50 protein-coding genes and 1 riboswitch (1 of these 51 running past the window's edge) are annotated in these 57671 nt (G+C 54.0%); of the genes, 38 read left to right on the top strand and 12 right to left on the bottom strand.

Annotation, left to right across the window (positions count from 1 at the left end):
- Positions 1-325, top strand: partial view of a YkgJ family cysteine cluster protein gene (locus Q3F21_RS17635; protein WP_340255833.1) — the 3' portion only. The gene continues 23 nt to the left of window position 1, outside the view; only the last 325 of its 348 coding nucleotides appear in the window; its start codon lies off the left edge, out of view; its stop codon occupies positions 323-325.
- Positions 326-563: 238 nt separating this feature from the next.
- Here Q3F21_RS17635 and Q3F21_RS17630 read toward each other — a convergent pair whose 3' ends face one another.
- Positions 564-899 carry a hypothetical protein gene (locus Q3F21_RS17630; protein WP_340255830.1) on the bottom strand — a complete coding sequence of 112 codons (336 nt, stop codon included), beginning with the start codon at positions 897-899 and terminating at the stop codon, positions 564-566.
- Positions 900-1212: 313 nt separating this feature from the next.
- Between Q3F21_RS17630 and Q3F21_RS17625 the strand changes: the two genes are divergently transcribed.
- Positions 1213-2169 (top strand): hypothetical protein, encoded by a 957-nt coding sequence (locus Q3F21_RS17625; protein ID WP_340255827.1) that lies wholly within the window; start codon positions 1213-1215, stop codon positions 2167-2169.
- 204 nt (positions 2170-2373) lie between these two features.
- Here the strand turns inward: Q3F21_RS17625 and Q3F21_RS17620 are convergent, their stop codons facing one another.
- Both Q3F21_RS17620 and Q3F21_RS17615 read right to left on the bottom strand, forming a co-directional pair.
- Entirely contained in the window at positions 2374-3483 is a 1110-nt protein-coding gene (locus Q3F21_RS17620) for a threonine aldolase family protein (protein WP_340255824.1), read from the bottom strand.
- A 64-nt stretch (positions 3484-3547) separates the two neighbouring features.
- Entirely contained in the window at positions 3548-4150 is a 603-nt protein-coding gene (locus Q3F21_RS17615) for a pyridoxamine 5'-phosphate oxidase family protein (RefSeq protein ID WP_340255821.1), read from the bottom strand.
- A gap of 369 nt (positions 4151-4519) precedes the next feature.
- On the opposite strand from Q3F21_RS17615, the gene cysK reads away from it, so the two are divergent.
- Together cysK and Q3F21_RS17605 are read left to right on the top strand one after the other, a co-directional pair.
- The gene (gene cysK, locus Q3F21_RS17610) at positions 4520-5434 is read left to right on the top strand and encodes a cysteine synthase A (protein WP_340255818.1); all 915 of its coding nucleotides are present in this window, start codon (positions 4520-4522) and stop codon (positions 5432-5434) included.
- Between the two features lie 261 nt (positions 5435-5695).
- Positions 5696-6940 (top strand): FAD-dependent monooxygenase, encoded by a 1245-nt coding sequence (locus Q3F21_RS17605; RefSeq protein WP_340255815.1) that lies wholly within the window; start codon positions 5696-5698, stop codon positions 6938-6940.
- A gap of 83 nt (positions 6941-7023) precedes the next feature.
- On the opposite strand, the gene Q3F21_RS17600 is transcribed toward Q3F21_RS17605, so the two are convergent.
- Positions 7024-8205 carry an amidohydrolase gene (locus tag Q3F21_RS17600; protein ID WP_340255812.1) on the bottom strand — a complete coding sequence of 394 codons (1182 nt, stop codon included), beginning with the start codon at positions 8203-8205 and terminating at the stop codon, positions 7024-7026.
- Between the two features lie 270 nt (positions 8206-8475).
- On the opposite strand from Q3F21_RS17600, the gene Q3F21_RS17595 reads away from it, so the two are divergent.
- The gene (locus Q3F21_RS17595) at positions 8476-10161 is read left to right on the top strand and encodes a M20/M25/M40 family metallo-hydrolase (protein ID WP_340255809.1); all 1686 of its coding nucleotides are present in this window, start codon (positions 8476-8478) and stop codon (positions 10159-10161) included.
- Positions 10162-10234: 73 nt separating this feature from the next.
- The gene (locus tag Q3F21_RS17590; protein WP_340255806.1) at positions 10235-11566 is read left to right on the top strand and encodes a sensor histidine kinase; all 1332 of its coding nucleotides are present in this window, start codon (positions 10235-10237) and stop codon (positions 11564-11566) included.
- A gap of 174 nt (positions 11567-11740) precedes the next feature.
- Here Q3F21_RS17590 and Q3F21_RS17585 read toward each other — a convergent pair whose 3' ends face one another.
- The 5 genes from Q3F21_RS17585 to Q3F21_RS17565 form a co-directional block, all read right to left on the bottom strand.
- Positions 11741-12196, bottom strand: coding sequence for a GNAT family N-acetyltransferase (locus Q3F21_RS17585; RefSeq protein WP_340255803.1), 456 nt, complete (start codon positions 12194-12196; stop codon positions 11741-11743).
- Positions 12197-12227: 31 nt separating this feature from the next.
- Positions 12228-13217: a phosphotransferase enzyme family protein gene (locus tag Q3F21_RS17580; RefSeq protein WP_340255800.1), complete on the bottom strand. Its 990-nt coding sequence runs from the start codon at positions 13215-13217 to the stop codon at positions 12228-12230.
- A gap of 490 nt (positions 13218-13707) precedes the next feature.
- The gene (locus tag Q3F21_RS17575) at positions 13708-14889 is read right to left on the bottom strand and encodes an MFS transporter (RefSeq protein ID WP_340255797.1); all 1182 of its coding nucleotides are present in this window, start codon (positions 14887-14889) and stop codon (positions 13708-13710) included.
- A gap of 91 nt (positions 14890-14980) precedes the next feature.
- Positions 14981-15739 (bottom strand): TrmB family transcriptional regulator, encoded by a 759-nt coding sequence (locus Q3F21_RS17570; RefSeq protein WP_340255794.1) that lies wholly within the window; start codon positions 15737-15739, stop codon positions 14981-14983.
- A 264-nt stretch (positions 15740-16003) separates the two neighbouring features.
- Positions 16004-17359 (bottom strand): amino acid carrier protein, encoded by a 1356-nt coding sequence (locus Q3F21_RS17565; protein ID WP_340255791.1) that lies wholly within the window; start codon positions 17357-17359, stop codon positions 16004-16006.
- Positions 17360-17509: 150 nt separating this feature from the next.
- Positions 17510-17618, bottom strand: a riboswitch (glycine riboswitch).
- 328 nt (positions 17619-17946) lie between these two features.
- On the opposite strand from Q3F21_RS17565, the gene Q3F21_RS17560 reads away from it, so the two are divergent.
- From Q3F21_RS17560 to Q3F21_RS17500, 13 genes are all read left to right on the top strand, one after another.
- Positions 17947-18777 (top strand): electron transfer flavoprotein subunit beta/FixA family protein, encoded by an 831-nt coding sequence (locus Q3F21_RS17560; protein ID WP_340255788.1) that lies wholly within the window; start codon positions 17947-17949, stop codon positions 18775-18777.
- Positions 18774-19805 carry an electron transfer flavoprotein subunit alpha/FixB family protein gene (locus tag Q3F21_RS17555; RefSeq protein WP_340255785.1) on the top strand — a complete coding sequence of 344 codons (1032 nt, stop codon included), beginning with the start codon at positions 18774-18776 and terminating at the stop codon, positions 19803-19805. The genes Q3F21_RS17560 and Q3F21_RS17555 overlap by 4 nt, the downstream gene beginning before the upstream one ends.
- On the top strand, positions 19789-21084 hold the full coding sequence (locus tag Q3F21_RS17550) for an FAD-dependent oxidoreductase (RefSeq protein WP_340255782.1): 1296 nt from the start codon (positions 19789-19791) through the stop codon (positions 21082-21084). Before Q3F21_RS17555 ends, Q3F21_RS17550 begins: the two co-directional genes overlap by 17 nt.
- On the top strand, positions 21084-21380 hold the full coding sequence (locus Q3F21_RS17545; RefSeq protein ID WP_340255919.1) for a ferredoxin family protein: 297 nt from the start codon (positions 21084-21086) through the stop codon (positions 21378-21380). The genes Q3F21_RS17550 and Q3F21_RS17545 overlap by 1 nt, the downstream gene beginning before the upstream one ends.
- Positions 21381-21390: 10 nt before the next feature.
- Positions 21391-21549, top strand: a complete 159-nt coding sequence (locus Q3F21_RS17540) for a hypothetical protein (protein WP_340255779.1) — start codon at positions 21391-21393, stop codon at positions 21547-21549.
- 277 nt (positions 21550-21826) lie between these two features.
- The gene (locus tag Q3F21_RS17535) at positions 21827-22852 is read left to right on the top strand and encodes an asparaginase (RefSeq protein ID WP_340255776.1); all 1026 of its coding nucleotides are present in this window, start codon (positions 21827-21829) and stop codon (positions 22850-22852) included.
- 69 nt (positions 22853-22921) lie between these two features.
- Positions 22922-24577 carry a peptide ABC transporter substrate-binding protein gene (locus Q3F21_RS17530; protein ID WP_340255773.1) on the top strand — a complete coding sequence of 552 codons (1656 nt, stop codon included), beginning with the start codon at positions 22922-22924 and terminating at the stop codon, positions 24575-24577.
- A gap of 69 nt (positions 24578-24646) precedes the next feature.
- On the top strand, positions 24647-26710 hold the full coding sequence (locus tag Q3F21_RS17525; RefSeq protein ID WP_340255770.1) for a sigma-54 interaction domain-containing protein: 2064 nt from the start codon (positions 24647-24649) through the stop codon (positions 26708-26710).
- Between the two features lie 12 nt (positions 26711-26722).
- The gene (pepV, locus tag Q3F21_RS17520) at positions 26723-28156 is read left to right on the top strand and encodes a dipeptidase PepV (protein ID WP_340255767.1); all 1434 of its coding nucleotides are present in this window, start codon (positions 26723-26725) and stop codon (positions 28154-28156) included.
- A gap of 18 nt (positions 28157-28174) precedes the next feature.
- Positions 28175-29107 carry an ABC transporter permease gene (locus Q3F21_RS17515; protein WP_340255764.1) on the top strand — a complete coding sequence of 311 codons (933 nt, stop codon included), beginning with the start codon at positions 28175-28177 and terminating at the stop codon, positions 29105-29107.
- A gap of 9 nt (positions 29108-29116) precedes the next feature.
- A complete protein-coding gene (locus tag Q3F21_RS17510; RefSeq protein WP_425341275.1) occupies positions 29117-30055 on the top strand; it encodes an ABC transporter permease in 939 nt (312 codons plus the stop codon).
- 20 nt (positions 30056-30075) lie between these two features.
- A complete protein-coding gene (locus Q3F21_RS17505; RefSeq protein WP_340255758.1) occupies positions 30076-31098 on the top strand; it encodes an oligopeptide/dipeptide ABC transporter ATP-binding protein in 1023 nt (340 codons plus the stop codon).
- Positions 31095-32042 carry an oligopeptide/dipeptide ABC transporter ATP-binding protein gene (locus tag Q3F21_RS17500; protein WP_340255755.1) on the top strand — a complete coding sequence of 316 codons (948 nt, stop codon included), beginning with the start codon at positions 31095-31097 and terminating at the stop codon, positions 32040-32042. Before Q3F21_RS17505 ends, Q3F21_RS17500 begins: the two co-directional genes overlap by 4 nt.
- Here Q3F21_RS17500 and Q3F21_RS17495 read toward each other — a convergent pair.
- Together Q3F21_RS17495 and Q3F21_RS17490 are read right to left on the bottom strand one after the other, a co-directional pair.
- The gene (locus tag Q3F21_RS17495) at positions 32033-32416 is read right to left on the bottom strand and encodes a DUF3899 domain-containing protein (protein ID WP_340255751.1); all 384 of its coding nucleotides are present in this window, start codon (positions 32414-32416) and stop codon (positions 32033-32035) included. The two genes, Q3F21_RS17500 and Q3F21_RS17495, sit on opposite strands and share 10 nt — an antisense overlap.
- 416 nt (positions 32417-32832) lie before the next feature.
- Positions 32833-33792: a superoxide dismutase gene (locus Q3F21_RS17490; protein WP_340255748.1), complete on the bottom strand. Its 960-nt coding sequence runs from the start codon at positions 33790-33792 to the stop codon at positions 32833-32835.
- A 167-nt stretch (positions 33793-33959) separates the two neighbouring features.
- On the opposite strand from Q3F21_RS17490, the gene murI reads away from it, so the two are divergent.
- From murI to Q3F21_RS17430, 12 genes are all read left to right on the top strand, one after another.
- A complete protein-coding gene (murI, locus tag Q3F21_RS17485; protein WP_340255745.1) occupies positions 33960-34790 on the top strand; it encodes a glutamate racemase in 831 nt (276 codons plus the stop codon).
- 146 nt (positions 34791-34936) lie between these two features.
- Complete coding sequence (locus tag Q3F21_RS17480; RefSeq protein ID WP_340255742.1) at positions 34937-35995, top strand: GerMN domain-containing protein; 1059 nt, start codon at positions 34937-34939, stop codon at positions 35993-35995.
- A 174-nt stretch (positions 35996-36169) separates the two neighbouring features.
- Complete coding sequence (gene rph / locus Q3F21_RS17475; RefSeq protein WP_340255739.1) at positions 36170-36952, top strand: ribonuclease PH; 783 nt, start codon at positions 36170-36172, stop codon at positions 36950-36952.
- A complete protein-coding gene (locus Q3F21_RS17470) occupies positions 36945-37547 on the top strand; it encodes an XTP/dITP diphosphatase (RefSeq protein WP_340255737.1) in 603 nt (200 codons plus the stop codon). Before rph ends, Q3F21_RS17470 begins: the two co-directional genes overlap by 8 nt.
- A 30-nt stretch (positions 37548-37577) precedes the next feature.
- Positions 37578-38102 carry a YfcE family phosphodiesterase gene (locus Q3F21_RS17465; RefSeq protein WP_340255734.1) on the top strand — a complete coding sequence of 175 codons (525 nt, stop codon included), beginning with the start codon at positions 37578-37580 and terminating at the stop codon, positions 38100-38102.
- A 134-nt stretch (positions 38103-38236) separates the two neighbouring features.
- Positions 38237-39529, top strand: coding sequence for a trigger factor (gene tig / locus Q3F21_RS17460; RefSeq protein ID WP_340255731.1), 1293 nt, complete (start codon positions 38237-38239; stop codon positions 39527-39529).
- A 213-nt stretch (positions 39530-39742) separates the two neighbouring features.
- A complete protein-coding gene (gene clpP, locus Q3F21_RS17455; protein ID WP_340255728.1) occupies positions 39743-40324 on the top strand; it encodes an ATP-dependent Clp endopeptidase proteolytic subunit ClpP in 582 nt (193 codons plus the stop codon).
- A gap of 22 nt (positions 40325-40346) precedes the next feature.
- Positions 40347-41612, top strand: a complete 1266-nt coding sequence (gene clpX / locus Q3F21_RS17450; protein ID WP_340255725.1) for an ATP-dependent protease ATP-binding subunit ClpX — start codon at positions 40347-40349, stop codon at positions 41610-41612.
- A 285-nt stretch (positions 41613-41897) separates the two neighbouring features.
- Positions 41898-43595 carry an ATP-dependent protease LonB gene (gene lonB / locus Q3F21_RS17445; protein WP_340255722.1) on the top strand — a complete coding sequence of 566 codons (1698 nt, stop codon included), beginning with the start codon at positions 41898-41900 and terminating at the stop codon, positions 43593-43595.
- A 251-nt stretch (positions 43596-43846) separates the two neighbouring features.
- A complete protein-coding gene (gene lon / locus Q3F21_RS17440; protein WP_340255719.1) occupies positions 43847-46186 on the top strand; it encodes an endopeptidase La in 2340 nt (779 codons plus the stop codon).
- On the top strand, positions 46183-46887 hold the full coding sequence (gene yihA, locus Q3F21_RS17435; RefSeq protein ID WP_340255716.1) for a ribosome biogenesis GTP-binding protein YihA/YsxC: 705 nt from the start codon (positions 46183-46185) through the stop codon (positions 46885-46887). Before lon ends, yihA begins: the two co-directional genes overlap by 4 nt.
- Before the next feature lie 33 nt (positions 46888-46920).
- On the top strand, positions 46921-48273 hold the full coding sequence (locus Q3F21_RS17430; RefSeq protein WP_340255713.1) for a protein O-GlcNAcase: 1353 nt from the start codon (positions 46921-46923) through the stop codon (positions 48271-48273).
- 89 nt (positions 48274-48362) lie between these two features.
- Here the strand turns inward: Q3F21_RS17430 and Q3F21_RS17425 are convergent, their stop codons facing one another.
- On the bottom strand, positions 48363-49304 hold the full coding sequence (locus Q3F21_RS17425; RefSeq protein ID WP_340255710.1) for a DMT family transporter: 942 nt from the start codon (positions 49302-49304) through the stop codon (positions 48363-48365).
- Positions 49305-49501: 197 nt separating this feature from the next.
- Between Q3F21_RS17425 and Q3F21_RS17420 the strand changes: the two genes are divergently transcribed.
- The 7 genes from Q3F21_RS17420 (at position 49502) to hemL (ending at position 57533) form a co-directional block, all read left to right on the top strand.
- The gene (locus tag Q3F21_RS17420) at positions 49502-51121 is read left to right on the top strand and encodes a methyl-accepting chemotaxis protein (protein WP_340255707.1); all 1620 of its coding nucleotides are present in this window, start codon (positions 49502-49504) and stop codon (positions 51119-51121) included.
- Positions 51122-51281: 160 nt separating this feature from the next.
- On the top strand, positions 51282-52643 hold the full coding sequence (gene hemA, locus Q3F21_RS17415; RefSeq protein ID WP_340255704.1) for a glutamyl-tRNA reductase: 1362 nt from the start codon (positions 51282-51284) through the stop codon (positions 52641-52643).
- Between the two features lie 30 nt (positions 52644-52673).
- Complete coding sequence (locus Q3F21_RS17410; protein WP_340255701.1) at positions 52674-53492, top strand: cytochrome C assembly family protein; 819 nt, start codon at positions 52674-52676, stop codon at positions 53490-53492.
- 29 nt (positions 53493-53521) lie between these two features.
- Positions 53522-54466: a hydroxymethylbilane synthase gene (gene hemC, locus Q3F21_RS17405; protein WP_340255698.1), complete on the top strand. Its 945-nt coding sequence runs from the start codon at positions 53522-53524 to the stop codon at positions 54464-54466.
- Positions 54463-55284 carry a uroporphyrinogen-III synthase gene (locus Q3F21_RS17400; protein WP_340255695.1) on the top strand — a complete coding sequence of 274 codons (822 nt, stop codon included), beginning with the start codon at positions 54463-54465 and terminating at the stop codon, positions 55282-55284. The genes hemC and Q3F21_RS17400 overlap by 4 nt, the downstream gene beginning before the upstream one ends.
- On the top strand, positions 55268-56242 hold the full coding sequence (gene hemB, locus Q3F21_RS17395) for a porphobilinogen synthase (RefSeq protein WP_340255692.1): 975 nt from the start codon (positions 55268-55270) through the stop codon (positions 56240-56242). Before Q3F21_RS17400 ends, hemB begins: the two co-directional genes overlap by 17 nt.
- Before the next feature lie 7 nt (positions 56243-56249).
- Positions 56250-57533 carry a glutamate-1-semialdehyde 2,1-aminomutase gene (gene hemL / locus Q3F21_RS17390; RefSeq protein WP_340255689.1) on the top strand — a complete coding sequence of 428 codons (1284 nt, stop codon included), beginning with the start codon at positions 56250-56252 and terminating at the stop codon, positions 57531-57533.
- Positions 57534-57671: the final 138 nt, after the last annotated feature.

The following is a 57671-nucleotide window of genomic DNA, read 5'->3' as shown; positions in this document are numbered from 1 at the left end:
TTGCGGAGGATTGTGTTGCGGTCCGGTTCCGGTAACGGAGAAAGAACTGAAAAAAATACATAAGAAAATAGCATCGATGCCGCGAAAAATTCGGGATGAGTTGGAAAATCAGCCAAGGTTTTTTGGAACATGTATGTTCTACGATCAACAGAAAGACCAATGCGGAATTCATTCTGTTCGGCCTGAAGTTTGCCGCATGTTCGGTTTTCACAAAGATCTTGTCTGCTTTCGAAAACCGGAACTGGCGACAAAAGGGATGGCATTCTTGAAGGAAGCGCCTGTTGGCCATTTGAGTATTGATATTACTTGGCAGTACTTTGCATAAACATGTCAGTCTTAGGCGTTGAAGAGAATAAACAACGAGTTTCAAACAATGGAACAACATTTGCAATCTTGCAGGCGCTTTTCACGGAATAGAGGACAAACGGCGATTCTCAGGCAGGAGAGTGCCAATGACAATACCGCCAACAGTCTGCCAGATAAGAGCTGCGTTCCTATATCCCTCCGCCGTAAGAAATAACCGTTTCCGACCAAAGACCTGTATCGGAAAGCCCAAGCAAGCCTTATTCGGGAGAGTAAGTTTCCGAGGTGCCCAAGAGCCCTTCCAGCTGGTCAACCGCCGATTTCAGATCCGGTCTCGACTCTCTGTTTCTTTCGGCCAATCTCTTGAGCTCCCGATGTCCCTCCGTCAACCGGAATAGCGGTTCATTCGGGTTAAACGTTTGCTGGGCGGCGGGCGCTGTTACAACGTGATTCGTTTGCAGAAAAAACGATTGCCCGGGAACTTCCTGAACAGTCCTGCTTACCTCTTGCAAAAGTTCTTGCAGATGGCCGGGGATGATGTCGCTGTGTTTTTGAATCTTTTCGATAATGCCTGTTACATACTCTTTTTTCGTCATAGGAGTTAACGCCCTTTCTCATCGACTTTCCATTCATGCTTAATGTGTCCGGCCAGCCAGGATTACATTCCTTGGGGTCTTCGCGGGATCAGCTTCAACTGAATGCGGCTGAGTTGCCCCTTCAGCGAAAGTAAAATCTTCAGGCAGTTGAAGCTGACCGAGTTGTTGAAAGGACATGGTATACAGGATTCCTTTGGACGGCAGTAAAGCGTCTTTCGAGAGCATCCGGTCATAATCCAACCCGTTATCGACAGCCAGCCGTAATCAGACTTTGGCGGGTAATCAAGATCTACTCAGAAAAGGAGTACAGTACGTGAGGGAATCAGATTTATACGATCCGATCAAGCAATGGATGGAAGAACGGGGATTTGCGGTGTTTCCGGAAGTAGAATGCCGTCAGGCCGGCGGACGAGCAGACATCGTGGTGACCAGCGGCCCGATCGTTGGCGTGGTGGAAATGAAGCAGTCGCTCACGCTGGACTTGATCGATCAGGCACTTCGCTGGCGCGGGTTTGCCAACTACATCTGGATCGCCATCCCGTACCGGAAAAACGGCTACAAGCAGTTTGTGAATATGGTGCTGCGCGATTACGGGATCGGGGTCCTTTTTGTCAGCAAGCACGGCACCGTATGGGCGGAGTGGAATGCCCGTTTCATGCGTCGGGCGGTACCCCATTTGCAAAAATCCCTGACCGAGCATCATTTGACCTCCGGGATCAAGGGCGGTCACAGCGGAGGGGGATACATCACTCCGTACCGGATCACGATCAATAAAGTCAAGCATTTCCTGAGAAGAACAGGCGGCTGGCACAGCATCCGGGAGATTTTGGACCATTGCGAGACTCATTACGCGAGCCCGCGCGCTTCACTGGCGAAAGCTCTCCAGGAGTATGAAGCACAGTGGTGCGAGAAAAAGAAAGAGGGCGGAAAGCTGCATTTCCGTTTCCGGCTTGAGGGTACGGACCACCAGGAAGGAACGGACCGCAGTGGAAACCGCCTGAGCAGCACAAGCGCGGACGTGACGCTGTCTGAGAAGCAGCTCAGCGTTCTGCTTGTCTTATCGGAAGAGTGGCAGACTCCGACCAGGATTGCCCGAAAACTGCCGGGGCTGCATCCGCACATCGCTGAAACAAAGGGCTCCTTGTACGTCAACCAGCCCCTCAAGACATTGATTGCGAAAGGCTTGGCCGAAAAGCATCCCGAACGCAAGGGACAGTATCGGCTGACCTCTGCCGGAGAAGCGATGCAAAGGAACATGATGCTGGGGTGAAGAAAACGGGAAAGAACAAGCCCCCTCGGATTCAGTCCGTGATTCAAAGGGGGCAGTTCCAAAGGAGGCGTTCCATTCAAAATTCCGCCCCAAGCCTTTGCATCGGCATCTACGGGAAGCAACGACTGACGCGGGCAGCGACCAGGCAGAAGACCACAAAAAACCTCTCCCCGAAAGAAACAGATCAACCGGCCCTCCTTTGGTCTAGCTGCTTTTTTTTCCGATTATTTCGCTCATTTTTTCATTGAGGATCTGAAAGGCTCTCTGAATTCTTTCCTTGGGGACAGGTGCGTACCGATCGCCGACGTTTACTTCACAGTAGCAGGTGGTCTCATCGACTTTTCTTACATAGGAGGTCAAGCCTATGCCTGTTTCTTCGTACATGGAAATCAAAACAGGTTCAATCACTTCCTTAGGCAAATGAAAATAGACATAAAACATGTTTGATACAGGTACGAATGGCTTCGTTTCAACGGCGTGGCACTGATTGTAAAATGAAGCAAGCTCTTTCGCTTGCACGTAATACTGTTCGAAGTTGTCCAGCCTTTGATTGAAGTAATAATCGGCACTGACGATATAAGGGTAGAGGCTGATTAAATCGCCGCCATGGCGCCTCTTCCAGACCTTTGATTCTTTTGTAAACGCTTCGTCCCCTGCCAGGATGGCTCCTGCGATCCCGCCGATCCCCTTGTAAAAAGAAACGTAGACGCTGTCAAAAAGATCGCAAATGTCAGAAGCCGGCTTTTGATAATAAGGCAGTACTTCAAACAGACGAGCGCCATCCAAATGCAGCTTGATTCCGTTTTCGCGGCAATAGGCGGAAATGGCTTGAAGCTCTCTATATTCGGGCAATTCTCCCCCGATTTCACGCTGAGGCAATTCAAGCAGCAAGCAGGCGATATCCTCCTTCAGCTGTACAACATCCCCCAGGCGAATCACTCTTGTTTTGTCCGCCAGCAGAACAGGTTCAATCTGGTGCAATTTTTTCAACCCGTCTTCTTCATGAATTTCTAAATGGCATAAGGGATGATAGGCGACTTTTTTCAGCCCCTTTTGATCACACCAGATTCGCACAGCGATTTGCTGGGCCATGGTGCCGCTCGGAAAAAACACGGCTGATTCTTTGCCTAGGAAGGACGCTATTTTTTTTTGAAAGTTTTCGATCACCTCGCCTGTACCATATGTATCGCTCTCCAGATTTTCGTCCATTTCATTCAAGACATGTTTCAGAATGTGAAGATTTCTTTTTCCGTGACCAACCAGTGGATAAGCGGTCTGTTTATAGGCGTTCAGCAGTTGGTTTTGCGGGTTCATATTTGCATGACTCCTTTTCCCCTAAATGGACCCTTTCCAGTAGACGCTACGGAAAGGCAGTCGTTTAAAAATTCTCATCCAGCTTGCCGGGAGCATCCGAGCAAGACAAGTCGAAAAGCTTTTGTCCTATGGGAGTAACGATGCCATCCATACTTTTCGCATTTTTCTCATTCCGGTAAGCGACTAGGCCATCCTCGCCTTTGCTTAGAGCCCACCTCTGGAGGGTATCCCGATCGCCTGAAAAGGAAAAGAAGGGAACGCCGAAACCGCATGACGTTTTCACTTCGTGTACATCCACAACTATGATTTGACGCGAGCCAGGAAGGGGATCAAAATGTTTGACCAGATTGTCCCATTCTGACATGCCGGGAACGACGACGCGACCGTTTCCATAGAGACGAAGAATCATCGGTGCGCCTTCAAACGCGATAAACATGAGGGTGATTCGCCCATTTTCCAGCAGATGTGCGCTTGTTTCGTTCCCGCTGCCTGTCAGGTCCAAATAGGCGGCTTCTGTCGGAGAAAAAATGCGCAGCACATCGTACCCCTTTGGGGAAATGTTGACGTGGCCATTTTTATCTAAAGGAGCGGAACCCACAAAGAAAATCCGCTGCTTTTTGATAAAAGCTTCATGCTCGGGAAGAATTGCCGGAAAAAGCTTTGCCATTTTATCTCCACCTATCATAAATCAATCTCGGGTAAAGCCATTCATTCTTCCCTGATTTGAACAGCCACCTGACGGAGATGTACGATTATGGCTGAAACCCCCGTTAATCGCTTTATGGAAATTATACAGTAGGGAAATCTCAATGAATAACTTTTTGTCTGCTTGATGCAAAATAGGGTTTCATTCGAATCATGGGATGGGGTCCTTCCTGTTTTCCGTTGCGAAAGAAGGAGGAGGCTGCCGTTTCTGCATCGACGATCTGACCACGAAGAGTGGAGAGGGTGAAAAGAATCTCGTGCAAATCGTCAAAGTGTAGTATTCTTAGTGTAATACTAAACATTGAAATCCTCTCTCACACAGGAGGTTCTCATGAACGTCTTTCAAAGCATAACAGACTGCATCGGAAATACCCCGCTGGTTCGCCTTAACCGAATGGTTCCCGATGGTGCGGCGGAGGTCTTTGTCAAACTGGAAATGTACAACCCTTCGCGAAGTGTAAAGGACCGCGCCGCCTACAACATGATCGCAGCCGCCGAGGCGGAGGGGCTGATCAAGCCGGGAGATACGGTCATCGAGCCGACAAGCGGCAACACGGGCATCGGGCTGGCCATGAACGCAGCAGCCAAAGGTTACAAAGCAATTCTCGTCATGCCCGACAACATGTCAAAAGAAAGGATCAACCTGCTCAAGGCATACGGGGCAGAAGTCGTACTCACGCCGAGCGAGCAGCGGATGCCGGGTGCGATCGCCAAAGCCCTGGAGCTGCAAAAAGAGATTCCCGGCAGCTTCATTCCCCATCAATTTGAAAACAAAGCGAACCCCGATATCCATCGCGTGACCACTGCCCGCGAGATCTACGAGCAGATGGAGGGGCGGCTGGATGGATTCATCGCCACAGCGGGAACAGGGGGCACGATCACGGGGACTGGAGAGGCACTCAGAGATAGGCTGCCTGAGCTGTACATAGGGGTAGTGGAACCAAAAGGCTCGCCCGTCCTGTCCGGAGGAAAGCCGGGACCGCACAAGCTGGTGGGCACTAGTCCAGGCTTTGTGCCAAAAATCCTGAATACCGCGATTTACGATGAAATTATGCAGATCGCCGATGAGGACGCGCTTGACAGCATACGGGCGCTCGCCTCCAAGGAAGGCATCCTGGTAGGTCCGTCTGCCGGAGCTGCCGTGTATGCGGCTATCCGGGTGGCTGTTCGGCTCGGGGCGGGCAAACGAGTGGTTTGCATCGCGCCAGATACGGGTGAACGCTATTTGAGCATGAATTTTTTCTAAGCTGAATCATAGCCGCTGGATGCCGTGTCATTCAGCGGCTTTTTTGTGTTCGATGGCTTCGCTCTGAGATCTTGAGTCCGGGCAGGAAAAGAGCCGTCAGCTCTTCTTTTGGCTGATTATTGCAACGGAGGTAGATACCGCCTAATAGGTAAATGAAGGCAAAAAGCCAGCCGGCAGGCAAAGCAGCTGGACGCGGGTCTCGAAAGTCCGTAGACTAAGGGCAAAGAGAACGCAAACGCTGGGGGAAGCGGAGGAGCCGGGATGCAAAACGGTTTTGGCAGACAACGAAAAGCGATCGTCATCGGGGCGGGGATCGGCGGTTTGTGTACAGCGATTGCCCTAGGACAAATCGGCTGGAATGTAGAAATCTGCGAGCGTGCACGCGAATTGAAAGGGATTGGGGCAGGCATCGTACTTGCTGCAAATGCGATGAAGGCTTTGGATAAGCTGGGGGCAGGAGAGCGAGTCCGTTCCTTGGGCGCCCCTGTCCGGACCGCGGAGATTCGCGATTGGAGGGGACGCTTGCTGGTCAGTCTGCCGGTTCGGGAGCAGGCGCAGCGCTGCGGGGCCGACAGCTACATGATCCACCGCGCCGATCTCCAGCAGGCCTTGCTTGTGTGCGTACAGAAGGATTCGATCCGGCTGGGGCATTCATTCAGCCATTTCGAGCAGGATGAGAACGGGGTTCGCGTCTTTTTTGAAAACGGAGAGGCGATGCATGGCGATTTGCTGATCGGAGCGGACGGGATTCATTCGACAGTCCGAAAACAGCTGTTCGGAGAAGAACCGCTGCGCTATTCCGGCTTCACTGCTGTCCGGGGCATCGCCGTCTACGGCAATGAACGCTATCCGGTAGAGACAGGAGGCGGCTTTGAGGCATGGGGAAAAGGCATCCGGTTTGGCTTTTCGCACATCGGCCACGGTCGCATCCACTGGTTTGCGGCCATCAATGCACCGGCGGGAGCGGAAAGGCGGCTTGCCGGCGACAAGCAAGAACTGCTGCGCCGCTTTGAAGACTGGTACGAACCGGTGCGAGAGGTGATCGCGGCAACAAATGTGTCGGCCATGCTTTGGAACGACATTTACGACCGCATGCCGTTACAGCGCTGGAGCGAAGGGAGAGTAACACTGGCCGGGGACGCCGCCCACCCGATGCTGCCGAATTTGGGGCAAGGAGCAGGTCAAGGGATGGAAGACGCTCTGGTGCTCGCGCACTGTTTGGCCCCGCTCGGCTCCCATCGGAAAACCGCAGATGAAGGCGAAAACCATGAAGGCGAAAACAAGGAAATGGAAAGCATGGCTTCCGGGATAGAGGCTGCATGCAGGCAGTATGAGAAGCTGCGGCTCAAACGGACCCGGGCGATTGTACAAGGATCGCGAATGATGGGCAGAGTCGTTCAGCTGGAAAATCCGATCGCGCTTGCTGTACGCAATCTCGTGATGCGGACAATGCCTGCGAGTCTGCAGGCAAAAAGGCTCGACTGGATCGTGATGCACGAGGTTTAGCGTTTTCAATGAAAACAACAGAACAGCGATGAAAAAACCCTGGGTGGATCGGTCAACCCAGGGCGCAGCAGGCTGAAGCCTGCTTATTTATGTTTCTCCTGATAGTCGAGCAAAGCGGCGATGAATACTTGCCCGATGCGGACCATGGAGCGCTCGTCGACGTCAAACCTGGGGTGATGGTGCGGATACGTCGCCTGAATGTCAGGATTTTGCCCGCCTACGTTGAAAAATGTCCCTGGTCTCTCCTGGACGTAGTAGGCGAAATCTTCCCCGCCCATGCCCGGGGGAATGGAAATGACCTCTTTGTCTCCCCAGATCTGTTTGGCGACATCGAAAAGCGCTGCCGTTTCTTCGGGATGGTTCCAGGTGGCGGGATAGCCGCGGCTGTAGCTTACCTCGCAGCTCGCGCCCGAAGCCTGGCATGCCGCTTCCGCGATCTGGAAGATGGCCGTTTCCGCCGATTCCCGGACGCCTTCATTGTATGTGCGAACCGTTCCTTTTAGTCTGACGGTATCAGGGATGACGTTGAAAGCATCTCCGCCCTGGAAGGAGCAGACGGATACGACGATTTGTTCCAGCGGATCGACCCGTCTGCCGGCGATCAGCTGCAGATTCATCACGATCTGGCTGCCGATGACGATCGGGTCGATGGCTTGGTGAGGATAAGCCCCGTGGCCGCCTTTTCCGGAAATGAGAATTTCAAAATGGTCGGATGCGGCGGATACGTAACCAGTCCCGATTGCGACTGTGCCGCAGGGAATATCGGAAGCGACGTGGGCGCCGTACACGACGTCCACGCCTTCGAGGCATCCGTCTTTCACCATCGCCTGTGCTCCGCCCGGAGGCAGCTCTTCGGCGAATTGATGAATGAACACCACATTGCCCGGAAGCTCGTCTCTTGCTTCGCTCAAAACTTGTGCGACACCGAGGAGCGAGGAGGTGTGAATGTCGTGCCCGCAGGCGTGCATGACGCCGGGAACGCGAGATTTGTACGCGACCTCTTTCTCATCCTGGATGGGCAGCGCGTCAAAATCTGCGCGCAAAGCAACAGTTTTACCGGGCTTGCCGCCTTTGAGCAGTCCGACGACCCCCATGCCGCCAACGCCGGTCCGTACCTCAATGCCGAGCGCAGACAGCCGGTCCGCCACTTTTTTAGCGGTGTTTACCTCCTGATAGGAAAGCTCGGGGTACATGTGCAAGTCGCGCCTCAGGCTCACCATTTCCGGATAAAGCGCTTCAAGACGGGCAAATAATTGTTCGCGCACAAGAATCACTCCATTTACGATTAGTTTTGAAAGGGACGTGAAGCTATTCGAAAGATCAATCACTTTTAGTATAGAGAAATTTACGGAATTTTCGCAACATCACCTTGTTAAGCATATGATCGGGAAGGGTAGCTGCCAGAAAAAATCAAAGCTGCGCCAGAAGGATGAACAATGCCTCTGACGAATGGGTTATGTAGGAGATGGACCTGGATGAAGCCAGCCGGTCCGTTTCTGATTCCGGATCCGCAATTTTCGAAAAGGAGTGTTCAGATGTTGTCCTCTCGCGAAGTGGTGTTGCAATTGACAGATCAATTGGTGAAGGTGGAAAGTGTGGTCAACACGCCGGGAGAGATCGATGTCGCCCGAGCCTTGTATGAGCTGTTGTCTTCGTTGCCCTATTTTCAACAGCATCCGGACAGACTGCTCCTTTCGCGCACGGTAGACGATGAGGTGGAGCGGTACAATGTGCTGGCCTGCGTAAAGGGAACGAAAGCGCCTGACAGCCGAACCGTCATTTTGATGGGACACACCGATACGGTCGGCATCGAAGACTTTGGCCATTTGAAAGACAAGGCTTGTCATCCGCAGGAATTGTTGAAAGCGCTTCAACAGGAATCGCTGCCTCCTCTGGTGAAAGAACAGCTGGAGTCGGGCGAATGGCATTTCGGGCGTGGCGTTCTCGACATGAAAAGCGGCGTGGCCAGCCATGTGTACTTGCTGAAATACTATGCCGAGCATCCCGAAGAGCTGGCGGGCAATCTGGTGCTGCTGGCCGAATGCGATGAAGAGGACAGCTCGCACGGCGTACTGTCGGGCATAAAGGACTTGAAGCGCTGGAAGGAAGAGCACGGCTTTGAGTATGTTGCGCTGATCAACTCGGACTTTGTGGCACCGCTCTGCGAAGGAGACGAAAACCGCTATGTGTACAAAGGGACGATCGGAAAGCTGCTGCCTTCCTTTTTCATCACGGGAGCGGAGACGCATGTGGGCTCCTGCTTTGAAGGACTGGACCCGAATTTCCTCGCGGCCGAGCTGACGCGGCAGATCAGCTACAATCCCGAGCTGTGCGACGAGGCATTGGGCGAGATTCCGGTCCCGCCGGTTTCCTTGAAGCAGATGGATTTGAAGCCGACCTACACGGTGCAAACCGCGTTGTCAGCCTATGTTTACTACAACTTTTTCACCGTCTCCTGGTCGCCCAAGGAAGTTCTCGACAAGCTGAAGGAACAAGCGGAAATTGCCTTTTCCAGCGCTTTGGCCGTTTTGGAAGAGAGGTATCGCCGCTACCGGGAGCGCTGCGGGGAAGCGTATCAGCCACTTCCGTGGAAGCCGCGGGTCATAATCTATGAAGAAATGCATCGCCAGCTTCTAAAGGTGCACGGAGACAGCTTCGCTCTCCATATGAAAGCCTTTAAAGAGGCGCTTATGCAAGACAAGACGCTGGACACGAGAATGTTTGCGGCGAGAGTGGTGGAGGAAGAGTGGAGCTGGATGAGGGACAAAAGCCCAGCGATGATTCTGTTTTACTCCTCCCTGTATTCGCCGCCCATCGATTTGAGCGGGAAAGACGAGCGGGAGAAGCAGCTGCTGCGTGCGCTGGAGGAGGCGGTAGAGGCTGTCCAGCCGACATACGCCCATCCGATCGTGGCGAAAAATTTCTTTCCTTATATTTGCGATATGAGCATGGTCTGCTTGCGCGATGATGAGGAAGGGATTCGCGCGGTCAGCGACAACAATCCGGGATGGGGGACCAAGCATTACGTAAATTATCAGGATATCCGGGACCTCAACGTTCCGGCTATCAATATCGGACCTTACGGGTATGACGCCCACAAAAAATACGAGCGGATGGAGATTACGTTCTCGACCGAGATCGTTCCAAAGCTAACCGATCTGGTGATCCGCAAGCTGATCGGAAACGAAGTCAATCTGGACACGTCCCTGCAGGTGTACTAGAATGAACGAGACCGAGACTGGGGACGATTGGCAGTAGATAAGGGGATGCCAAGTCCGCAATGGGGTAGAGAACATGTTTGCAACCATATACAAAAAGCCCCGTGTCATGCTGGTGTTATGGATAGCTGCAATCATTCTGCTCGTGTTGACAGCCGTCAATGTGGCTGTTTCCTATCGGAACACGATGCAATCTGTACACATCTCCCTCGCATCCAAAAGCATGCAGGAAGCAGCATATATTGCCGGGAAACTGGACGTATCCGCATACAGGAAGCTGTTGCGAGCGCCTGCGGGCAATCAAGCGGCCTTTGCGCGAATTCAGGAACAACTGCAAGCCGCTCGTGAGATGGCAGGAGCTTTGTACGTCTATACGATGCAAATCGATGATCAGCAAAAAATTGCAAAAACCGTCGTAACCGCCCACCCGCCCGATTCGCCTCTTTCGTTTCCGCCCGGGCAGATATGCAACGTGAGCGAACAGCAAATCGGACAGGTTCAACAAGGGCGCAGCTACTATTCCGATGTCATCAAAGACCCGATTTATGGAGAGTACGTGTCTGCAGGGGCTCCCATCTTCGACGAAGCCGGACATGTGATCGGCATTCTGGGTGTGGACGTCGGCACGCACAACTTGTACAGCATCGGTCGGGAGGTTGTGCGCAGCAGCACTTATACGTTTTTATTCAATGCTTTGTTTGTCGTGCTGCTGGCGTCGATCTTTCTTATGTTGCAAAAATGGTACCGTCGCGAATTGAAGGCAGCCGTCGGGGATACGGAGAAAACCTATCAGGACGAAATCAGATCGGTGATCGCCTCGATGCGTTCGATCCGCCACGATTTTGTCAATCACATGCAGGTGCTGTACGGCTTGATCGAGTGCAGGTACTACGACAAGGCGCATGAGTACATCAGGACATTGATTCGCGATGCCAAAGTACTCGATCTCTCCGTTCGAATGCAGAATCCGGCTTTGATGGTCTTGTTGCATACCAAATGGGAAAGGGCGCGGGCACGTCAGATCCTTATGCAGTTTGAGGTGAGCCAGCACCCGTTTGACCAGATTCCCTCCGTCGATTTGATCAAAATTTTGTCCAATTTACTGGACAATGCAATCGAGGCGGCTGAGGAAGCAGGAGGAGAAAAGCGGATCCGGCTTTGCTGCCAGGAGAAAGACTCGGTGTACTGGTTTTTAGTAGAAAATACCGGACCGGAAATCCCGGCCCAGCAGCTGGCCGCAATCTTTCAGGAGGGTGTCACCACAAAACGGCGGGACGATGAGCTGCCGCGAGGGGTTGGGCTTTCGATCGTTCGAGAGGTCGTGAGGAAATACGCAGGTGAGATTGACGTGGAATCTGCGAACGGAGTCACAAGGTTCCAGGTTCGCTTGCCTGTGAAAAAGAGATAGGTTTTTGGGAGAGAGGCTGTCCGTCTGGGGACAGTCTCTTTCGTATGGAGCGGGTCAAAACAAATGGTGGAGGCTGGAAAATCATGATTTGATGTAAGTGATTTTTGAAATAGAGAGGAGAGGATGGATGAGCCGAGCTAAGCAGAGTGCCAGATATTGCTTATCGCTTCGTACTTACTCATCGCTGGACATAACGAAAAACTCCTTCTCAAAGCCGATCTTCTCCCAGAAATTTTGCGCAGCCATGTTCTCCACATCGACGTGTACAGAAACGGCGGAGACATCTTGGCGCTGAAACCAGCCATTCATTTCTGCCACAAGCGCTTTTGCTGTATGCTGTCCGCGATATTCCGGCGTGACGTATAACTCGTCAATGTGGCCGAGGAGGATTTCGGCTACCAAATCTTTTTTCAAAGAGGCGAGTGCGTAGCCGATCGGTCTGGAAGCACTGTCGAGCGCTACATACACCACACCGAAACGGGATTGCGTGTATTGCCCGAGTTGCTCACGGATGTTTGCCTGTTCTTCGGCAGACAGTTCGCATTCCGCTACTTCTTTGCAATTTTCATTCCACAGCTTGACTAAATCGGTAAAATGATCATGGGATGCTTGTTCAATACGGATAGCCATTGTCAATTCGTCTCCCTTCGCAAATTAGCAATCAAACAGGAAATGTTTTTGTTAAACAAAATCGGATTTTTTCCAGTGCCTTGTTTGCCTGACCAATTTCTCCGGCCTTGATCTTGTCCAGCACATCGTCCACTCGATGACAAGCAAACGCTCTTTTTATCCTGAGTACATCCTGCAAGCAGTTCCGTTCCAGATCATGGAGCTGCCGGTTTTTGAAATATCCTGCGGCAAATGCTCCAAAGTACAGATCTCCCGTCTCCTCGGAGTCGTCGTCCTTCCGATCGGCTTCGTAGGCCAAGAACGCTGCTTCACCGGCGAAGTGACAGAGAAAGACATCGTTTCCCGCAAGATGAAAGTCAATGATGCTGCACAGGCAGCCGTCGTCATCCACGAGCAAGTTATTGAGAGAAAAATCCCCTTGTACCGCTCCTGCGGGGAGATCTGGCCACAATATCTCCAGAGACGTCCGTTTTTCCTCGTATAACGCGTAAATCTCCTGCCACAACCCTTGATTCGCTTTGCTGGCTTGCACTGCTTTTTGTAAGGTGCAGACGTCTTGAGCGAGATCGTCAGTTGGGCCGAACATGCTCCACGGACTGAAAGAAGTAAACGGAATGGCGTTTTCTGCGGAGAGGCGATGCATGGCTCCCAGCCATTCTCCCGCTTGCCGGATCAGGTCTGGATCAAGGCAATCCGCTTCCTTCCCTGGCATCCATTGTTCGACGGTAGCAAAAGCTTCCCGATCTGCCCATGATACAGACATGTAAGGCAGCCCGTCCCGTCCGTAAAACCGGGTGGGAACTCGCAGTCCGGATTGGGCAAACACCTGGCACAGGCTGGCTTGTCCGGCGAGATCTTCTTTCGATGTGTATGGATTGGAAAGGATTCTCACCGCAAGATGCTGCCTGGCTGCGGTGGTGACTTTGTAAATGATCCGTACATCGTCTTGATCGTTCAAATCCTGAATCAAGTCTGCTTTGACGAACGCAGGCAGATGAAAATTCTCCTGTATCTTTTCCAACAGCATGCTATCACCTGTTTTTGATCGTCAAAAGACGATTATTGTCCTTTTTACTGCATGACAAACTTACGGCATGCCGAAAGCAAATGCCGTGGTATACTTGCCGGCACGATATCCTCCGGTTCGGCAGCCCACCATGTGTGACGGTTTGGCCTGTCCAATAGGCAGAAGCCATATTGCGTAACCTCCACTCTCTTTTTTTAACGATATTCACCATATTTGGCAATTTTTTAATCTGCTCTAATTCGATACGAATGACAGGATAGAAAGTTACATTTTTCTTTTTTTATATGGTCTGGAATAAAAGGTCGGTCTGTCCGGTGCAGGAAGCTTTCTCGGCAGGAAAGGTGCCGAGAGGGGGCCAACCGAATCGTTCAGGTTCGGCGGGAAACGAGAAAAAGACTTCGAGAGCGGGGCCATCGCTCGCAAAGCCTTTTTCAGGACAGCCAGACTGGCTGGCTGTGTACAATATGATTTGTTGATTGGTGATTCAGGCGTCGATAGATGAATCAGCCGCTGCAGTCGCCTTTTCGGAACCGGGACGGGTAATGGAAAAGATCGCACATCCGAGCGAAACCAGGACAAAGCAGGCGCCCACCCATGCGTTGTAATTGACCGAGGCTTTCTCGATGACGATCCCTCCGACAGCGGAGCCGAGGGCGATCCCGACGTGCAGGACGGAGGTGTTCAAACCGAGCTGAATATCGGCCGTTTTCGGAGCGGTTTGGATCAGATAAGTCTGCTGAGCCGGAGAAATGGCCCAGCTCAAGGCGCTCCAGGCCACCATCACGATCAAAAAGAGGTAGAGCGACACGGTGGTAAAGGGCAGGATGGCCATCACAAGACCAAAGGCGGTAATGATGACAAGGATCGATTTGGCGGGGCCCCATTTATCAGAAATCCATCCGCCAACGCCGCCGCCCATTACGGCCGCGACGCCAAACAGCAGATACACAAAGCTGAGCCAGCCTCCTTCCAAGCGCATCGTTTCTTGCAGAAAGGGAGTAAAGTACGCATATAAGGTCAAATGGCCGGTGAGCATCAGCATCGTAATCAGCTGGGCGCTGACAATTTTCATGCTCTTCAGGGACAGAAGCTGCCTGCGCAGCGGAATTCCAGGCTGGGTTTGCACCTCCGGCAGCAACAGACTGAGACAAAGCATCGCCACCAGGCTGAGTCCGGCGATGAGCCAAAACGGAGCGCGCCAGCCAAATGCATCTCCGAGTGCCATACCCATCGGGACACCCAGCACCAATGAACCGCTGATCCCCATGAAGATGATGCCCAATGCCCGGCCCCGATAGGCAGGCTCGACGATTTGCGTGGCGATGGAGATGGACAGTACGGTCAGTAGAGCTCCGCAAGAGGCAGACAAAATCCGGGCGATGAGCAGGACCGCGTACACCGGGCTCACGGCGGCAAGGACATTGCTCAGGAAAAAGCCGAACAGCGCCAGCAAGTAAAGACGCTTGCGGGGGATCTTTCGGGTCAGATGCATCAGGATGGGCGCCGAAACGGCAAAAGACAGGGAAAACACCGTGATCAGCTGCCCGGCGGCGCTAAGCGGAATATTCAGGTCTGCGGTGATCAGATTCATCGTGCCGCCGATGATCAGCTCGACCGTCCCGACCACAAACGTTGCAATGGCAATGATAAACACGCGAGGATTCACACAGAAGAACTCCTTTCTGCAACACAAAAAGGTTACCACCATGATGGTAACCTTTTTGCTCTGTGTATTCAAGAAAAAAATCATGGACGGTTCAATAGCGGAGACGGATGAGCATGCGCCGTATTTCGTCGTCGCCAAAAAGCAGGTCGTAATGCTTTTGCGTAATGCGGGTCAAGGCTACGTCATGGTAGAAGAAGTCCGCGAAAAATTTGACAAACGGCTGCGCTCTCGTCTGGATGGCCTGCCAGTCCCCGTCTTCCTCTCCGGAAAAAATGATCTCTTCCTGGTCCGCTACGATGAGCTGGAAGCGTTCCAATCCCTCGTGCTCCTCCGAGGGGATTAATACGTGTACCCGTTTGAGGTTTGTCTGGATGTCCCCGACCACCAGCACTTCCACGTCTACGCCTTCCCGTTCTTTTTGCTCGAGCAGAGGCACAAATCCGGCAAAATCGTCGTTCCAGGCGGAGATGCGGATGGACTTCGCCGCTCGCTGGATCAAGTGCCTGCTCTCGGCGCGTATGGAAGAGTCGACCTTGAGGTTCCAAATCCGGTCATCCCGGACCTGCTTGCTCGCCAAAGAGGACTTGAGCCGCTCCACATCCTGCTGGAATTGGCTGGTCAGCTTGTCGATCAGGCTGCTTGGTGGCAGAGCGGTATACCATTTCTTTTTATCCGAGACAGAATCGAGGACCAGGCCCTTGTCCACCAGCCGGGTCAGCACCTCGTAAATTTTCGCTTTGGGAACGCCGGAATGCTTGACGACCATCGCGGCATCCATGGGTGACTCGCTTGCCGTCAGGGTTTCATATACTCTGCTCTCGTAATGGGAAAATCCGAATGTTTCCAACATAACTATGCCCTCCAACCGGTTTCATCCGTACGTAGAAGATTTGCCCTTCTATTATACACGGTTTTTTTCGGGAGTTCCGGTCAATCTCTAGGGCAGGTGAGAGCAGCAGGACTTTTTGCAAAGGGTGGCCAATTTGGCAGGCTTGAATGGAAGAAATCCAGGGAAAATACGTGACGCAATGCGCTCGTTCTGGTGAAACGCAGTTCGCAGAAAGAGAAAAACCCCCTCAAGAAGCGAGGAGGAGAACGTCATGGCCTATCGTATTTACTGGGAAAACCCGGATTCCCGAGCGCCATCCAAAAAACGCTTCGTCTCGGCGACGACCACACTGGAGAGTCCGATCAGCCCGATCAGGTTGGGCACTGCCATCAAACCGTTCATGATGTCGGAGAGCGTCCAGACCAGGTCGAGCTTCATCGTCGCGCCGACGGCGACCATAATCACCCAGACGAGTCGGTAGTATCTGGCGGAGCCTTTGCCGAACAAATATTCAAAGCATTTTTCACCGTAATACGCCCAACCGAGGATGGTAGAGTAGGCAAACAGGATGATGGCGACCGCCAGCACGTAGCTGCCGGCTTGTCCGAAGACGCTTTGGAAAGCGTAGGTAGTCGCTTCCACGCCAGACATGCCGGTGGACCAGGCTCCCGTCGTGACCAAAGCAAGCCCTGTGATTGTGCAGACGAGAATCGTGTCGATAAACGTCCCTGTCATGGAAACGAGTGCCTGCTTCGCCGGTTCGTCTGTTTTTGCCGCTGCGGCGGCGATCGGTGCGCTTCCCAGACCGGCCTCGTTGGAGAAGACACCCCGGGCAACCCCTTTTTGGATCGCCATGGCTACGGTCGCTCCCAAAAAACCGCCTGCAGCCGATGTGCCGTTAAACGCTCCGTATACGATGTCTGCCAATGCCTGCGGTACTTGATCGGCATGAAACAGCACGACAATAATTCCTGCGGCAATGTAGAAGAGAGCCATAAACGGCACCATCACGCCGGTGACCTGACCGATTTTTTTCACGCCGCCGAGAATGACAAAGGCGGTAAAGGCAGCGAGTACAATCCCCGTTACGACCGGAGGGATCGAGAAGTTCAGCTGTACGGCTTCAGCCACCGAGTGGGATTGGACCATGTTTCCGATCCCGAAGGACGCCATTGTTCCAAACAGGGCGAACAAAACAGCGAGCCATTTTTGCTTCAACCCTTTCTCCAGATAGTGCATCGGCCCGCCGGAAAACGTGCCGTCAGCCTGCCGCATGCGATACTTGACGGCGAGAATTGCTTCGGCGTATTTCGTCGCCATCCCGAAGAGAGCGGTGATCCACATCCAGAACAGAGCGCCCGGTCCGCCGACAGCGACAGCCGTGGCTACCCCGGCGATATTCCCCATCCCGATCGTTGCGGCCAGCGCGGTCATCAGCGCCTGAAAGTGGTTGATATCTCCTGCCGCCGCTTGATCCTGCTGCTTTCCAAACGCGAGGCGCAGCGCATACCACAGCTTCCGGAACTGCAGTCCTTTCAGGCGGAAAGTCAGCATCACCCCGGTACCGACGAGCAGTATGAGCGTAGGAAGCCCCCATACAAAGCCATTCACCATTTCCAACCATTGCATTAGCTTGTCCATCTCTGTTTCCCCCTTGCTGTTTTGGAAGAGAAAAAGAAAAAACATTTCACCCGAAAATGAAATGTTCTCTGGAGACGGTCGCAGGACGTACGGCAATACGTAAAAAAAAATACAAAAAAACCGGCGGCAAGCCGCTTTTGTAACAGTCCAAGCGTCCACTCTGTCCTTTTACCTGAGAGATTATTCGCGATAGCGAATTTGCTCCTTCGGTGCCCAATCCTCATTTGAAAAAGAGGGGGGTCTCTCCAGAGGCTCGTCCCCATGCAGTTTTACTAGTTTCCCAGACCTGAGAGTTTCGGGAAGATTCCCTTGCCCCGTCGGTAGACATCCGTCTTCTCCTGAATGGTTCATCCGAACGATATTTGATTTATAAATCAATTATAAGGAGCAAAGCGAGCTTGTCAATGCATTGAAAAAAATTGATCGATCTCCTCTGCTGGCAGTTTATGGTCTATTCGACAAGACGGTGCAATACGTTATATCAATGATGAACATGCCGCCCGAAGTGTCGTGTCAAAAAGAGACAACCTGTGCGAGAGCCGACTTGGGAAACGATGCCTCGCTTGGCTGCAAGGGGGGAGTTATTCATGCTGCATATCGTCGCCTGTATCAAACAGGTGCCGGACACGAAAATCATCAAGATGAACCCGAAGACAAATACGATGGACCGCTCCAGCGCGCCCGCCATCCTCAATCCGTATGACGCTCATGCTGTCGAGGAAGCTGTCCGCTTGAAAAAAAGGTATGGGGGAACCGTTTCTGTTTTAACCATGGGGCCCCCGCCCGCAGTCAAAGCGATCCGGAAATGCATCGAGATCGGAGCGGACGAAGGGTACATGATCACCGACAGGGCCTTTGCCGGGGCTGATACGCTGGCAACGAGCTATGCGCTGACAAAAGCGTTGGAGAAGATCGCCAAGGAAAAGCCGATCGACCTGATCATCTGCGGAAAGATGACGATCGACGGGGATACGGGCCAGGTCGGGCCGGGGATTGCCAGACGGCTCGACATTCCGCCCTTGACCAGTGTGAAAAAGGTGGTGGAGGTAAACAAGCAGCAAGGCTATGCCATCGTCCATCGCAAGCTGGAGGACGGCTATGAGGTGATTCAGTCCGCTTTGCCCTGCCTGTTTTCGGTGGAAAAGGAAATCAACGAGGTGCCCTATTCGCCGCTTCCCAACATGCTTCGCGCCGCGCGCTACCAGCCGGTGATCTGGTCGGTCGGCGATCTGGATGACGTCGACCGGACGTTGCTTGGTCTCAAAGGCTCACCGACGATCGTGGCCAAGGTCTGGCCTCCGGAAAAGCCGAAAGGCGGGGAGATGCTGGAGGGATCGGCCCGGGAACAAGTGAATCGGCTGATGGAAATCCTGCGGCAAAAACAGGAGCTGTTTGCAGGGAAGGAGGCACGGGGATGAATCTGGACCAGTACAAAGGAGTATGGGTATTTCTGGAACACCAGGACGGGAAAATCGTGCCGGTCTCCCTGGAGCTGCTGGGAGCGGGCCGAAAGCTGGCCGACAAGCGGGGAGTGCCCCTGGCGGGCATCCTGATCGGCGAAAGTGTACGGGAGCTGGCCGCGACCGCGTTTCACTACGGTGCCGATCTCGTCTATCTCTACGATGACCCGGTTTTCCGGGATTATCGGACCGAATCGTACATGCGGGCAGTGATCGCGTGCGTGGAAAAGCATAAGCCGGAAACCATCCTGTACGGAGCGACTTCCACGGGAAAAGACCTCGCCAGTGCTGTCGCCACCGATCTGGAGACAGGGCTGACCGCGGATACCACGATGCTCGATGTGGATGAAGCGACAGGGCTTTTGGAGGCGAGCCGCCCCGCATTCGGAGGCAACATCATGGCTACGATTCTCTGCAAGAAGCATCGGCCGCAAATGGCTACGGTACGGCCAAAGGTCATGAAAGCGCTGCCCGTCGACACGAGCCGGAAGGGAGGGCTCATCGAGGAATCCATCCCTTTGCGGGAGCAAGACATCCGGACCAAGGTGCTGAAAATCGTCCGGGAAGCGCAGACGAAAGTCCGCCTGGATGAGGCTGACATCATCGTCGCCGGTGGCAAGGGGCTGGGCAGCAAGGAAGGCTTTCAGCTCATGCATCGCCTGGCCGAGGCGATCGGCGGCACGGTGGGGGCGAGCCGGGATGCCGTCGAGGCGGGCTGGATCGACCATGCCCGCCAGGTAGGCCAAACCGGGGTGACGGTGACGCCCAAGCTGTACTTTGCCATCGGCATCTCGGGAGCGATCCAGCATCTGGTCGGCATGCAGAACTCCGGTCTGATCATCGCCATCAACAAAGACCCGCAAGCACCCATTTTCCAATCCTGTCATTACGGAATTGTCGGGGATGCATTCGAGATCGTTCCGATGCTGATTGACGCATTCCAGGTGGCGGCTGGCAAGGAGGTACAGTATGGCGGAAAAGTTTGATGTCATTGTCGTGGGAGCGGGACCGGCAGGAACGTCCTGCGCGTATACGCTGGCGAAGGCGGGGGTCAACGTCCTGCTCCTGGAGCGGGGAGAGTATCCGGGCTCCAAAAACGTGATGGGCGGCGTCCTGTACCGCAAAATGATGGAGGATATTATCCCCGGTTTCTACAAGGAAGCGCCAGTCGAACGGCCGATCGTAGAGCAGCGGTTCATGATGCTCGACGAACAATCGGCGGTCACATTCAGCTACAAGGGCCTGGAGTGGGGAGAGGAGCCGTACAACAACTTCACCGTGCTCAGGGCGAAATTTGACCAATGGTTTGCGGAAAAAGCGGTCCAGCAGGGGGCCCTGCTCGTCAATGAAACGGTTGTGACCGAGTGTCTGGTGGAAAACGGGAAGGTAATCGGGATGCGGACTGATCGCCCGGACGGGGAATTGTTTGCCGATGTCGTCGTGCTGGCTGACGGAGTCAACTCCCTGTTGGCCAAGTCGCTCGGGTTTCACAAGGAGTTCCGCCCGGACGAGGTGGCGCTGGCTGTCATGGAAGTGCTCAAGCTCGATCGAAAAATCATCGAAGACCGCTTCAGCCTGGAGCAAGATCAGGGCTGCACGTTTGAAATCTTCGGCGATTCCACCAAAGGGATTCTCGGAACAGCCTGGCTGTACACCAACAAGGACAGTCTCAATATTGGCGTCGGGGCGATGCTGTCCGGCCTGATCAAGAACAAGATCAAGCCCCATCAACTGCTGGATTACGTCAAGAAGCACCCGATCATCCGGCCGTACATCCAGGGCACGGAGCAGCAGGAGTACCTGGCTCATCTCATTCCGGAAGGAGGCTACCGCTCCATTCCAAAAGTGGTAGGCGACGGCGTCATCGTTGTGGGAGACGCGGCCCAATTGGTCAACGCGATTCATCGCGAAGGCTCGAATATGGCGATGACCTCGGGAGTGCTGGCGGCGGAGGCCATACTCGAAGCGAGAGCGGCGGGAGATTTCTCGGCTTCCATGCTCGACTCTTACAGACAGCGGCTGTTGGACAGCTTCGTTGGCCAGGACATGAAAAAATACAAGGACGCCACACACCACTTTGAAAAATACCCGCATTACTTCGAGAAGTACATTCCGCTGATGAACAAAGCAGCCAGTCAGATGTTTACAGTAGACGGAAGCTCCAAGTGGGAGAAACAGAAGAAAATCTGGTCTGAACTCGGTTCGGCGAAAGAAAAGTGGAAAATGGCCCGCGATCTGATGCAGGCATGGAGGGTGATGAAGTGATGAAGGAACTGCCCAAAGGTCAGCCGATCGAGGAGAAGCAGTACCTGGTCCGCTTCAAGGCGGATACGGAATCGCACCTGCACGTATTGGATACAGACGTGTGTGCCACGAAATGTCCCGACAAGCTGTGTACGATTTTTTGCCCGGCAGAAGTGTACAAGTGGGAAGAGGTGCGAATGCATGTGGGATACGAAGGGTGTCACGAATGCGGAAGCTGCCGGATCGGTTGTCCGTACGAAAACATCAAGTGGGTATACCCGAAAGGCGGACACGGCATCATCTTCAGATTGGGGTAATAGGCGACGGATGATGTTTAAAGTGGGCGAAGTCGTGTCGTTCGCGCGTGACGGGGCGAGGGGGATCATCCTGGAGGCAAAGGGAGAGCAGTACCTGATCATTTGGGAGGATACGTTCGTCAGCTGGGAAAAGGCTGAAGACCTGCGCAAAGAAGAAGCAACCGAATAACTGGGCCAATAGGTGCCCCTTTTTCCCGAGCGTTGGGGGAAAAGGGGTATTTTTCATTTATGGTAGAAATTTATTTACCTATTTCAAACAAATTGTTCACCTATTAATAAAAATAGGGTAACCTAATAGTGAATTGGTCACAATCGAAAAAACAGCCTGAAGCGTAGGAATAGAGCAAAAATTCAACGTCTTTCGCCTTCTTGGAATAGTTGGCACGCGTCTTGCAATAATCCTTTTGCATAGCAAGTCCATATTTCAACACCAAAGGAGATTAGTCATGAACCTGGTAGCCAACGTATACCGGGGGGATGCGGTAGAAAGCACACACCTCGGTCATGTAGCTGTCGTCGATGCAAACGGAAACTTGCTTTATTCCTACGGCGACCCTCTTCGCCAAACCTTCGCCCGTTCCAGCATGAAGCCGATCCAGGCGATTCCTGTCGTCGAGACGGGAACAGCGGACAAGTTCGGACTGGAGCCTGCGGACCTGTCGCTCTGCTGCGCTTCGCACAGCGGCGAACCGCGTCATCGCTCCCGGGCGATGGATATGCTGATCCGCGCCGGACAGCCGGAAGAAATGCTGCAATGCGGGACCCATGTACCTCGTGACGAGGAAAGCTATAAGGAACTGATTTGTGCGGGCAAGCCATTGACCCCGATCTACAGCAACTGTTCCGGCAAGCATGCGGGCATGATTGCGACGGCTGTCCACATGGGAGAGGAAGCAGCCACTTACCATCTGCCCGAGCACCCTGTGCAGCAGCGTATTCTCGATGCGGTGGTCGATCTGACTTCCTATCCGAAAGAGAAGATCGTTCTGGGGACAGACGGATGCGGCGTTCCCGTACATCGCCTTCCACTGGCCCATTACGCGTGGGCGTATGCCAAAATGGCCAAGCCTGAAGTAATCGAAAATCCGACTCGCCGTCAGGCCGTTACCCGGATCACCGATGCGATGATTGCGCATCCGGAAATGGTCGGAGGCAATAACCGCTACTGTACCGATCTGATGACGGCGTTTGCCGGACGGGTCTTTGGCAAGGCAGGGGCCGAGTCCGTTTACTGCCTGGGCGACCGCCAAACAGGAATCGGCATCGCCGTGAAGATCGAAGACGGCGGCCCTCGCGCAATTTACGCGGTGGTCAATGAGGTGCTTCGCCAACTGGGCATCGGCACAGATGGTCCACTTGAGAAGCTCGCGGAGTACACCAACCCGATCGTGAAAAACATGAGCGGTAAAACAGTAGGCCGCATCGAAACCGCGTTTGCATTAAACGCAAACAACACTCCACTTGGCGTGTAAAGGCCCGTTCTTCCTGACGGCCGTTTACGCAAATACATTTCAAACATAAAAAAAGGGGGAAATCCTGCGATGAATTTGCGCAAAGGATGGAAAGTACTGAGCACTTCCGCTTTGTTGCTGTCGTTGGTAATGACAGGCTGCAGCCAGTCTGCCGCGCCGGCAGATCCAGGAAAGCAGCAAACGGGTGAAACGGGAGGACAAGCAGATGCTTCGGCGAAGCTCCGCCTGAACCTGAAGACGGAGCCGCCTTCTCTCGATCCGCCGAAAGGGTTTGACAGCACCTCCAATGAAGTGCTGAACGCAACGATGGAAGGCCTTGCCCGCCTGGACAAGGATCACAAGCCGCAGCCGGCCATGGCCGAAAAGTGGGCAGTGAGCGAAGACGGAAAAACATACACCTTTACGCTTCGCGACAGCAAATGGTCCAATGGCGATCCGGTAACCGCGCAAGACTTTGAATATGCGTTCAAGCGCATCGTCGATCCGAAAAACGCGTTCCCGTCCGCGTTCCTGGCTTACCACATCGAAGGAGCCGAGGAGTTCAACAAAGGCGAAGGCACAGCCGACGGCGTAAAAGTAAAAGCAATCGATGAGAAGACATTGGAAGTGAAGCTGAAGTCTCCGGCAGGATACTTCCTGCACATCTTGACTCAGCCGACATTCTTCCCGGTAAACAAAAAGGTTGTGGAAAGCAACCCGAACTTTGCGGCGGAGGCGTCTACCCTCGTAAGCAACGGGCCGTTCAAAATCACCGAGTGGGTACACGATCAATCCGTCAAAGTAGAAAAGAACGACGGCTACTGGGATAAGGATTCCGTGAAATACGCGGGCATCGATTGGGTCATGGTCAACGACGAGAACACCCAATACCAAATGTACAAAACAGGTCAATTGGACATGATTCAAACCGTGCCAAACGACTTGAAAAAGCAGCTGGTCGATTCTGGCGAAGCGAAAGTAGAGCCGGAAGCAGCCATCTACTACTACCGGATGAACGTGAAATTGGAGCCGTTCCAAAACGCAAACATCCGGAAAGCATTTGCGCTGGCGATCGATCGTCAAGCTCTGATCGACAACGTCGCGCAAGGCAAACAGCTTCCGGCGTTGGCGCACATCCCGGTCGGCTTGCCAGAACCGGATGGCCGTGACTTCCGTGAGGTCGGCGGCGATTTCATCAAGGACAACGACGTAGAGCAGGCAAAAGCGCTGTTGAAGAAAGGGATGGAGGAAGAAGGCTACACCACGCTTCCGCCGGTCACTCTGACGTACAACACCAGCGATGCGCACAAGCAGATCGCGCAGGTTCTGCAAGAGATGTACAAGAAAAACCTGGGTGTCGATGTAAAGCTGGAAAACAAGGAATGGAAAGTGTTCCTGGCTGATCAGCGCGCTCGTCAACTGCAGATTTCCCGTTCCACGATCCCGGCTGATTACGGTGATCCGCTTACCTTCCTGGAGCTGTTCGTGACCGATCATCCCGGAAACCGCATCAACTACAGCAACAAAGAGTACGATGCGCTTGTGGAAAAAATCCGCAACACGGCTGACGAAAAAGAACGCTTCCAGCTGATGCACGACGCCGAGAAGATGTTCATGGACGATATGCCGCTTGTTCCGATTTACTTTAATACCAAAGTATTCATGGATCAGCCAAATGTAAAAGGCATTATCCGTCACCCAGTCGGAACGCTTGACTTCAAGTGGGCCGAAATTTCGAAAAAATAGTACAATAGCCGAGGACAAGGGCACACTTTCCGGCCCTTGTCCTCACTATACATCTTGGAGCGGGTAGTTATGGAAAAAAACACGGTAACCTTTGTTGCGAAGATGGATGAATTTTTACAATCCGTGGTGAGCCAATGCCATGAGTTGGGCATCTCGCAAGACTTTCATATCGAGGGTCGGCGGGTCGACCAGCTGCCTTATCGGCCGATCGCCGAGGGTTCACTGGTCGTGCTGTCCACCCAAAGCATTTACGGCCAGGTGGAGCCGTATTTGCCGCAAGGCTCCCAGGCGATCATCGCCAAACGGATGCTGCCCTACCCCAATCTGAGGGAAATGCTGGAGATTCCAAAAGGCGTCAAGGTATTGCTTGTCAGCGACACTGCCGAGACGGTGGACGAGACGATCAGGCTCCTGATCGAATCGGGAATGGACTTCGATCTGTATCCGTACTATCCCGGAGCGGATTACCCGCTGGATATCGACATCGCAGTGACGCCGGGCGAAGCGGAGCACGTCCCTCCGACGATTCGCAAGGTCGTCGACATCGGCTTCCGGGTGATCGACCTGTCCACGTGGTTGGAAATTTACACCCATTTTGACAACGGAAATTTCCAAAAGGTAACATCCCGCACCATGCAGTCACTCATGTATATCACGAAGGAACTGAACAACGAGATTCTTCATGCCCGCCTGCTGCAAATGTATCTGGAAGGGATCGTCAACCGGATCGAAGACGCGGTGATTGCCTTGGATGAGCAAGAGGTAATCCGTTTTATCAATCAGAAAGCGATCGATTCGCTCCATTTGCCCGGATCAGGCGTACAGGGGGAAAAAGCGGCCCTGTGCCTGCCGGAAGACTTCATGGAGACGGTTCGCGACTGTGACGAAAATGAAGAAGTGCTGGTTGATTGGGCAGGTCGGACCTACTTTTTCCGAAAGATGCACATCGTCATGGAAGGCCGCTATCTGGGGAGCCTGCTGCTGTTCCGAAAGGCGGCAGAAATCGAAAAGATGGAGCACGACTACCGGATGCGCCTGTACAGCAAAGGCCTGATCGCCAAGTACAGCTTTGACGAGATCTACGGAAAGAGCCAGTCCTTTCAGCAGGTCATCCAGATCGCCAAAAAAATCGCCCGGAGCAATTCCACTGTGCTGCTGCTCGGCGAAACCGGAACAGGCAAGGAACTGCTTGCGCAGGCGATCCACAACGCCTCGCCGAGGAAGCGCGAGCCATTTGTCGGCGTGAACTTTGCCGCCATCTCCGAATCCCTTCTGGAAAGCGAGCTCTTCGGCTATGAGGAAGGGGCTTTTACCGGGGCGAGAAAGGGCGGACATATCGGCTGGTTTGAACTGGCGCACAAAGGGACAATTTTTCTCGACGAAATCGGGGACGCGAGCTGGGCGATCCAGAATCGGCTGCTGCGGGTGCTGCAAGAGCGGCAGATCATGCGCGTAGGGGGCAACAAGGTCATCCCGATCGACATCCGGGTCATCGCCGCCACAAATCAGGATTTGCAGCAAATGGTAAAAGAGGGAAGGTTTCGGGCCGACTTGTATTACCGGCTCAACATTTTGCCGATTCATTTGCCGCCCCTGCGAAAACGGGCGGAAGATATTCCATGGTTGGTAGACGCATTTATCCGTCATTATTGTGTAGATTTGAGACGCCCTCCTTTTACGCTGTCGCGTGAAGCCCTGAAAGCCATGCAGGAATACGACTGGCCGGGAAATATTCGCGAGCTGGAAAATGTCGTAGAGTACTTGGCGCACGTGGTAGAGGAAGAGGTTTACGCGTATCATCTGCCCTTTTTGCAGACTGCCGCCACAGTCCCGATGGAAGTGGAAGGTTTGCGCCACGAGTGTGAAGATGTTTATCAGGAGTACGAAAAGCGAGGATTTTTGCCCGAGATGATCGCCATTCTTCAAGAGCTGTCCACGGCAGGAGGCGGGAGGTACGCTCTATCGGAGCAGCTGCGCGAGCAAGGAATCGACCTTACATCGCAGCAGCTCCGCTACCGTCTGAAAATGCTTCAACAGGATGAACTGGTCCATGTCGGAAAGGGCCGGCAGGGCAGCAGTATCTCTTCAAAGGGAGAAGCCTTTCTCGCCTTTTGCAAGAAAGCTACCGGATAGGGAGGAATTGAGATGAGCGGAAACTGGAGGGAATCGGCTGCCGCGCAGAGAGAGAGTTACCTCGAGAAGCTGATTCCGTTTTTATCAATCAACAGCATTGAGGATTTGACGACTGCCAAGGAAGGCAAACCGTTTGGCGAGGGTGTCGCGGAGGCGCTCGAATATTTGCTGAAGCTGGGCGAGGCGGACGGTTTTGCAACAAAAAATCTGGATGGCTACGCCGGATATGTGGAGTACGGCGAGGGCGAAGAAGAAATCGGCGTCCTTGTCCACGTCGATGTGGTCACGGTCGGAGAAGGATGGACGACACCGCCGTTTAAGCCGGACATTCGGGACGGCAAGATTTACGCCCGGGGAGCGATTGATGACAAGGGGCCGGCGCTGGCAGCGTATTTTGCCTTGAAGCTGTTGAAGGACTCCGGCTTGCCGATTTCCAGACGGATTCGCCTGATTATCGGGACGGATGAAGAAAGCGGCTGGCTTTGCATGCAGCATTATACAAAAGTGGAAACGCTCCCGGAGATCGGCTTTTCCCCGGATGCCTCCTTCCCCATGATTCACGCGGAAAAGGGACAGATCAATCCGACGCTGGAAATTGCGCCAAACATCCCTCTGGATGCCTCGACGTCTTGGAAGCTGCTCTCGTTTGCCTCCGGTGACCAAGGAAACAGCGTGCCGGAAAAAGCGGTTGCCATCGTCGCACTGCCGCGAGACGCGGAGGAAGAACAAAACGTTCGGAGTATTCAAGAGAGCTGGCAATCGCATCTGTCCGCACACGGGGTGAGCGGGGAAGCGATCCCGGGCGGAGACGGAACGCTCCGCTTCTTTGCCAAGGGCTTGCCTGCCCACGGCATGGAGCCGTTCAAAGGAAAAAATGCCGGAACGATCATGGCAAGCTTTCTCAATCGCTTTCCGTTCACAGGATCTGATCGTACCTATCTGCAATTATTGGGCGAGGTTTTGCATGAGGACTACTACGGCGAAAAAATGGGGCTCGCCTGCTCGGACGAAGCTACCGGGCGCTTGACCGTCAACGCCGGCATCTTGACCTACGACCGCGAGGAAGGCGGCTCCGTCCGGCTGAATATTCGCTATCCCGCGACGATCAATCCGGAAGAGTATGTCGAAAAACTGAAGGAGCGAGCGCCGCAACTGAACGTGACGATAGCGAGCCTGAGGACGTCCCGCTCCCATTACGTACCGAAAGACCATCCTGTCATTGAAACGCTCTCCCGCGTCTATACCAAACATACGGGAGAAGAAGCGACATTGCTCTCATCCGGCGGCGCAACCTACGCCAAATCGTTGAAAGCAGGGGTCGCATTCGGCCCGCTCTTCCCAGGGAAGAAATCGATGGCTCATCTCACGGATGAGTACGCGGAGATTGACGACTTGCTCCGGGCCATGGCGATCTACGCAGAAGCCATGTACGAACTAGCGAAATAACATCATGGAGGTTGAGCCATGTCCCATTACCTCGTAAAACGCGTCCTGATGATGCTGCTCACACTGTGGATCATCGTGACGCTGACGTTTTCATTGATGCACTCCATTCCCGGCGATCCGTTTGCTTCCGAGTCAGATCAGCTGCCGGAACAAATTTTGGCCAACCTGCGCGCCAAATACAACCTTGATGAGCCGCTCCCCGTACAGTACGTGCTCTATTTGAAAAACCTCGTCATGCTTGACCTCGGTCCATCGATCAAGTCAGATACGCGAGGCGTAAACGACATGATCGCTGACGGATTTTCCGCGTCCGCGACCTTGGGGGCACAAGCGATTGTGATCGCTATATTCTTCGGGATCACCTTTGGAATCATCGCGGCGCTGAATCGAAATAAATGGCTCGATTACACGGCAATGGCGATGGCTGTCCTTGGCATTGCCATCCCGAGCTTTATCATGGCGCCGCTCTTAATCAACTTTTTTGCGATCAAGTTTCCGATCTTCCCAGTCGCTACTTGGGGAACCTGGATGCATACGGTTCTGCCATCGCTTGCCTTGGCTTTCGGCCCGCTTGCGATCATTACCCGCTACATGCGGGCCAGCATGATCGAAGTGATGAACCAGAACTACATTCGCACTGCAGAGGCAAAAGGTGTTCCTACCTTTACCCTTGTGGTCAAGCACGGCATTCGCAATGCGATCCTGCCGGTCGTCACCTTCTTGGGACCGCTTATCGCTTCGTTGATTACGGGAACCTTCGTGGTGGAGAAAATCTTCGCCGTCCCGGGCATCGGGAAATACTTCGTGGATGGTATTTTCAACCGCGACTACCCGGTTATTTTGGGCACAACGATCTTCTACAGCTCCATCCTGATCGTAACGATTTTCCTGATCGACTTGGCGTACACCCTGATTGACCCGAGAATTAAGCTGACGAACAAGGAGGGATAACCAGTGGCGATGGAACAACGTATCGATCCGCTGTTCCGACCGCTTGCCAAGCAGTCGGAAGCCCATGACATATCCATGCGACCCAGTCTGACGAATGTTCAGCAGGTCGTGCGCAAACTGGTAAAAAACAAACTGGCAATGCTTGGCCTTGCCATTATCTTGCTGCTCGTCGTGATGGCGATCATCGGTCCTCATCTGGTGCCGTACAGCGCATCGGATCAAAGCCTGCTCACGAAAAACAAGCCGGTGTCGGCAGAGCATTGGTTCGGTACGGATGATCTCGGACGGGACATGTTCGCCCGTACCTGGGCCGGAGCCCGCATCTCCCTCACCATTGGCGTTGTCGCCGCTCTGATCGACCTGATTGTCGGCGTGACAGTCGGCGGCATTGCCGGTTACATGGCTGGCAGAGGAAAGCGGGGAGAGCGGATCGACACGATCATCATGCGTGTGATTGAAGTGCTCTACGGCCTGCCGTACCTGCTCGTCGTCATTTTGCTGATGGTCGTGATGGAGCCGGGAATGCTGACGATTATCATCGCGCTGTCGGCTACCGGCTGGACAGGGATGGCCCGTCTGGTGCGGGGCCAAATCCTCCAGTTGAAGAACCAGGAATTCATCCTTGCCTCCCAAGTGCTGGGAGCGAAGTTTTCACGAATTTTGTTCAAGCATCTGATTCCCAATACGATCGGTGTCATTATCGTCAACCTCACCTTTACCATCCCGTCAGCGATTTTTGCGGAGTCATTCCTCAGCTTTCTGGGCCTGGGCGTTCAAGCGCCGGATGCCAGCTGGGGCACCATGACCAACGATGCGATGGGGGTTATTTTGACAGGCGACTGGTGGCGGCTCTTCTTCCCTGGGCTGATGATTTCATTGACGATGTTTGCGTTTAACGTGTTTGGAGACGGCTTGCAGGATGCGCTTGATCCGCGTCTGCGCGAGTAGGACTGGAGGGAGGAACCGCGATGGAAAAACATCTGCTAACGATTGACAACCTGAAAGTGAACTTTAAGACATACGGCGGCGAAGTACAAGCTGTTCGTGGCGTAACCTTCCATGTGGATAAAGGGGAGACGCTGGCGATCGTCGGCGAGAGCGGCTGCGGAAAAAGCGTGACCGCTCAGGCGATCATGGGCCTTATTCCCAATCCTCCGGGCCGGATCGTGGACGGAAAGATCGTTTTCGAAGGAAGCGACATCACCCATCTGACGAAGAAAGAGTGGATGCAAATCCGCGGCTCCAAGATCGGGATGGTGTTTCAGGACCCGATGACCGCGCTCAATCCGACGATGAAGGTAGGAGCTCAAATCGTCGAAGGATTCGTGCGCAACCATCAAGTATCCCGCGAGGAAGCGCAGAAGCGCGCGATCGAGATGCTGCGGCTGGTCGGGATTCCCGATCCGGAAAAACGGGTCGATCAGTATCCGCACCAATTCAGCGGCGGGATGCGCCAGCGTGTCGTGATTGCGATCGCACTGGCATGCCAGCCCCAGCTGGTGATCGCGGATGAGCCGACGACAGCGCTGGACGTGACGATCCAGGCGCAAATTCTCGACCTGCTGAGACGTCTGCAGGAAGAGCAGGAGCTTTCTGTCGTGATCATTACCCATGATCTGGGCGTCGTGTCTGAAATCGCCCACCGGATGGTCGTCATGTACGCGGGAATCGTGGTGGAGACGGGAACGGTTGAAGACGTGTTCGCCGCGCCGCGCCACCCGTATACATGGGGCCTCATGCGTTCTCTGCCGCGCATTGACGGAGAGGAAAAGCAGCGGCTGGTGCCGATCGACGGAACGCCGCCGGACTTGTTCAACCCGCCGAAGGGCTGTCCATTTGCAGCGCGCTGCGATTACGCGATGGAAATTTGCAATCAGCAAATGCCCGAGATCAGCACGTTTGAGCCGGGACATCAGGCGGCTTGCTGGCTGCATGATCCGCGTGCGCCGCGAATCGAGGATTTGGTTGCTGCAGGGAGGCAGGGAGAATGAAAGCTAGCTTGGTAGAAGTAAACAACCTGAAAAAACACTTTCATATCGGGAACGGCCAGCTTTTAAAGGCGGTCGACGGCGTGTCGTTTACGATCCGGCAGGGCGAGACGCTCGGCCTGGTGGGCGAGAGCGGCTGCGGAAAGTCGACGCTGGGACGGACGATCATTCGTCTCTACGAGAATACGGACGGAGAAGTGCTGTACAAAGGCAAGAACGTCCATTGCCTGAAAGGGAAGGAAGCTGGCCAGTTCAACCGGGATGTGCAGATGATCTTTCAGGACCCGCAGGCAAGTCTGAACCCGCGGATGACGGTGGAGGATATTATCGCGGAGGGACTGGACATTCATGGACTCGCCAGGGGAATGCGCAGAGAACGCGTAGCCGAGCTGCTGCAGCTCGTCGGCCTGCGCAAGGAGCACGCCTCCCGTTTTCCGCACGAATTCAGCGGCGGCCAGCGTCAGCGGATCGGCATCGCCAGAGCGCTGGCGGTGGAGCCCGAATTTATCATTGCGGACGAGCCGATCTCCGCTCTGGATGTTTCGATTCAGGCCCAGGTGGTCAATCTGCTGGAGGATTTACAGGCAGAACGCGGACTCACCTATCTGTTTATTGCCCATGACCTGTCCATGGTGAAGCATATTTCTACGCGCATCGGCGTCATGTATTTGGGCAAAATGGTCGAGCTTGCGACCAGCAACGAATTGTACAAGCTGCCGCTTCATCCGTATACGCAGGCGCTGCTCTCGTCGGTGCCGGTTCCAGACCCGACCGTCAAGCGGGAGCGGATCATTTTGCAGGGAGACCTGCCGAGTCCTGCCAATCGCCCGAGCGGCTGCGGCTTCCGTACGCGCTGTCCGAAGGCGACCGAGCGCTGCGCTCTGGAAGAGCCGGTCTGGAAAGAAGCGGAGGCAGGCCACTGGGTAGCCTGCCACCTCTACGACTGATAAAGATAGAAACAAGTCAATACAATCGAAAATATCAGCAGGGCAGCCCCCGCCCACAAGGACAGAGACGTGCAGACTCGGATCAGCGTCTCTGTCTTTTTTTGCAGCACCGGATCCTTTTCTTGAAACCAATCGCTCTCCATGACCCGAGGCCGCTTGAAAAACAGTTGCTTTACCTGCTTGAAGCCCTGGAGGAACACGGTGAAAAAGCCGGAGCGAAGCACCAGCGCGACGCTGCCCAGAATGAGCAGAAACAGCCCCGCCAGAAAGCTTTGGTTGATCAGCCCCAGGAGCGTCTGCGAAGAGAAGAGGAATCCGGCGGCCAGTGCGAGCAGCAGCGCCGCGGGGAGCAGGTATGCGAGTCGTTTGCTCATGGTGTGATCCACGTCCTTTTGCGTTGTGTAAAGGTTCTCTTCAAATGTAGTTCCGTAGATAAAACCGAGTCGCCTTTTTCGCAAGGGGCGAAACATTCACGCTCCTTGTCCAAGACAATGAGGCGGACCGGGTTCGTTTTTTTCATAGTCTTATGATAACTTATTTTACCGTTCTCTTGGGTCTAAACCTGCGCAGTTTTGTGTCTGGAGCATGCAAGATTTTCGACGTGTAAAAGCTCCCTGCTCGTACCGCTGGAGCAAAATTCATGCGGATGGCGTGGTTTCGGCTGCTCACCGGACATATGAGGGCCTTTGTTGACTAGCCCAACCAAAACATCCCCGTGCCGCAAGCTTCGGCCGGGGATGTTTTGCTGCTGCAATTATTTTCGAGCCTGTTTTCTCCGGGAGCTTTCCTGCTAGAAAGGCTGCCAGCGCAGATTTTTCGCCTGCTGAAACCGCTCCTCCACATAGGGCCAGTTGACCAGCCTCCACCAGTTTTTCACGTATTCGGCCCTGTCGTTTTTGTATTGCAAGAAATAGGAATGCTCCCAGACATCGAGGACGAGCAGCGGGATGACGTCCCATTGAGACAGATTCTGATGCTTTTCCGCCTGCAAAATTTCCAGATGCTGTGAACGCGGAGACCAGACGAGAATTGCCCAGCCCGGTCCCTCCACTTTTTCCGCAGCCTGTGAGAATTGGGCTTGAAACGCGGCGAAGGAGCCAAAATCGCGGGTGAGCTGTCGGGCGATATCTCCTGCCGGCTCTCCACCACCCTCCGGACTCATGCCATTCCAAAAAATGGTATGCAAGTAATGGCCGGCTCCGTTGAAGGCAAGCTCGCGCTCCCAGTGACGGATGAGATCGTAGTCGTTTCTGGCGCGCGCTTCCGCAAGCTTGTTCTCTGCCTTGTTCAGATCCTCGACGTATTTGCGGTGGAGCTTGTCGTGATGAATCCGCATGGTTTCCTCGTCGATGTACGGCTCGAGCGCATCGTATGCGTAAGGGATCGGAGGCAGGGTATGTTTGCCGATGGGCACAGGCCGAGCTATCGGTACCGGGGACGGTTGGGGAGCAGCCGGGTAGACCGACTGGCTCGCTTCCGGCTCCTGTTTTTCACGGTTATGGATCAGGCGCAGGAACTGGTGGAATTGCTGCTGTACGGCTTCGGCCTGCTCCATAAGGGCGGGAATGGCAGCAGCGGACTCCTCATTTTTTATGGAATGCGCCCTGCGTCCTATTTGGGTAAACGCCTCTTCAAATTTGTGCATGTGCCTTTCCAGTTCGCGATTGAAGCGATGCTGGCGGCGAAGATGTTCAATCCATTGAATTCCCCATTGGCTCCAGTTGGACAGGTGTCGTGCGTGCTCTTGCAAAGGTTCTCCTCCTCGCTTGCAATCTACCCTACAACTTATGACAAAAGCCCAGAGGGTGTGCGGCATTGGCGGAGTACCTGATAAATATGCGATGCATATGGTAGTAGCGAAAATAAAAGAAGTGGTATGCTATTAGGTATGGACAACACAACAGGGGAGACACACCGATGAGCGACCATGAATTCATTGCGATAATTGATTCCGGGGTAGGGGGCCTGACGGTTGCCAGAGAAGTCATGCGGCAGCTGCCCGGAGAATCCATCCTCTATTTCGGCGACAATGCCCGCTGTCCTTACGGTTCCAGGGCGCCGGAAGAAATTCAAGCCTTCAGTTTTCAGATGATTGAGTTTGTCTCGAAGTTTCCGATCAAGGCGCTGGTAGTGGCGTGCAACACGGCGACAGCGGTCGTACTGGAGGAAGCGAAAAAAAGACTGCCGCTGCCTGTCATTGGCGTAATCGAGCCGGGGGCGAGGGCAGCGATTGGGGTGACGAAAACAAATCGGATCGGGGTGATCGGAACAGAGACGACGATCCGCACCAAAGCGTACGAGCTGGCTGTCAAACAATTGAGGCCGGATTCATTCGCATTCGGGCTTGCTTGTCCCGCCTTCGTGCCCTTGGTGGAAACGCATCGCCAACATACAGAGGAGGCGCAAAAAGAGGTAGAACGGACGTTGGCGCCGTTGCAGGGTCTCGATCTGGACACCTTGATCCTCGGGTGCACGCACTATCCGCTGCTCGCTCCCCTGATTCAGGAAGCCGTCGGGCCCAAAATAACCCTCATCAGTTCGGCAGAGGAAACGGCAAGTGAGGTAAGCCGATTGCTCGGAGGGCTGACAGACGGTTTTTCGCCAGGAAAGGCGCTGCCGTTGTTTCCGCCAAGGCACTGCTTTTACACAAGCGGAAATGCGCTCTCCTTTCAGCGAATCGCGGAAGAATGGCTGGGCTTTCCGGTTGAAGTCGAAAGCCGGCCGCTGGAAAAATTGTACCAATCCTGATCTGGCAAAAACCGCGCGGGAGGTTCTTTCCGTCAGTTTTTATGACTGACGCGAAAGAACCTCTCTTTCTGCGGACAAACAACGCATAAACCCAAGCTGTGCTCGTATACATGTTAGTACAAAGTGTCTGGAGGAGGCTGGATAACATGGAAATACGACGCATCGGCAAAATGACGGCCGTGATCGGAGTCAGCGCCTTGCTGCTTTCGGGGTGCGGACTGTTTGGACCGGAGAAGGAAGCGACCAGCATCGACCCGCCCCCGTTCTCAGAGGTGGCGGTGGAGACGCCAGGCGCCCAATCCCCCACAGACGCAGGAGCCGGAGAGACAGTGGCGGCAACGCAAGAATCGGTGGAGCGAACCGTTTATCTGCTTGATACCACTGGGTACGTCGTGCCTGTATCCCTCACTTTGCCGAAGGTAGAAGGCATGGCAAAGCAGGTGCTGACCTACATGGTCAAAGACGGTCCGGTTGAAAGCATGCTGCCAAGCGGCTTTTCAGCCGTCCTGCCAAAGGGAACGCAGGTAAAGGGACTTGTGATCAAGGATGGAGTGGCGACGGTCGATTTTTCCAAGGAATTTAAAAAATACGATGAAAAACAGGAAAAAACGATCGTCGACGCGGTGACGCGGGCTCTCACGGAGTTCAGCAACGTCAAATCCGTGCAGATCTGGGTAAACGGCACGCCGCTCTCGGAAATGCCGGTAAGCCAAACGCCAACTACTTTTCTTGACCGCAATCTGGGAGTCAACCTGGAGCTTGCAGAGGGGGCGGTACCGGGGAAAACGTCTGCGGTCACCGTTTATTTTCAGGGGCAGCTCGATGACAACCGGACGTATTTCGTCCCGGTGACGAGGCTCGTTCCGGAAACCGAGAACATCGCCAAGGCAGCGGTAGAGGAGCTGATCAAGGGGCCCAAACAGGGCTCGCCATTGTTCAGCTCCCTGCTGCAGACGACCCGCATCCTCGACGTTCGTCAGGAGAGCGGCCTGGTCACGGTCAATTTAAGCGATGACATTCTGAAGTACGATGACGGCAGGGAGGCGAGCCCAGAGGCGCTGGAATCGCTGGTGCTGTCGCTCTCTGACAGTACGGGAGCGAAAAACGTCCAACTCATGGTGGAAGGCAAGCCGCTGAAGAGCGGAAGCTTTGATTTCAGCAAACCGGTCAGCCGATCCGTTCACATCAACTCGATTCAATATTAATGAAGGATGTCTTCCCACGCCTCTCGTTTCGGCGTGGTTTTGCTTTTCCCCAAACCGGTCAACCAGATCTCGCTGATCGCGTTTTGAAAGATCGCCCCAGGCAGAGTGGCAAGTGGTTTTGTCTCTCTGGTATAATGGGCGGAGTTGATGAAAGCAAACTAGGAGGAACATGGAATGAGAAATGATGGCCGCACCCATGACCAGCTGCGTCCGGTTACGATCACGCGGAATTACATCAAGCACGCGGAAGGTTCTTGCCTGATCGAGGTGGGAGACACCAAAGTAATTTGTACAGCGACGCTGGAGGATCGCGTACCGCCATTTATGCGCGGTGGCGGCAAAGGGTGGATTACAGCGGAATACGCCATGCTTCCTCGGGCTACAGAGTCTCGCAATGCCCGGGAGTCTTCCAAAGGCAAGGTGGCAGGGCGGACCATGGAAATCCAACGTCTGATCGGTCGGGCACTGCGGTCTGTCGTGCAACTGGAAGCGATGGGAGAGAGGACAATCTGGCTGGACTGCGACGTCATTCAGGCGGACGGGGGCACTCGGACGGCCTCCATTACCGGTGCCTATGTGGCGATGGTAGAGGCGATGTCAAAGCTCGTCGAGAACGGGACGTGGAAGCAGTACCCTTTGAACGATTTCCTTGCTGCCACCTCTGTTGGGATTATCGACGGGGAAGTCTTGCTTGATCTGAATTACAAGGAAGACTCGTCAGCGACGGTGGATATGAATATCGTGATGACTGGGCAGGGGAAATTCGTCGAGCTCCAAGGCACCGGAGAAGAAGCCCCTTTTTCCGTGGAGCAGCTGCAGGGGATGCTCGCGCTCGCGAAGAAAGGCATGGAGCAATTGTTCGCCGCTCAAAAAGAGGCGCTGTCCGAGCTGACGCTTTCTTTTGAGCAAAAGGGCGAAGGTGAACAGGAGAAAGCAACGGAGGAAAATCATGTCTGAACCGAGAAAAGTCGTGCTCGCCACGCGAAACAAAGGTAAAGTGAAAGAATTCAACAGGCTCTTTTCCGAGCTTGGGTGGGAAGGAATCAGCCTGGATGAGTTCGAAGGCGTTCCGGAAGTGGTGGAGGACGGCGATACGTTTGAAGCCAACGCATTGAAAAAAGCAGTGACGATTTCTACATACTTGGGCATGCCGGCCGTCGGAGACGATTCCGGTCTGGAGGTGGATGCGCTGGGCGGCCGTCCCGGCGTCTACTCCGCCCGGTACTCCGGCGAGAATGCGTCAGATGAAGCCAATTGGCGCAAGCTGCTGGGCGAGCTTGCCGACGTGCCAGACGAGCAGAGAACAGCGAGGTTCCGCTGCGTGCTCGCCCTGGTGGAGCCGGGAGCCGAACCGGTATTGGCGGCGGGCGCCTGCGAAGGGGTGATCGCCCGCGAGCCGAAGGGGACCAACGGTTTTGGCTACGACCCTGTTTTTTATCTTCCGCAGCAGCAAAAAATGATGGCCGAGCTGACGCCGGAAGAAAAGAATCGGATCAGCCACCGCGCCATGGCCATGCAGAATTTGCTGGCGACCTTGAAGTCCGGGAAGTAATTTCAGCGGCTGCGAGGAGAGTGAGGGAGAATGGGCATTCTCATTATGAGCGATACCCATGGACTTGTGCGCGAGGTTAAGGAAGTGGTTGAAAGGCACAAGGCGGAAATGGTCTTTCACTGCGGCGATTACTGTGTCGATCATCAGCGGGAGCCGTTTTCGGAAATGAAGCTGGTCAAGGGAAACTGCGATTTACCTTCCAACGTGCCGGCGGAGAGGCTGACCTCTTGGAAGGGGCTTTCGATCCTGCAGACACATGGACATCTGTTCGGCGTGAAAAGCTCGCTTTTGCGTCTTCATTACCGTGCCGAAGAGACGGGAGCAAACGTGGTTTTGTTCGGTCATTCACATGTCCCCGGATGCGCGGTGGAGCGAGACATCCTGTTCCTGAATCCGGGGAGCCTCCAGCTGCCAAGGGGGTACGATGATCCGACATACGCGATACTGGAAAAGGTCGAAGAAAAATCTGCCGGCGTAGTCGTTCGGGTAACCTACTACGATCACAAGGGCAAGCCGGCGCAAAAGCTCGGGGGAACTTTTTCCATGCGGAGCTGACTTCTTGAAAAATGGAGAATATGTGCTATACTTGAGTGGTTATAATGGCTAGAATTGCACCGCCCTGTCACCATGGTCCTTGCCAGACCTGACAGGCGTGTTTCTCTTGAATCAATCTAGGAGGGGAAGTTTACGTGGCAGCAAAATGGGAAAAGTTAGAGAATAACCAGGGAGTCCTGACAGTTGAAGTAGACGCTTCGCAAGTAGATGCAGCACTTGACCAGGCGTTCAAAAAAGTATCGAAAAAGGTAAATGTGCCAGGCTTCCGCAAGGGAAAAGTACCGCGCAAGATGTTCGAAGCGCGTTTTGGCGTGGAATCTTTGTATCAAGATGCGCTGGACATCATTCTCCCAAACGCTTACGGACAAGCTGTTCGCGAAGCGGGCATTGAACCGGTTGACCGTCCGGAAGTGGACGTCGAACAAATGGAAAAAGGCAAAAACCTGATCTTCAAAGCGACTGTTACTGTAAAGCCGGAAGTAAAACTCGGCGACTACAAGAACCTGACCATCGAGCCGAAAGAGTTCGCGGTTACTGACGAAGATGTTGATGCTGAATTGAAGCGCATGCAAGAGCGTCATGCCGAGCTGGTTGCCGTTGAAGAAGGCCAGGCTCAAAACGGCGATATCGTCTTGATCGACTTCGAAGGCTTCCAGGACGGAGTGGCTTTTGAAGGCGGCAAAGCGGAAGACTACTCGCTGGAGCTCGGTTCCGGTACATTCATCGCCGGTTTTGAAGAGCAAGTTGTCGGCATGAACATCGGCGAGGAAAAAGAAATCAACGTAACGTTCCCCGAAGAGTACCACTCTCCGAACCTCGCTGGCAAAGAAGCTGTTTTCAAAGTCAAGCTGAACAGCCTGAAACGCAAAAACCTGCCGGCATTGGACGATGAGTTTGCAAAAGACGTAAGCGAATTCGATACATTGGACGAGTTGAAAGCAGACACCAAGAAAAAGCTGGAGGAGAAAGCTGCACAGGACAAGGAGCAATACGTTCGCGAGCAGCTGGTTCTGAAAGCCGCTGAAAACGCAGAAATCGGCATTCCGGAAGTCATGATCGAGCATGAACTGGATCAAATGGTCAATGAGTTCGGACAACGCCTGCAATTCCAGGGCCTGACTCTGGACCTGTACTACCAGTTCTCCGGAATGGATGAAAGCCAGCTCCGCGACCAACTGCGTGCAGATGCTACTTCCCGTGTTCGCACCTCTCTGGTGCTGGAAGCAATCGGAAAAGCAGAGAACATTGAAGTAAGCGAAGAGGACGTAACTGCCGAACTCGAAAAGCTGTCTGGCGTTTACGGCCGTCCGGCTGACGAGCTGCGCAAGATTTTCACCGCGCAAGATGGCCTTGCTGCGCTGTACCGCGATGTGCAAACTCGCAAAACAGTTGATTTCCTGGTTGCAGAAAGCAAAGTTAGTGCATAATCTTAGGAAGACCGCATGATCGTTCGGGAGCGAAGTGTCGTTCCCGAACCTTCGATATCAAGGCACGATATTCTCGTGCCTTGTTTTTCACCATCGCCAATCTGCAGCTGTACCGCGTTGTTATCAGGAGAGCTTCGCCTATAGCCTTCCGGGGGAAAAACCGACAGGGGAAGGCTGCCATTACCTCTTTTGCTGACAGAGGAGGAAATACATATGTTAATCCCAATGGTAATCGAACAGACCAGCCGTGGAGAGCGCGCCTACGATATTTATTCGCGGCTCTTGAAAGACCGGATCATTTTTCTCGGCAGTGAAATCGACGATGAAGTGGCCAATTCTGTGGTCGCTCAATTGCTTTTCCTGCAAGCCGAAGATCCGGACAAAGACATCAGTCTCTACATAAACTCTCCAGGGGGTTCCGTGACTGCGGGACTTGCCATTTATGACACGATGCAGTTTATCAAGCCGGATGTGTCCACCATTTGCGTCGGCATGGCCGCAAGCATGGGAGCTGTGCTCTTGACAGCAGGCGCAAAAGGCAAGCGTTTCGCCCTGCCAAACAGCGAAGTGATGATTCACCAGCCATTGGGCGGGGTCCGCGGCCAAGCAGAAGACATTCGGATTCATACCGAATGGATTTTGAAAACGAAGAAGCAATTAACCCAAATTTTGGCGGACCGTTCTGGTCAGCCGTATGAGCGCGTGGAAAAAGACAGCGACCGTGACAACTTTATGAGCGCAGAGGAAGCCAAAGCATACGGATTGATCGATGCCATTATTGAACGGAAAAAATGACCCGTTGTGAGGTGATACGCGCATGTTTAAATTTAACGATGATAAAGGACAGCTGAAGTGCTCGTTCTGCGGAAAGTCGCAGGAGCAGGTAAGAAAGCTGGTTGCCGGACCCGGCGTTTACATTTGCGATGAGTGCATCGAACTGTGCAACGAAATCGTTCAGGAAGAGCTGGGAACCGAAGAAGAAATCGACATGAAAGAAATACCGAAGCCAATGGAAATTCGCAACATCCTGGACGATTATGTGATCGGGCAGGACATGGCGAAAAAATCTCTCTCGGTTGCGGTTTACAACCACTATAAACGAATTAATTCCGGTGCCAAGATCGAGGACGTAGAACTGCAAAAGTCGAACATCCTGCTGATCGGACCGACAGGAAGCGGTAAAACCCTGCTGGCCCAAACACTGGCGCGGATATTAAACGTTCCGTTTGCCATCGCCGATGCAACATCGCTGACGGAAGCGGGTTATGTGGGCGAAGACGTGGAAAACATTTTGCTGAAATTGATTCAGGCCGCAGATTACGATGTGGAAAAAGCGGAAAAAGGCATTATCTACATCGATGAGATCGATAAAGTCGCCCGTAAGTCGGAAAATCCATCGATTACCCGCGACGTCTCCGGCGAAGGCGTACAGCAGGCACTGCTCAAGATTCTGGAAGGAACGGTCGCAAGCGTTCCGCCTCAAGGCGGCCGCAAGCATCCGCATCAAGAGTTTATCCAGATCGATACCTCCAATATCCTGTTTATTTGCGGCGGTGCTTTTGACGGTGTCGAGCAGATTATCAAGCGCCGTCTGGGCAAAAAAGTGATCGGCTTCGGTACGGATATGAACGAAGGCGTGAGAGGCGACCTCAAGCAAGGCGAGTACCTAAAGTACGTCTTGCCGGAAGATCTGCTCAAGTTTGGCTTGATTCCGGAATTCGTCGGGCGTCTGCCGGTTCTCGCGACACTCGAACCGCTGGATGAAGAGACCCTCGTCAAAATTCTCACCGAACCAAAAAATGCGCTGGTGAAGCAGTTCCAGAAGCTGATGAGCCTTGACAACGTCGAGCTGGAGTTTGATGCGGGAGCATTGACCCAGATCGCCAAGGAAGCCATCAAGCGCAATACCGGTGCACGTGGACTTCGTGCCATTATCGAGCAGATCATGCTGGATATGATGTACGAATTGCCGTCTCGTGAAGACGTGAGCAAATGCGTCATCACGGAAGAAACGGTTCGCGATAAAGTAAAGCCCCAGCTTTTGACAAAGGAAGGCCAGGAGCGCAAGCACGAAAGCGCCTGAGCATAACGAAGGAAAATAAGCCACCTCAATCGAGGTGGCTTTTTGCATACGTACATGGTTCATTTTTCCTCTCCTTGGGCCGCGGGGGATTGAACGTGCAGCTCGTTCCTTTTTGCCGCATGTCTATAGACCGGCTCGCTGGTTTAGAGTTTATGTCCCGCACTGCGAGGCAATACTACTCATTATAGTTCAAGAGACGCGAAGGAAAGGCTGTTCCGGCATGCAGAGGCATTGAGTACGGACAGCCTGCTAAATAGTTGCCAGTGAGCATGGGAGGGACTGCGGATGAACTATACCACACTTGTCATTGCCTGCATTGAAGTGATTGTCGGGATTATTATAGGAACCTACTTTTGGAATTTGCTCAGAACCCAGCGCGCGAGCAAGAACTCAAGCGAAAAAGAATCGCGGAAGGATTTGGATCAGCTGCGCCGGATGCGCATGATTGCCTTGACCGAGCCGCTGTCGGAAAAAACGAGGCCAGCTGCACTGGAGGAAATTGTCGGGCAGGAGGATGGCTTGAGAGCGCTGCGTGCGGCATTGTGCGGTCCCAACCCGCAGCATGTGATCATCTACGGTCCGCCTGGTGTCGGAAAGACTGCTGCTGCCAGGGTGGTGTTGGAGGAAGCAAAGAAAAACAAAATGTCACCGTTTACGAGCGAAGCCAAATTTGTAGAGATAGACGCGACGATTGCCCGTTTTGACGAGAGAGGCATTGCCGACCCGCTGATCGGTTCTGTTCATGATCCGATCTACCAGGGAGCCGGAGCTTTGGGGCAGGCTGGTGTGCCGCAGCCAAAGCCCGGAGCCGTAACCAAAGCGCATGGAGGCATCCTTTTTCTGGATGAGATCGGGGAGCTTCACCCCGTTCAGATGAACAAGCTGCTAAAAGTATTGGAAGACCGAAAAGTGATGCTGGAAAGTGCCTATTACAGCGAAGAGAACACACAGATTCCCTCGCACATTCACGAAGTATTCAAATATGGCCTGCCGGCTGACTTTCGACTGGTCGGAGCCACGACGAGGATGCCGGAGGAATTGCCGCCCGCGCTTCGTTCCCGCTGTCTGGAAATCTTTTTCCGTCCGTTGAAACCGGCTGAGATCGGCAGCATCGTCAGAACGGCGGTTCCGAAAATGGACATGACCATGGAGGATGCGGCTGTAGAGGTCATTGAACGCTATGCGACCAATGGACGGGAAGCGATCAATACGGTACAGATCGCCGCTGGCATCGCTCTGACAGAAGAGCGGAAAGTAATCAAGCCCTCCGATGTCGAATGGGTCATGCACAGCAGTCAGAAATCGCCGAGGCAGGAAAAGCAGGTTCACGCTACTCCGCAGGTGGGACTGGTCAATGGACTGGCTGTCTATGGGCCGAACATGGGCAGTGTGATGGAACTGGAGGTAACCGCCACACGTGCAGCGATCCCGGGCAACGGACGAATCACGACGACAGGTTTGGCCGAAGAAGAGGAGATCGGGGGAAGAAGCAGGACGATCAGACGCAAATCGATGGCCAAGGGTTCGATCGACAACGTGTTGACTGTGCTCCATCGCTCGGGCATCCAACCGTACAATTACGATCTGCATATCAACTTCCCCGGAGGAGTGCCTGTTGACGGACCATCCGCTGGCATTGCCATCACAACAGCGATTTATTCCGCCATCAAGGAACTCCCTGTGGACAATCTCCTGGCGATGACGGGGGAAGTGAGTATTCACGGAAAGGTGAAGCCCGTAGGAGGCGTAGTAGCCAAGGTGGAAGCTGCCCGTGCAGCCGGGGCTGCCCGCGTGTTCATCCCGGAAGAAAACTGGCAGAGCTTGTTTGCCGACATGAAAGGCATCGAAGTCATCCCTGTTTCCACCGTACAGCAGGTCCTTGAGCTGGCCTTCAAGGATCTTGCCGAGCCCGAGGTTGAAAGCGCCGGATTTACCCTGCAGCTGCCCGCGGAAGACCTGGCGTCCTCTCCACTCTCCTTGTAATGAAGGGCAGCACCTTGAAATTAGACATCGGAATGTGTTTGCGCTACAATGGTAAGAAGCTTCGACTTTCTCCAAAAGAAGGGAGAAAGCGGCGTGTCAAGACGACCAAAAACGGCTGTTCAGAAGCCGTTTTTGCTTGTATAAAAAAGGCGGTCTGACCAAGTCATTGATTTTTTCGCGAGCAAGGTTATTTCCGCTTTTTCACACAAAAGCTGCAAGAGACTGTTCAGATCAAGGAGAGGTGCATAAGCTTGGGCGATCGTTCCGGTAAGCGAGAGATTCCGCTCCTCCCGTTGCGTGGGCTTCTTGTGTATCCTTCCATGGTGCTCCATCTCGATGTCGGACGGGAAAAATCCGTCCGTGCGCTGGAGCAAGCCATGGTGGACGACAACAAGATTTTGCTTGCTACGCAGGAGGAAATCCATATAGAAGAACCAGAGGCCGAACAAATATACGATGTCGGCACGGTAGCGCGCGTCAAACAGATGCTGAAGCTCCCCAACGGAACCATCCGGGTGTTGGTGGAGGGCTTGCAACGGGCCAAAATCGAAGAGTATGTCCGACAGGAAGACTTCTTTCAGGTTTCCATTACGTACCTGGAGGAAGAAACTGGTGACGAAAACGAAGTGGAGGCGCTGATGCGCGCCGTACTGAGCCACTTTGAGCAGTTCATCAAGCTTTCCAAAAAGGTATCTCCAGAGACGCTCAGCTCTGTGACGGATATTGAAGAACCGGGGCGTCTGGCGGATGTCATCGCCTCCCACCTGCCGCTGAAAATGCGCGACAAGCAGGAGATTTTGGAGACGACCAACATCCGGGACCGCCTGAACACTCTCCTCGATATCCTCAATAACGAGCGAGAGGTACTGGAGCTGGAGCGCAAAATCAGCGGCCGCGTCAAGAAACAAATGGAGCGGACGCAAAAGGAATACTACTTGCGCGAGCAAATGAAGGCGATCCAAAAAGAGCTCGGGGACCGTGACGGCAGGCAGGGCGAGGTTGACGAGCTTCGCGCCCAGCTGGATAAATCGGACGCTCCTGAGCGGATCAAGAACAAGATAGAAAAAGAGCTGGAGCGCCTGGAAAAAATGCCGTCCACCTCCGCAGAGGGATCGGTCATCCGTACGTACATCGATACGCTCTTGGCGCTACCGTGGACGAGAAAAACCGTAGACAATCTCGATATCAAGCACGCGGAAGACATTTTGAACGAGGACCACTACGGTTTGGAAAAGCCAAAGGAACGGGTATTGGAGTATTTGGCCGTGCAGAAGCTGGTCAATTCTATGCGCGGACCGATTCTTTGTCTGGTCGGCCCTCCAGGGGTCGGGAAGACCTCCCTGGCTCGTTCCATCGCCCGTGCGCTGGAGCGGGAATTCGTACGGATTTCCTTGGGAGGCGTGCGCGACGAAGCAGAAATTCGCGGCCACAGGCGCACCTATGTAGGGGCGCTGCCGGGCCGGATTATTCAAGGGATGAAACAAGCCGGCACGATCAATCCGGTGTTCCTCCTGGATGAGATCGACAAGCTCGCTTCTGATTTCCGCGGGGATCCTGCTTCCGCTCTCTTGGAAGTGCTGGACCCCAACCAAAATGACAAGTTTAGCGATCATTACATCGAAGAGACGTACGATTTGACCAATGTGATGTTCATCACGACGGCAAACAGCCTGCACACGATTCCCCGTCCGCTCTTGGACCGGATGGAGGTCATCTCCATCTCGGGCTATACCGAGCTGGAGAAGCTGAATATCATGCGCGGCTACTTGCTGCCGAAGCAGATGCAGGATCACGGTCTTGGCAAAGACAAATTGCAGGTGCAGGAGGAAGCCCTGTTAAAGATCATTCGCCAGTACACGCGTGAAGCGGGTGTGCGGAATCTGAACAGGGAGGCGGCCAACGTCTGTCGGAAGGCAGCCAAATTGATCGTCGCAGGAGAGAAGAAACGCGTGGTCGTCACGGCCAAAACGGTTGAGAGTCTGCTCGGCAAGCCTCGCTACCGCTACGGCTTGGCCGAAAAGGAAGATCAGGTCGGCTCTGTTACCGGCATTGCCTGGACGGAGGCAGGCGGCGATACGTTGAATGTCGAGGTGACGGTCTTGCCTGGAAAAGGCAAGCTTGCTTTGACTGGTCAATTGGGCGACGTCATGAAGGAGTCCGCACAAGCTGCATTCAGCTATATTCGCTCGCGGGCTGCCGAGTGGATGATTGATCCGGATTTCCACGAGAAGAACGACATTCATATCCATGTTCCGGAAGGAGCGATACCAAAAGACGGACCGTCCGCCGGAATTACGATGGCGACAGCGCTTGTGTCCGCGCTGACAGGCATTCCCGTTCGCAAGGAAGTGGGCATGACCGGCGAGATCACGCTTCGCGGCCGCGTCCTCCCGATCGGCGGGCTGAAGGAAAAAACGCTTTCGGCTCACCGCGCGGGCCTGACGACAGTCATTTTGCCGAAAGACAACGAGAAAGACATTGACGATATTCCAGAGAGCGTGCGGAATGATTTGAAATTTATTCCTGTCGAGCATCTGGATGAAGTGCTTCGCCATGCGCTTGTCAAGAAGATGGCAGGTGATCAACTATGAAAATTACCTCCGCCGAGTTCATTACCAGCGCTGTCGGCCCCAACCAATATCCGACTGACGGCCTACCCGAGATCGCTCTGGTAGGTCGCTCCAATGTCGGCAAATCTTCGCTTCTCAATAAAATGATGAATCGCAAGGGGCTTGCCAGAACCAGCCAAAAACCGGGCAAAACGCAAACGCTTAACTATTTTCAGGTGAACAAGCTGCTTTACTTTGTCGATTTTCCCGGCTACGGCTACGCCAAAGTCTCCAAGTCGATCAAAGGCCAATGGGGAAAAATGATCGAGAATTACCTCAAGCAGCGGAAGGAGCTGCGGTTTATCATCCAGCTGGTCGATATTCGCCATGCCCCGAGCAAGGACGATATCGCCATGTATGAATGGTGCAAGGAAATCGGCATTCCGACCGTTGTCGTCGCCACCAAAGGAGACAAAATTGCCCGTGGCCGATGGCTGCAGCATACCAAGGTCATTCGGCAGCATTTACACATGCGCGGCGACGATACGCTCCTGATCTTCTCGTCGGAAACAGGGCAAGGCCGGGATGAATTGTGGTCCGAGATCAAGCGGCGCCTCTACGAATACGATGAGGAAAAACGAGAGCTGGCCGCAGCTGCGAAAAGCGAAGCAAACGCCGAAGCAAATAAAGAAGTGACGGTTCCCTCCTCTGCCGGTGGGGCAGAAGGCAAGGCGCAAAAGTAAGCCAGAACGCCGGACGGGAGAGGAGGAAATGTTGTGACGAGTCACGAACGCTTTCCCATACGGGGTGTCATCGAAGGATTTTACGGAAAGCCATGGACGCATGAAGAGCGTCTGGACATGATTGATTTTTTAGGTAAGCATCATTTTAACGCGTACTTTTACGCCCCCAAGGACGATCCGTTTCTCAGGGAGAGGTGGCAGGAGCACCATCCTTCCGCTGCGCTGGCGCAAACTGACCGGCTCATCCGGGCCGCGCACAAGGCAAAGCTGTCTTTTTATTACTGCTTGAGTCCCGGATTGAACATGGAGTACGCCAACCTCGCTCATCTCGATATCCTGTTGAATAAATACCGCTTTATGTACGACAGGGGAGTCAGGCACTTCGCTCTTCAGTTCGACGATATTCCGCTGGCGCTTTTGCATGCAGCCGATATCAGGAAGTTCGATACGCTGGCGGACGCGCATGCGGCAACGGCGCTGCGGTTGTACGATCAGATGGCAAGCTGGCCGGAGCCCGTCAGATTGGTGCTTTGTCCGACGCAGTACGCCGGCATGGGGAATGAACCGTACATGATGAGACTGGGGCGGCTATTGCCGGAAGAGATCGATTTGTTTTGGACGGGGAGGTTTGTCTGCTCCCCATTCCTGACAGAAGGGGACGCTGTCCGTTTTCGAGAATACACAGGCCATCGTCCTTTGTACTGGGACAACTACCCCGTAAACGACCTAGCGATGGCAAATGAGCTTCACATCGGTCCGCTCCGCAACAGAGACGCCGGGCTGGGCATGCTTTCCGCAGGCTATGTGGCGAATGCGATGGAGCAGGTGGAGAGCTCCAAAATACCGCTGATCACGATAGCGGATTACTTGCGCGACCCGGAGGGCTACGATCCCCTGCAATCGTGGAAGCGAGCCGTGGAGGAAGTCGCGGGAGCTGATGACGCGGAGGCATTTCTCCGCTTTGCCGATAATGTTCAAAGCTCATTTTTGAACGAAACAGAGTCGCCTGTTCTCATGGAGCATTTTATGCAATTTCGCTTTCATTTCCTGTACGGAAACAGAGAGCAGGGGACGAGGGAGCTTGGGTTGTTGTTCTCCGCCATGGAGGAGACAGCCATTCATCTGCTGACGAGGATGCGGAACAGGAAGCTGTCCGCGGAGATACGTCCATGGGTGGAAAAGTATCGGCACTGGGCCAAGGTAGGCCAGACGGCAACCGTTTTGATCGAGGCCGGACTCAGTGGGCGAATGCCGCAGGCGGCCTTTCATTTGCTGCGATTGAAGCGCTGGCTGAAGCGGACGGAGAAGCTGCCGCAAAAAGTATGCGGCCAGGTGATGCCCATCTTTATCGAGGCGCTGATGCAGGAAGTAAAAAAGGCCACATAAGGAAAAAAAGGAGCGGGATTCTCGTGAGTTCGAGAGTGACCTGCTCCTTTTTTTCGTTCCCATTAACAAGCTCTGCTTTTTGTACCGCCTTACGCGGAATTTCTGTTTTCCGTCTCACTCTCCCGCCCGCTCTGCCGCAGCTTTAGCCATTGACCGATCGGAAGCTCCGCCAAAATCATTCCGAAAAAGATCAGCAAGCCGCCAAAGATTTGATGACCGGTCAGCACTTCGTTGATCCACAGATATGAAGTGAGGGCGGCAAAGACCGGCTCGAGGGCAAAGATAAGCGCCACGCGGGTCGAACTGGTCTGTTTTTGCAGCGCCGTCTGTGCGAGAAAGGCAAGCGCAGTGGCAAAGATGGAAGTGATAACAAGTCCTCTTGCGACTTCCGGGATCAACAGAATCTCGGGATCAAACGCCTTGCTCCAGTCTTCGAACAAGAAGGAGTAGCCCCAACTTAGCACGGCAACAGTCGCCAGCTGCACGATAGCGAGCGGCAAAGCAGGAAACTGAGGGGCGTATTTGCCTGTGACGACGATTTGCAGGGCAAAGCAGATTGCGCATCCAAAGACGAGAAGGTCTCCGGTATTGAAGCTGAGCGTCTGGTTCTGGGTCAATAAATACAGCCCGATCGCTGCCAGCAAGACGCCGACGACTGCCGTGGGTTTGATGCGATTGCGCAGGATCAGAAAGGCGAAAAGCGGGACAAGTACAACAGACAAGCCCGTGATAAATCCTGCTTTGGACGGTGTGGTATACAAAAGCCCCACTGTTTGCAGCGCATAGCCGAGGCAAAGCCAAAAGCCGATAACAGAGCCGGCCTTGAGCAAAGCGCCGTTCCATGCCTTCCACTGACCGCGGAAAAACAGGAGTTGAATCACGAGCAAGAAAAGGACAGCGATCGTAAAGCGAATGGCGTTGAAAGCGTTCGGCGGCAGCGCTGAGATCGCTTGTTGCACGACGAGAAACGTCGCACCCCAGACAAATGCGATCAAAAACAGGGTCACATCCGCCATCCACGGTTTCTTCAAAGGCATCTTCTCTCCTTCCATATCCACAGATAATTCGAAACGTTCAAATGATCATGCATGCATGATAAGGGATACAGGGCGGGAAAGCAAGGGGAAAACTTGATGCTTGTCTTGGCATTTCGAGATAAATGTCGGAAAATAAAGAAAATGTAGACTTGTTTTTTCGCTAGAAGAAGAGTAGAGAAGGGGGATTTTTCATGCAGCAAGCCGTACAGAAGTCGGGAAAAAGCAAGCGGTCAGAAAAGAAGGCAGGGATGATGGCTCGGCAGGTCGCGGAGCTAATGGGAAAAAGTGACGATCTGGAAGCGGTTCGGGAAGAAATCCGCCAGCTGCTCGATCAGCATTTGGGCAGCAGAGAGTACTTCGTTATCGTCGACGAAACAGGGTACGGACACATACATACGAATCGACTCAGAGAGGGCATGGTCTTTGCAGATGAGGTCGGCAAGAAAGCAGCGGTTGCAAAACAGGCACTGTCACAGCTGTATTTGCGAAATACGGGCGAGTGGCTGATCGATTCGGCTGTTCCGATCGGCACGTTTCACGGCAGGCGCTACGTCCTGAGGATGGGGTCGATTTTGCATCGACCGTTTCTCGGACCTGTCTTGTTTGGACTGAGTGCCATTCCTTCCATATGCGGCGCTTGCGTCGGGCTTGTGATGGAGGTCCCTTTGCCCGGCTTGCTTGCGTGGACTGGTGTATCGCTGTTTATCGGTATGACGGGAGGCTTCTTCATCCACAGGGCGATGCGTTCCAGTATACACCAATGGCATGATCTCGCTCGTGCCGTATCCTCGGGGGATTTGACCAAAAAGATTGAAGCGGCCTCGCGCAACGAGTTTCATCAGACGGGTCTGGAGCTGAACAAGATGGCTCTCGGTATTCAAAATATCATCCGGGAGATTGCATCTGCCGTCTTCGTGACAGAGTCGATCAGCAGAAAGCAGGCAGCCCAGGCAAAGGAATTGGCTGAAACCTTTGACGAGCTCGGCGGCATGATGGGGCAGTTTCAAACGGGAAGTCGGCAGCAGGGCGAAGCGCTCGCTTCGGCCGTAAAGCGGCTGGCCGATATGGCGGTGATGTTGAATGGGATGAAAGAAGCGCTGCATCGGGCCAAAGCGGTCAGTGACAGCGCAGCGGAGACAACGGTTAGGGGCACGGCTTCCGTGCACGAGGCTTCCCTGCAGGTAAGCCGTGCCGAGACGGGAATGGCAAAATCCGCCCAGGCGATCAGAAGGCTCACCTCAGATGTCGAGCAGATCAGTTTGCAGGTGGCGGCCATTACGAAGATCGCTCGCCAGACCAATACGCTTGCATTGAATGCCTCGATTGAAGCCGCTCGCGCCGGAGAGCACGGCCGTGGCTTTTCAGTGGTAGCTGCCGAGATACGACATTTGGCCGAAGAGACCGGCAGGTTTTCCGAAAATATCCTGTCGGTCACAGCAGCCGTTCAGGAAGACGTCAAGCATGCTGCCGATGAAGTGGCAGGACAATTGGATGAGCTGCAGTCGTCAGCCCGATATGTGCGGGAAGCGGGTGGCGCCATTCGCGATCTTCAGACGGTCGTCGACGCAAATCAGAGTATGTCAATGGAAAACGCTGAGCTGGCGGAGATGCTCGTCAGGCAATGCGAGGAGATCAGCCGCACCCTCAGCGAGGTTGAAGTGATCGCGGAGCAGTTTGCGGAAAGTGTCGAGACAGCGGCAAGCGCAGTGGCAGAGCAAACGGAGAGCGTTCATTTGCTGGCTGACGAAGCGGAAGAGCTGGCGGAAAAAACGAACACCCTGGAGCGGATAACAAAACGGTTTCGCATGTAAACCAATACGCTTGCATTCGACGAATATCGCACATTCTTTCGGCAAAGTGTCCGCCGTTAATAAACTTTTCACAATTACAACTGACCCGTTCAGGACATAATGATATAATGATAGTGCATTTATCAGAGAATTGACTGGCATGTACTACCGGGAGGACGCTATGGATATTCTTTTGCTGGGTCTTAACTACAAAACGGCACCTGTCGAAATTCGCGAGAAGTTTACTTTTAGCGACGACGGCACGTCTCGGGCTCTTTATCTCCTCTCCCAGACGAAGAGCATCGCGGAATGCGTGATTCTCGGGACTTGCAATCGTACGGAAATTTACGTGGTTTGCGATCAGCTGAACGTCGGTCGCGATTACACGCTCAGATTTTTGGCGGAATGGTTTGGTGTGAGCAAAGAATCTTTTAAGGAACACCTCTATATAAAAGGGAACGAACAAGCCATCGAGCACTTGTTCCGCGTCTCCTGCGGCATGGATTCGATGGTGGTGGGAGAAACCCAGATTCTCGGTCAGGTGCGCGACGCATTTACGCTGGCGCAGCAGCTGGAGACGACCGGGACCGTGTTCAACATGCTGTTTAAACAGGCGATCACCTTTGCGAAAAGGGCCCATACGGAAACGGCCATCGGGCAAAACGCCGTATCCGTCAGCTATGCGGCGATCGAGCTGGGGAAAAAGATTTTCGGATCGTTTTCTGGCAAGGAAGTGTTGATCGTCGGCGCGGGAAAAATGAGCGAGCTGACCGCGAAGCATCTGCATGCCAACGGTTCGGGGCACGTCCGCGTAGCCAACCGGACCTTGGAGCGGGCACAACTGCTTGCCGAGAAATTCCAAGGGGACGCCTGTACGATGGAGCAGTTGTCTTTGGCACTGCTCACAGCCGACATCGTCATCAGCTCAACGGGGGCGACGGGATACGTCATCACCAAAGAGCAGCTGCAGCCAATCATGAAGCAGCGCAAGCACCGTCCGCTGTTTATGATCGACATCGCCGTACCGCGGGACCTGGACCCGAGCTTGCACGATCTCGACAACGTATACTTGTATGACATCGACGATCTCGAAGGGATTGTGGCCAGCAACCTGGAAGAGCGCTCCCGGGAAGCGGAACGCCTGGAAGGCATGATTGCCGATGAGATCGTCGCCTTTACGACCTGGTACCAGACATTGGGCGTTTCTCCTCTGATCGCGGCTTTGCGCGAGAAAGCATTTGATATTCACAGCGAAGGCATGCGCAAGATGGAGAACAAGCTGAGCGGCCTGACCGAAAAAGAACTGTACATCATCCGCAAGACGACCAAAGGAATGATTAATCAGTTATTGCATGATCCGGTCGTTCGCCTAAAGGAGCTGGCAGCCAAGAAGGATGGCCCCGATGTGTTGGACATGTTCTCCACTATTTTTGCGCTCGAAGAGATCTTGGAGCGGGCTGAACGGGAAGCGAATTGGGAAAAAGAAAAAGCAAAGCAGACTTCCGCACGTGAACAGGTGCTCGCATCCCGCATCCCTGAGTAGATACCGATACGGAAAGAGAGGAGAGAGTACATGGCCGATGCGAGATGGATCTACGATTTGACGATCTTTCTCTACGCTGCAAGTGTTCTCTTCTATTTCAACGACTTCTTGCAAAGCAACCGGAAAGTCAATCGACTGGCTTTCGGGTTGCTTGCTGTCGTTTGGGCCTTGCAAACTGCTTTTTTTGTCTCGCAGATGGCGGCAAAAGCGTACTTCCCCGTCATTACTCTATTTGAAACGCTGTTTTTTTATTCGTGGGTGCTGGTTACGTTATCGCTAGTCATCAACTATTTTTTTCGCATCGATTTATTGGTATTTTTTACCAATGTAATCGGGTTTGTCGTGCTGGTCCTGTCCATGTTTTTGCCGGAGACGCCGCTGAACGCCGTATCCGGTCCACTGACGTCGGAGCTGCTTTTGGTTCACATCACGCTGGCGATGTTCAGCTACGGGGCTTTCTCGCTTTCCATGGTCTTTTCGGCCATGTATCTGCTGCAGCACAACATGCTCAAAGCAAAGCGTTGGACGCCGATGCTTCGCCGCCTGCCAAGTCTTGACGTGCTGGAGGCATACGCGTACCGCATGAACATGCTGGGTGTTCCGATGCTGCTGCTGGCTATTTTGCTCGGTATCATTTGGGGAAAACTGGTATTGCCCGAAAAGTTTTGGCTGGATGCCAAGGTGGTGTGGTCGCTCGTTGTTCTCGGCGTGTACTCATTCTGGCTCTATAAGCGGTACAGCGATACGTGGCAAATGCGCAGCCTGGCCCTGTTCAATCTGGCGAGCTTCGGGCTGGTGCTGATCAATTTTCTGGCAACCGATTTTTCGAAATTTCATAACTGGCTATAATCATCGAATGGCTACGTGAGGAGGCTACCATGAGAACATGGAAAGTAGGAACGCGCCGCAGCATGCTGGCGCTGACGCAGACGAACTGGGTCGTCGACCAATTGAAGCAGCTTGAGCAAAGCGCGTCATTTGAACTCCACGAAATCGTGACGAAAGGGGACCGCATTCTGGACGTCACCTTGTCCAAGGTCGGGGGAAAGGGACTCTTCGTAAAAGAGATTGAGCAATCTCTTCTGGACAAGGAGACCGATCTGGCAGTCCACAGCCTAAAGGATATGCCAGCCGAGCTGCCGGATGGTTTGGTGATCGGAGCCATACCAAAGCGCGTCGATCCCCGCGACGTTCTGCTTTCCAAAGACGGAAAGACGCTTGACGAGCTGCCGCAGGGAGCGCTGGTGGGAACAAGCAGCTTGCGCCGTTCGGCCCAGCTGCTGGCGTACCGGCCGGACATCCAGATCGAATCGCTGAGGGGCAATATTGATACCCGCATCCGCAAGCTGAACGAAGGAAATTTTGACGCCATCGTACTTGCGGCAGCCGGTTTGGAACGGGTCAAGTGGGAGGGGACGATCAGTCAGTTTTTGCCGGTGGAGATCAGCCTTCCTGCCGTCGGACAGGGCGCGCTGGCGATCGAATGCCGAGCGGATGACACGGAGACACTGGCGCTGCTCAGCAGGTTTGACGATCCGGCGACTCGGCTGGCCGTGACGGCAGAGCGCAGCTTCTTGCACCGCCTCGAGGGCGGCTGCCAGGTGCCGATCGGAGCCTACGCGACGGTTTCTGAAGCCGCGGGAGGACAGCCGCCCGCTATCACGTTGACGGGTCTGGTCGCAACACCGGATGGCAAGCGCGTGTTCAAACGGACGGCTACAGGGACCGACCCGCTCGCTTTGGGACGCGAAGTGGCTGACGCCCTGGCGGCGGAAGGAGCACAAGAGGTGTTGGAGCAAGTGAAAAAGGAGAACCAGGCATGAGTCACGCGGATGAAGGCGGGCATGTGAGGCCGCTTGCCGGCATACGCATGATGGTGACCAGATCGCGGGGGCAAGCGAAAGAGCTGATCAGTCAGCTGGAGGCGCTGGGCGGGGAGGCGTATGCATTTCCGCTTTTGAAAATGGTGCCTCCTCAAGACACCAGCCGTTTGGAAGAAGCAATATCCCGCATCGGCAGCTTTGACTGGGTCATGTTTACCAGCGTAAACGGGGTTCGCTTTTTTCTGGAACGGATGAAGCAGCTCGGCGTCGGGACCGACAAGCTGACGGGGCATCTCGCTGCGGTCGGTCCAAAGACAGCGGCAGAGCTCGCCTTGCACGGACTGAGGGCAGAGGTGATGCCCTCCGACTATGTGGCGGAGGGCATGCTCGCCAGTCTGAAAGATCGGCTCCAGCCCGGCGAGCGCGTGCTGCTGCCGCGAGCGGACATTGCCCGCAAAACATTGCCGGAAGAGTTGCGACGGATGGGCATGGATGTCACGGAAGTGGATGTGTACCAGACCGTTATCGACGGCCGGGAGGCTCCGGAAGCGGCGGAGCGCTTGCGAAACGGATTGATTGACGTTGTCGCATTTACGAGCTCTTCGACGGTTTCGTATTTTATGGAGGCGATAGCCCCTTATGGAGGAAAGCGGCTGCTGGAGGGGGTATACATTGCCTGTATCGGCCCGATCACGGCCGATACGGCCAGAGCCCGCGGCTTGAACGTAGACGTCGTCGCCCGCGAGTATACTGTCGAAGGCTTGCTGGAAGCATTGAAAGCATATTGGGGAGGGAAAGATAATGGCCATTGCATTTGATCGTCATCGCAGGCTGCGCACCAGCGCAGGTATGCGCGATCTGGTTCGCGAAAACCATGTTCGTCTGGAGGATTTGATTTACCCGCTGTTTGTGGTGGAAGGAACGAATGTAAAAGAAGAGATTCCGTCCATGCCAGGCGTGTATCACTTTTCTCTCGACAAGCTGAGCGAAGAGCTGGACGAAATCGCTTCGCTGGGGATCAAATCGCTTATGATGTTCGGCGTACCCGAGCACAAGGATGCCTGTGGTTCCGAGGCTTACAATGACAACGCGATCACGCAGCGGGCGATCCGCCAGATCAAGGAAGCGTACCCGGATATGGTCGTCATCGCCGATACGTGCCTTTGCCAGTACACCGATCACGGACATTGCGGCGTTTTGCACGAGGGAGAGATCGACAACGACGAATCGCTGAAGCTTCTGACGGCGACAGCTGTTTCACAGGCGAAGGCAGGAGCCGATATGATCGCTCCTTCCAACATGATGGACGGTTTTGTCGCTGCGATTCGCGAAGGTTTGGACGAGGCAGGCTTCGTTCATGTGCCGATCATGTCCTACTCGGTCAAATACGCGTCCAGCTTCTACGGCCCGTTCCGCGATGCAGCTCACTCCACGCCGAAATCGGGAGACCGCAAAACCTATCAGATGGATCCGGCCAATGCGCGGGAGGGGCTGCGGGAAGCTGCTTCCGACGTAGCCGAAGGAGCTGACTTTTTGATGGTCAAGCCGGGTCTCGCCTTTATGGACATGGTGCTGAGACTTCGGGAAAACTTCGATCTGCCACTCGTCGTGTACAACGTAAGCGCAGAGTACTCCATGGTGAAAGCTGCCGCTGCCAATGGCTGGATCAACGAGGAGCAGATCGTGATGGAAACGCTCTTGGGCTTTAAACGCGCCGGGGCCGATCTGATCATTACCTATCATGCCAAAGATGTGGCAAAATGGCTGGCGAGGTGAGCGGATAATGAAAATGGACAATTCGTCCCGAATGTTTGAAGAGGCCCAGCGCTACATACCGGGCGGCGTAAACAGTCCGGTGCGCGCATTTAAAAGCGTCGGCGGAAACCCTGTCTACATCGCGAAAGGCGAAGGGTCGAGGATCACTGACGTTGACGGCAACAGCTACATCGATTACATCGGCTCTTGGGGACCGTTGATTCTGGGCCACGCCCATCCCAAGGTACTGGCGGCCATTCACGATGCGGCTGGGCTGGGAACGAGCTTTGGCGCGCCGACCGAGCGGGAAACGGAAATGGCCAAGCTGGTCTGTGAAATCGTTCCGTCTGTCGAGGTCGTGCGCATGGTCAATTCCGGAACAGAGGCGACGATGAGCGCGCTGCGGCTGGCCCGCGGCTATACCAGACGGAATAAAATCATGAAGTTCGAAGGCTGCTACCACGGCCATGCTGACAGCCTGCTTATCAAGGCTGGCTCCGGAGTAGCTACGCTCGGCCTGCCTGACAGTCCGGGAGTGCCGGAAACGACGGCGGTCAACACCATCACGGTTCCGTACAACGACCTGGAAAGCGTCAAGCTGGCATTTGAAAACTTTGGCAATGACCTGGCTGCGGTGATCGTGGAACCGATCGCTGGCAACATGGGGGTTGTGCCGCCGCAACCAGGCTTTCTGGAGGCGCTTCGTGAAATTACGAAGCAACACGGCACGCTGCTGATTTTTGATGAAGTCATGACCGGATTCCGCGTCTCCCGCGGCGGTGCCCAGGAGCTGTACGGCATCACTCCGGACCTGACGACGATGGGCAAGGTGATTGGCGGCGGACTGCCGGTCGGCGCGTACGGCGGCAAACGGGAGATCATGCAGCAAATCGCACCGGCAGGACCGATCTATCAGGCAGGCACCCTGTCAGGCAACCCGCTGGCGATGGCGGCAGGACTGACGACCTTGCAGGAGCTGGGACAGCCGGGAGCGTATGAAAAATTGGAGGCGCTCTCTGCCCGTCTGGCGGAGGGGCTTGCGGAAAATGCCCGCAAACTCGGTATCCCGCATACTTTGAACCGCGTCGGCTCTATGGTCTGCCTGTTCTTTGCCGATACGCCTGTCGTTAATTACGAAACGGCAAAGACTGCCGATCTGGACAAATTCTCTGCCTACTTCCGCAATTTGTTGGAGGAAGGCGTCATGATTCCTCCGTCTCAATTCGAGGGAATGTTCGTATCCCTGGCCCATACGGAAGAAGATATCGAGCGTACCATCGATGCAAGCTACAACGCCATGAAGAGGCTGTAAAAGAAGTTCGCGTCACGGAATGCCCTGTAAAACCCCTCGTTTTTGGGGGTTGAAATCAGGTGCTTGCCCAAGTTTCTTTTCTAAAGAGATGCTTTAACAAAAAAGTGCAGTCCGTACTCCCTTGGGAGGCGGGCTGCA

The sequence above is a fragment of the Brevibacillus borstelensis genome, from assembly GCF_037834415.1.
GTDB lineage: Bacteria > Bacillota > Bacilli > Brevibacillales > Brevibacillaceae > Brevibacillus > Brevibacillus borstelensis_A.
This window is presented reverse-complemented; position numbering and strand designations above follow the sequence as displayed.

Excerpts from the sequence above, each read along its gene's own strand:
- Q3F21_RS17630 (WP_340255830.1), bottom strand. The coding sequence starts at position 899 with ATGACGAAAAAAGAGTATGTAACAGGCATTATCGAAAAGATTCAAAAA.
- Q3F21_RS17620 (WP_340255824.1), bottom strand. The coding sequence starts at position 3,483 with ATGAACCCGCAAAACCAACTGCTGAACGCCTATAAACAGACCGCTTAT.
- Q3F21_RS17615 (WP_340255821.1), bottom strand. The coding sequence starts at position 4,150 with ATGGCAAAGCTTTTTCCGGCAATTCTTCCCGAGCATGAAGCTTTTATC.
- cysK (WP_340255818.1), top strand. The coding sequence starts at position 4,520 with ATGAACGTCTTTCAAAGCATAACAGACTGCATCGGAAATACCCCGCTG.
- Q3F21_RS17605 (WP_340255815.1), top strand. The coding sequence starts at position 5,696 with ATGCAAAACGGTTTTGGCAGACAACGAAAAGCGATCGTCATCGGGGCG.
- Q3F21_RS17595 (WP_340255809.1), top strand. The coding sequence starts at position 8,476 with ATGTTGTCCTCTCGCGAAGTGGTGTTGCAATTGACAGATCAATTGGTG.
- Q3F21_RS17590 (WP_340255806.1), top strand. The coding sequence starts at position 10,235 with ATGTTTGCAACCATATACAAAAAGCCCCGTGTCATGCTGGTGTTATGG.
- Q3F21_RS17585 (WP_340255803.1), bottom strand. The coding sequence starts at position 12,196 with ATGGCTATCCGTATTGAACAAGCATCCCATGATCATTTTACCGATTTA.
- Q3F21_RS17570 (WP_340255794.1), bottom strand. The coding sequence starts at position 15,739 with ATGTTGGAAACATTCGGATTTTCCCATTACGAGAGCAGAGTATATGAA.
- Q3F21_RS17565 (WP_340255791.1), bottom strand. The coding sequence starts at position 17,359 with ATGGACAAGCTAATGCAATGGTTGGAAATGGTGAATGGCTTTGTATGG.
- Q3F21_RS17560 (WP_340255788.1), top strand. The coding sequence starts at position 17,947 with ATGCTGCATATCGTCGCCTGTATCAAACAGGTGCCGGACACGAAAATC.
- Q3F21_RS17555 (WP_340255785.1), top strand. The coding sequence starts at position 18,774 with ATGAATCTGGACCAGTACAAAGGAGTATGGGTATTTCTGGAACACCAG.
- Q3F21_RS17550 (WP_340255782.1), top strand. The coding sequence starts at position 19,789 with ATGGCGGAAAAGTTTGATGTCATTGTCGTGGGAGCGGGACCGGCAGGA.
- Q3F21_RS17545 (WP_340255919.1), top strand. The coding sequence starts at position 21,084 with ATGAAGGAACTGCCCAAAGGTCAGCCGATCGAGGAGAAGCAGTACCTG.
- Q3F21_RS17540 (WP_340255779.1), top strand. The coding sequence starts at position 21,391 with ATGATGTTTAAAGTGGGCGAAGTCGTGTCGTTCGCGCGTGACGGGGCG.
- Q3F21_RS17535 (WP_340255776.1), top strand. The coding sequence starts at position 21,827 with ATGAACCTGGTAGCCAACGTATACCGGGGGGATGCGGTAGAAAGCACA.
- Q3F21_RS17530 (WP_340255773.1), top strand. The coding sequence starts at position 22,922 with ATGAATTTGCGCAAAGGATGGAAAGTACTGAGCACTTCCGCTTTGTTG.
- Q3F21_RS17525 (WP_340255770.1), top strand. The coding sequence starts at position 24,647 with ATGGAAAAAAACACGGTAACCTTTGTTGCGAAGATGGATGAATTTTTA.
- pepV (WP_340255767.1), top strand. The coding sequence starts at position 26,723 with ATGAGCGGAAACTGGAGGGAATCGGCTGCCGCGCAGAGAGAGAGTTAC.
- Q3F21_RS17515 (WP_340255764.1), top strand. The coding sequence starts at position 28,175 with ATGTCCCATTACCTCGTAAAACGCGTCCTGATGATGCTGCTCACACTG.
- Q3F21_RS17510 (WP_425341275.1), top strand. The coding sequence starts at position 29,117 with ATGGAACAACGTATCGATCCGCTGTTCCGACCGCTTGCCAAGCAGTCG.
- Q3F21_RS17505 (WP_340255758.1), top strand. The coding sequence starts at position 30,076 with ATGGAAAAACATCTGCTAACGATTGACAACCTGAAAGTGAACTTTAAG.
- Q3F21_RS17500 (WP_340255755.1), top strand. The coding sequence starts at position 31,095 with ATGAAAGCTAGCTTGGTAGAAGTAAACAACCTGAAAAAACACTTTCAT.
- Q3F21_RS17495 (WP_340255751.1), bottom strand. The coding sequence starts at position 32,416 with ATGAGCAAACGACTCGCATACCTGCTCCCCGCGGCGCTGCTGCTCGCA.
- murI (WP_340255745.1), top strand. The coding sequence starts at position 33,960 with ATGAGCGACCATGAATTCATTGCGATAATTGATTCCGGGGTAGGGGGC.
- Q3F21_RS17480 (WP_340255742.1), top strand. The coding sequence starts at position 34,937 with ATGGAAATACGACGCATCGGCAAAATGACGGCCGTGATCGGAGTCAGC.
- rph (WP_340255739.1), top strand. The coding sequence starts at position 36,170 with ATGAGAAATGATGGCCGCACCCATGACCAGCTGCGTCCGGTTACGATC.
- Q3F21_RS17470 (WP_340255737.1), top strand. The coding sequence starts at position 36,945 with ATGTCTGAACCGAGAAAAGTCGTGCTCGCCACGCGAAACAAAGGTAAA.
- Q3F21_RS17465 (WP_340255734.1), top strand. The coding sequence starts at position 37,578 with ATGGGCATTCTCATTATGAGCGATACCCATGGACTTGTGCGCGAGGTT.
- clpP (WP_340255728.1), top strand. The coding sequence starts at position 39,743 with ATGTTAATCCCAATGGTAATCGAACAGACCAGCCGTGGAGAGCGCGCC.
- clpX (WP_340255725.1), top strand. The coding sequence starts at position 40,347 with ATGTTTAAATTTAACGATGATAAAGGACAGCTGAAGTGCTCGTTCTGC.
- lonB (WP_340255722.1), top strand. The coding sequence starts at position 41,898 with ATGAACTATACCACACTTGTCATTGCCTGCATTGAAGTGATTGTCGGG.
- yihA (WP_340255716.1), top strand. The coding sequence starts at position 46,183 with ATGAAAATTACCTCCGCCGAGTTCATTACCAGCGCTGTCGGCCCCAAC.
- Q3F21_RS17420 (WP_340255707.1), top strand. The coding sequence starts at position 49,502 with ATGCAGCAAGCCGTACAGAAGTCGGGAAAAAGCAAGCGGTCAGAAAAG.
- hemA (WP_340255704.1), top strand. The coding sequence starts at position 51,282 with ATGGATATTCTTTTGCTGGGTCTTAACTACAAAACGGCACCTGTCGAA.
- Q3F21_RS17410 (WP_340255701.1), top strand. The coding sequence starts at position 52,674 with ATGGCCGATGCGAGATGGATCTACGATTTGACGATCTTTCTCTACGCT.
- hemC (WP_340255698.1), top strand. The coding sequence starts at position 53,522 with ATGAGAACATGGAAAGTAGGAACGCGCCGCAGCATGCTGGCGCTGACG.
- Q3F21_RS17400 (WP_340255695.1), top strand. The coding sequence starts at position 54,463 with ATGAGTCACGCGGATGAAGGCGGGCATGTGAGGCCGCTTGCCGGCATA.
- hemB (WP_340255692.1), top strand. The coding sequence starts at position 55,268 with ATGGCCATTGCATTTGATCGTCATCGCAGGCTGCGCACCAGCGCAGGT.
- hemL (WP_340255689.1), top strand. The coding sequence starts at position 56,250 with ATGAAAATGGACAATTCGTCCCGAATGTTTGAAGAGGCCCAGCGCTAC.